60 protein-coding genes and 5 pseudogenes (2 of these 65 cut by a window edge) are annotated in these 57,671 nt (G+C 39.2%); 38 read left to right on the top strand and 27 right to left on the bottom strand.

Annotated features, from left to right (window positions below; translation table 11 throughout):
* The 8 genes from cobA to DXC23_RS04345 form a co-directional block, all read right to left on the bottom strand.
* On the bottom strand, positions 1-548 hold the beginning of the coding sequence (gene cobA / locus DXC23_RS04310; protein ID WP_117704924.1) for a uroporphyrinogen-III C-methyltransferase. 937 nt of this gene lie to the left of the window's left edge; only the first 548 of its 1,485 coding nucleotides appear in the window; it begins with the start codon at positions 546-548; its stop codon lies off the left edge, out of view.
* Positions 545-1,408 (bottom strand): hydroxymethylbilane synthase, encoded by an 864-nt coding sequence (gene hemC / locus DXC23_RS04315; protein ID WP_117704925.1) that lies wholly within the window; start codon positions 1,406-1,408, stop codon positions 545-547. The genes cobA and hemC overlap by 4 nt, the downstream gene beginning before the upstream one ends.
* A gap of 1 nt (position 1,409) precedes the next feature.
* Positions 1,410-2,015 (bottom strand): bifunctional precorrin-2 dehydrogenase/sirohydrochlorin ferrochelatase, encoded by a 606-nt coding sequence (locus DXC23_RS04320; RefSeq protein ID WP_117704926.1) that lies wholly within the window; start codon positions 2,013-2,015, stop codon positions 1,410-1,412.
* Complete coding sequence (gene hemA, locus DXC23_RS04325; RefSeq protein WP_117704927.1) at positions 2,015-3,151, bottom strand: glutamyl-tRNA reductase; 1,137 nt, start codon at positions 3,149-3,151, stop codon at positions 2,015-2,017. The genes DXC23_RS04320 and hemA overlap by 1 nt, the downstream gene beginning before the upstream one ends.
* Before the next feature lie 196 nt (positions 3,152-3,347).
* Positions 3,348-4,406 carry an ABC transporter ATP-binding protein gene (locus DXC23_RS04330; protein ID WP_117704928.1) on the bottom strand — a complete coding sequence of 353 codons (1,059 nt, stop codon included), beginning with the start codon at positions 4,404-4,406 and terminating at the stop codon, positions 3,348-3,350.
* Positions 4,406-5,227, bottom strand: coding sequence for a sulfate ABC transporter permease subunit CysW (gene cysW / locus DXC23_RS04335; protein WP_117704929.1), 822 nt, complete (start codon positions 5,225-5,227; stop codon positions 4,406-4,408). The genes DXC23_RS04330 and cysW overlap by 1 nt, the downstream gene beginning before the upstream one ends.
* A gap of 1 nt (position 5,228) precedes the next feature.
* The gene (gene cysT, locus DXC23_RS04340) at positions 5,229-6,068 is read right to left on the bottom strand and encodes a sulfate ABC transporter permease subunit CysT (RefSeq protein WP_117705068.1); all 840 of its coding nucleotides are present in this window, start codon (positions 6,066-6,068) and stop codon (positions 5,229-5,231) included.
* Between the two features lie 86 nt (positions 6,069-6,154).
* Positions 6,155-7,201, bottom strand: a complete 1,047-nt coding sequence (locus tag DXC23_RS04345; RefSeq protein WP_117704930.1) for a sulfate ABC transporter substrate-binding protein — start codon at positions 7,199-7,201, stop codon at positions 6,155-6,157.
* Between the two features lie 391 nt (positions 7,202-7,592).
* Here DXC23_RS04345 and DXC23_RS04350 point away from each other — a divergent pair.
* Positions 7,593-7,883 (top strand): annotated as a pseudogene (locus tag DXC23_RS04350) (flavodoxin family protein).
* Positions 7,884-7,893: 10 nt separating this feature from the next.
* Entirely contained in the window at positions 7,894-8,115 is a 222-nt protein-coding gene (locus DXC23_RS04355; RefSeq protein ID WP_242997414.1) for an iron-containing alcohol dehydrogenase, read from the top strand.
* Positions 8,116-8,166: 51 nt separating this feature from the next.
* Here DXC23_RS04355 and DXC23_RS04360 read toward each other — a convergent pair whose 3' ends face one another.
* From DXC23_RS04360 to DXC23_RS04415, 11 genes are all read right to left on the bottom strand, one after another.
* Positions 8,167-8,517, bottom strand: coding sequence for a hypothetical protein (locus tag DXC23_RS04360; protein WP_117704932.1), 351 nt, complete (start codon positions 8,515-8,517; stop codon positions 8,167-8,169).
* 8 nt (positions 8,518-8,525) lie between these two features.
* Entirely contained in the window at positions 8,526-8,924 is a 399-nt protein-coding gene (locus DXC23_RS04365; protein ID WP_158552433.1) for a DUF5071 domain-containing protein, read from the bottom strand.
* A gap of 1 nt (position 8,925) precedes the next feature.
* Positions 8,926-9,609, bottom strand: a complete 684-nt coding sequence (locus DXC23_RS04370) for an RHS repeat-associated core domain-containing protein (RefSeq protein WP_117704934.1) — start codon at positions 9,607-9,609, stop codon at positions 8,926-8,928.
* On the bottom strand, positions 9,606-9,965 hold the full coding sequence (locus DXC23_RS04375; RefSeq protein WP_117704935.1) for a DUF5412 family protein: 360 nt from the start codon (positions 9,963-9,965) through the stop codon (positions 9,606-9,608). The genes DXC23_RS04370 and DXC23_RS04375 overlap by 4 nt, the downstream gene beginning before the upstream one ends.
* A gap of 332 nt (positions 9,966-10,297) precedes the next feature.
* Complete coding sequence (locus DXC23_RS04385) at positions 10,298-10,915, bottom strand: hypothetical protein (RefSeq protein ID WP_147329124.1); 618 nt, start codon at positions 10,913-10,915, stop codon at positions 10,298-10,300.
* A 101-nt stretch (positions 10,916-11,016) separates the two neighbouring features.
* On the bottom strand, positions 11,017-11,400 hold the full coding sequence (locus DXC23_RS04390) for a hypothetical protein (RefSeq protein WP_117704938.1): 384 nt from the start codon (positions 11,398-11,400) through the stop codon (positions 11,017-11,019).
* Positions 11,401-11,474: 74 nt separating this feature from the next.
* Positions 11,475-12,152, bottom strand: a complete 678-nt coding sequence (locus tag DXC23_RS04395; RefSeq protein ID WP_117704939.1) for a hypothetical protein — start codon at positions 12,150-12,152, stop codon at positions 11,475-11,477.
* A 529-nt stretch (positions 12,153-12,681) separates the two neighbouring features.
* On the bottom strand, positions 12,682-13,158 hold the full coding sequence (locus tag DXC23_RS04400; RefSeq protein WP_117704940.1) for a hypothetical protein: 477 nt from the start codon (positions 13,156-13,158) through the stop codon (positions 12,682-12,684).
* Between the two features lie 13 nt (positions 13,159-13,171).
* Positions 13,172-13,477 carry a hypothetical protein gene (locus DXC23_RS04405; RefSeq protein ID WP_117704941.1) on the bottom strand — a complete coding sequence of 102 codons (306 nt, stop codon included), beginning with the start codon at positions 13,475-13,477 and terminating at the stop codon, positions 13,172-13,174.
* 224 nt (positions 13,478-13,701) lie between these two features.
* Positions 13,702-14,244, bottom strand: coding sequence for a DUF308 domain-containing protein (locus tag DXC23_RS04410; protein ID WP_117704942.1), 543 nt, complete (start codon positions 14,242-14,244; stop codon positions 13,702-13,704).
* A 23-nt stretch (positions 14,245-14,267) separates the two neighbouring features.
* Entirely contained in the window at positions 14,268-16,304 is a 2,037-nt protein-coding gene (locus DXC23_RS04415) for an alkyl sulfatase dimerization domain-containing protein (RefSeq protein ID WP_117704943.1), read from the bottom strand.
* A 199-nt stretch (positions 16,305-16,503) separates the two neighbouring features.
* Here DXC23_RS04415 and DXC23_RS04420 point away from each other — a divergent pair, with 199 nt between their 5' ends.
* From DXC23_RS04420 to DXC23_RS04470, 12 genes are all read left to right on the top strand, one after another.
* Complete coding sequence (locus DXC23_RS04420) at positions 16,504-17,226, top strand: LytTR family DNA-binding domain-containing protein (protein WP_117704944.1); 723 nt, start codon at positions 16,504-16,506, stop codon at positions 17,224-17,226.
* Positions 17,223-18,530 (top strand): sensor histidine kinase, encoded by a 1,308-nt coding sequence (locus tag DXC23_RS04425; RefSeq protein ID WP_117704945.1) that lies wholly within the window; start codon positions 17,223-17,225, stop codon positions 18,528-18,530. Before DXC23_RS04420 ends, DXC23_RS04425 begins: the two co-directional genes overlap by 4 nt.
* A gap of 229 nt (positions 18,531-18,759) precedes the next feature.
* Positions 18,760-19,236: a hypothetical protein gene (locus tag DXC23_RS04430; protein ID WP_117704946.1), complete on the top strand. Its 477-nt coding sequence runs from the start codon at positions 18,760-18,762 to the stop codon at positions 19,234-19,236.
* Positions 19,237-20,212: 976 nt separating this feature from the next.
* Positions 20,213-21,064, top strand: coding sequence for a GIY-YIG nuclease family protein (locus DXC23_RS04435; RefSeq protein WP_117704947.1), 852 nt, complete (start codon positions 20,213-20,215; stop codon positions 21,062-21,064).
* Positions 21,065-21,626: 562 nt separating this feature from the next.
* Positions 21,627-22,145, top strand: a complete 519-nt coding sequence (locus DXC23_RS04440; RefSeq protein WP_117704948.1) for a hypothetical protein — start codon at positions 21,627-21,629, stop codon at positions 22,143-22,145.
* A 2-nt stretch (positions 22,146-22,147) separates the two neighbouring features.
* Positions 22,148-23,839 (top strand): DUF262 domain-containing protein, encoded by a 1,692-nt coding sequence (locus DXC23_RS04445; RefSeq protein WP_117704949.1) that lies wholly within the window; start codon positions 22,148-22,150, stop codon positions 23,837-23,839.
* Positions 23,840-23,872: 33 nt separating this feature from the next.
* The gene (locus tag DXC23_RS12615) at positions 23,873-24,838 is read left to right on the top strand and encodes a hypothetical protein (RefSeq protein WP_242997399.1); all 966 of its coding nucleotides are present in this window, start codon (positions 23,873-23,875) and stop codon (positions 24,836-24,838) included.
* Between the two features lie 113 nt (positions 24,839-24,951).
* The gene (locus tag DXC23_RS12620; protein WP_242997400.1) at positions 24,952-25,413 is read left to right on the top strand and encodes a hypothetical protein; all 462 of its coding nucleotides are present in this window, start codon (positions 24,952-24,954) and stop codon (positions 25,411-25,413) included.
* Positions 25,414-25,450: 37 nt separating this feature from the next.
* Positions 25,451-26,269 (top strand): restriction endonuclease, encoded by an 819-nt coding sequence (locus tag DXC23_RS04455; RefSeq protein ID WP_117704950.1) that lies wholly within the window; start codon positions 25,451-25,453, stop codon positions 26,267-26,269.
* Positions 26,270-26,662: 393 nt separating this feature from the next.
* Positions 26,663-27,157, top strand: coding sequence for a recombinase family protein (locus tag DXC23_RS04460; protein WP_158552434.1), 495 nt, complete (start codon positions 26,663-26,665; stop codon positions 27,155-27,157).
* Between the two features lie 209 nt (positions 27,158-27,366).
* Complete coding sequence (locus tag DXC23_RS04465; RefSeq protein WP_117704952.1) at positions 27,367-27,831, top strand: hypothetical protein; 465 nt, start codon at positions 27,367-27,369, stop codon at positions 27,829-27,831.
* Positions 27,832-27,907: 76 nt separating this feature from the next.
* A complete protein-coding gene (locus tag DXC23_RS04470; RefSeq protein ID WP_117704953.1) occupies positions 27,908-29,284 on the top strand; it encodes a DNA cytosine methyltransferase in 1,377 nt (458 codons plus the stop codon).
* Positions 29,285-29,334: 50 nt separating this feature from the next.
* On the opposite strand, the gene DXC23_RS04475 is transcribed toward DXC23_RS04470, so the two are convergent.
* Genes DXC23_RS04475 through DXC23_RS04495 form a run of 5 tightly spaced genes read right to left on the bottom strand, consistent with a single transcriptional unit; the run spans position 29,335 to position 34,568 of the window.
* On the bottom strand, positions 29,335-30,099 hold the full coding sequence (locus DXC23_RS04475) for a SinI family restriction endonuclease (RefSeq protein ID WP_117704954.1): 765 nt from the start codon (positions 30,097-30,099) through the stop codon (positions 29,335-29,337).
* A 15-nt stretch (positions 30,100-30,114) separates the two neighbouring features.
* Positions 30,115-30,573 carry an NUDIX domain-containing protein gene (locus tag DXC23_RS04480; protein WP_199523041.1) on the bottom strand — a complete coding sequence of 153 codons (459 nt, stop codon included), beginning with the start codon at positions 30,571-30,573 and terminating at the stop codon, positions 30,115-30,117.
* A gap of 10 nt (positions 30,574-30,583) precedes the next feature.
* Positions 30,584-30,787: a helix-turn-helix transcriptional regulator gene (locus tag DXC23_RS04485; protein WP_117704956.1), complete on the bottom strand. Its 204-nt coding sequence runs from the start codon at positions 30,785-30,787 to the stop codon at positions 30,584-30,586.
* Between the two features lie 16 nt (positions 30,788-30,803).
* Positions 30,804-33,602 carry an AAA family ATPase gene (locus tag DXC23_RS04490; protein ID WP_117704957.1) on the bottom strand — a complete coding sequence of 933 codons (2,799 nt, stop codon included), beginning with the start codon at positions 33,600-33,602 and terminating at the stop codon, positions 30,804-30,806.
* An 18-nt stretch (positions 33,603-33,620) separates the two neighbouring features.
* Positions 33,621-34,568 (bottom strand): hypothetical protein, encoded by a 948-nt coding sequence (locus DXC23_RS04495; protein ID WP_117704958.1) that lies wholly within the window; start codon positions 34,566-34,568, stop codon positions 33,621-33,623.
* 513 nt (positions 34,569-35,081) lie between these two features.
* On the opposite strand from DXC23_RS04495, the gene DXC23_RS04500 reads away from it, so the two are divergent.
* The 12 genes and pseudogenes from DXC23_RS04500 to DXC23_RS04565 all read left to right on the top strand — a co-directional run.
* Positions 35,082-35,597, top strand: coding sequence for a hypothetical protein (locus DXC23_RS04500; protein WP_117704959.1), 516 nt, complete (start codon positions 35,082-35,084; stop codon positions 35,595-35,597).
* Positions 35,598-35,669: 72 nt separating this feature from the next.
* Positions 35,670-36,437: a phage antirepressor KilAC domain-containing protein gene (locus DXC23_RS04505; RefSeq protein ID WP_117704960.1), complete on the top strand. Its 768-nt coding sequence runs from the start codon at positions 35,670-35,672 to the stop codon at positions 36,435-36,437.
* Between the two features lie 5 nt (positions 36,438-36,442).
* Positions 36,443-36,883 (top strand): DUF4406 domain-containing protein, encoded by a 441-nt coding sequence (locus DXC23_RS04510; RefSeq protein ID WP_117704961.1) that lies wholly within the window; start codon positions 36,443-36,445, stop codon positions 36,881-36,883.
* Positions 36,876-39,131 carry a phage/plasmid primase, P4 family gene (locus tag DXC23_RS04515; RefSeq protein ID WP_117705069.1) on the top strand — a complete coding sequence of 752 codons (2,256 nt, stop codon included), beginning with the start codon at positions 36,876-36,878 and terminating at the stop codon, positions 39,129-39,131. Before DXC23_RS04510 ends, DXC23_RS04515 begins: the two co-directional genes overlap by 8 nt.
* 129 nt (positions 39,132-39,260) lie before the next feature.
* Entirely contained in the window at positions 39,261-39,542 is a 282-nt protein-coding gene (locus tag DXC23_RS04520; RefSeq protein ID WP_117704962.1) for a VRR-NUC domain-containing protein, read from the top strand.
* Entirely contained in the window at positions 39,523-40,869 is a 1,347-nt protein-coding gene (locus DXC23_RS04525) for a DEAD/DEAH box helicase (RefSeq protein WP_117704963.1), read from the top strand. Before DXC23_RS04520 ends, DXC23_RS04525 begins: the two co-directional genes overlap by 20 nt.
* 1 nt (position 40,870) lies before the next feature.
* Positions 40,871-41,281, top strand: a complete 411-nt coding sequence (locus DXC23_RS04530; protein WP_022234826.1) for a DUF1492 domain-containing protein — start codon at positions 40,871-40,873, stop codon at positions 41,279-41,281.
* 118 nt (positions 41,282-41,399) lie between these two features.
* Positions 41,400-41,747, top strand: coding sequence for an HNH endonuclease signature motif containing protein (locus DXC23_RS04535; protein WP_022234825.1), 348 nt, complete (start codon positions 41,400-41,402; stop codon positions 41,745-41,747).
* A gap of 455 nt (positions 41,748-42,202) precedes the next feature.
* Positions 42,203-42,781, top strand: a complete 579-nt coding sequence (locus tag DXC23_RS04545; protein WP_117704965.1) for a P27 family phage terminase small subunit — start codon at positions 42,203-42,205, stop codon at positions 42,779-42,781.
* Positions 42,782-44,032, top strand: a complete 1,251-nt coding sequence (locus DXC23_RS04550; protein WP_117704966.1) for a site-specific DNA-methyltransferase — start codon at positions 42,782-42,784, stop codon at positions 44,030-44,032. It begins immediately after the preceding gene.
* Positions 44,025-45,925 (top strand): annotated as a pseudogene (dcm, locus tag DXC23_RS12505) (DNA (cytosine-5-)-methyltransferase). The gene DXC23_RS04550 and the pseudogene dcm overlap by 8 nt, the downstream one beginning before the upstream one ends.
* 78 nt (positions 45,926-46,003) lie before the next feature.
* A pseudogene (locus DXC23_RS04565) lies at positions 46,004-46,138 on the top strand (DUF4314 domain-containing protein); the annotation flags it as partial.
* Positions 46,139-46,305: 167 nt separating this feature from the next.
* Here DXC23_RS04565 and DXC23_RS04570 read toward each other — a convergent pair.
* From DXC23_RS04570 to DXC23_RS04580, 3 genes and pseudogenes are all read right to left on the bottom strand, one after another.
* Positions 46,306-46,761 (bottom strand): XRE family transcriptional regulator, encoded by a 456-nt coding sequence (locus tag DXC23_RS04570; RefSeq protein ID WP_001071126.1) that lies wholly within the window; start codon positions 46,759-46,761, stop codon positions 46,306-46,308.
* An 81-nt stretch (positions 46,762-46,842) separates the two neighbouring features.
* Positions 46,843-48,762 (bottom strand): tetracycline resistance ribosomal protection protein Tet(W), encoded by a 1,920-nt coding sequence (tet(W), locus tag DXC23_RS04575; protein WP_117704968.1) that lies wholly within the window; start codon positions 48,760-48,762, stop codon positions 46,843-46,845.
* Between the two features lie 362 nt (positions 48,763-49,124).
* Positions 49,125-49,346: pseudogene (locus DXC23_RS04580) on the bottom strand (phosphotransferase); the annotation flags it as partial.
* A 289-nt stretch (positions 49,347-49,635) separates the two neighbouring features.
* Between DXC23_RS04580 and DXC23_RS04585 the strand changes: the two are divergent.
* From DXC23_RS04585 to DXC23_RS04640, 12 genes and pseudogenes are all read left to right on the top strand, one after another.
* A complete protein-coding gene (locus DXC23_RS04585) occupies positions 49,636-49,887 on the top strand; it encodes a hypothetical protein (protein WP_117704969.1) in 252 nt (83 codons plus the stop codon).
* A gap of 153 nt (positions 49,888-50,040) precedes the next feature.
* Entirely contained in the window at positions 50,041-51,642 is a 1,602-nt protein-coding gene (locus tag DXC23_RS04590; protein WP_242997401.1) for a terminase TerL endonuclease subunit, read from the top strand.
* Between the two features lie 113 nt (positions 51,643-51,755).
* Entirely contained in the window at positions 51,756-53,045 is a 1,290-nt protein-coding gene (locus DXC23_RS04595; RefSeq protein ID WP_117704971.1) for a phage portal protein, read from the top strand.
* Positions 53,005-53,736: a head maturation protease, ClpP-related gene (locus DXC23_RS04600; protein ID WP_117704972.1), complete on the top strand. Its 732-nt coding sequence runs from the start codon at positions 53,005-53,007 to the stop codon at positions 53,734-53,736. Before DXC23_RS04595 ends, DXC23_RS04600 begins: the two co-directional genes overlap by 41 nt.
* 14 nt (positions 53,737-53,750) lie before the next feature.
* A pseudogene (locus DXC23_RS04605) lies at positions 53,751-54,966 on the top strand (phage major capsid protein).
* Positions 54,967-54,977: 11 nt separating this feature from the next.
* Positions 54,978-55,292, top strand: coding sequence for a head-tail connector protein (locus tag DXC23_RS04610; RefSeq protein WP_022234054.1), 315 nt, complete (start codon positions 54,978-54,980; stop codon positions 55,290-55,292).
* A gap of 2 nt (positions 55,293-55,294) precedes the next feature.
* Positions 55,295-55,627, top strand: a complete 333-nt coding sequence (locus tag DXC23_RS04615; RefSeq protein ID WP_117704973.1) for a head-tail adaptor protein — start codon at positions 55,295-55,297, stop codon at positions 55,625-55,627.
* A complete protein-coding gene (locus DXC23_RS04620) occupies positions 55,620-56,051 on the top strand; it encodes an HK97-gp10 family putative phage morphogenesis protein (protein ID WP_117704974.1) in 432 nt (143 codons plus the stop codon). Before DXC23_RS04615 ends, DXC23_RS04620 begins: the two co-directional genes overlap by 8 nt.
* Positions 56,048-56,413, top strand: a complete 366-nt coding sequence (locus DXC23_RS04625) for a hypothetical protein (RefSeq protein WP_117704975.1) — start codon at positions 56,048-56,050, stop codon at positions 56,411-56,413. The genes DXC23_RS04620 and DXC23_RS04625 overlap by 4 nt, the downstream gene beginning before the upstream one ends.
* Positions 56,394-56,978 (top strand): major tail protein, encoded by a 585-nt coding sequence (locus DXC23_RS04630; protein ID WP_117704976.1) that lies wholly within the window; start codon positions 56,394-56,396, stop codon positions 56,976-56,978. Before DXC23_RS04625 ends, DXC23_RS04630 begins: the two co-directional genes overlap by 20 nt.
* Before the next feature lie 15 nt (positions 56,979-56,993).
* Complete coding sequence (locus DXC23_RS04635; RefSeq protein WP_117704977.1) at positions 56,994-57,374, top strand: hypothetical protein; 381 nt, start codon at positions 56,994-56,996, stop codon at positions 57,372-57,374.
* Positions 57,375-57,645: 271 nt separating this feature from the next.
* Positions 57,646-57,671: the 5' end (the start) of a hypothetical protein gene (locus tag DXC23_RS04640; protein ID WP_022234060.1), read on the top strand. It continues 898 nt past the right edge of the window; 26 of the gene's 924 nt are visible here — the first part of the coding sequence; its start codon is at positions 57,646-57,648; the stop codon falls past the right edge of the window.

Consider the following 57,671-nt stretch of genomic DNA (forward strand, 5'->3'; position numbering starts at 1 on the left):
ATAAGTCCGCTCACGATTTCGGGCAATTTTCTAAGTCCCATTAAAAATACAAGTGTGCCGTCAAGCCTTGCGTATTCCTTAATGTTTTGCGGCAAGGTGTCTTGTGCGGTGTGACCTGTAATTATATGCACACTGCGGCTTAAATTCCTATGTGTAACGGGAATGCCTGCCAATTCGGGGACAGCTATTGCCGAGGAAATACCGGGTACAACCTCGTACGGAATACCGCTGTTTTGAAGTGCCTGCACCTCTTCTCCGCCTCTGCCAAAAACAAACGGATCTCCGCCTTTGAGGCGCACAACAGTCTTGCCTTCGTTTGCTTTTGCAATGAGAATTTCGTTTATATTCTCCTGCTTTTCACTATGCTTTCCTGCTCGTTTTCCGACACAAATTTTTTCTGCATTATCCGCATACTCAAGCAACAGCTTGTCGGTAAGGCTGTCATATACAACGACATCGCATTTTTTCAGACAATTCTGTCCACGCAGAGTTATTAAGTCATAATCGCCGCACCCAGCGCCCACAAGGTAAACCTTTCCTATGTTCATAGCTTGCTCACCAACCTTTTAGCAAGATTAAACCTGTCTTTAATATCCGCACTGTCAAACACAATATTTTGGCAGTCGGCGGAAATCATAAGCTCTATTCTGCCGTCTTGCACCTTTGAATAAGCGCCGACGGGCATACCGCAGTCGGCATTTAACAGCTTTGGAATTTGCCGTTCGGTTTCAAACTCAAGCATAGTTTCCCTATGGCTGATTTCTCTAAGCATTTGCGATACGGCACTGCCCTTTCTGCTCTCTGCCACGATAATTGCCTGACAGGGCGCAGGGAGAAAATCTTTGTACTCAAAGGGCATTATATCATAATCGGCGCTGTTGTAAAGCGACAGCCTTTCAAGACCTGCCGCCGCAAGAATAATTCCGTCATAGTCGCCGTTCATCAGCTTGCCGAGTCGTGTGTCTACATTTCCTCTTATATCCTTAATGCAAACGAGCGGATAGATTTTTTTGATAAAACTCTGCCGCCTTAAACTTCCCGTACCCACAATAAAATCTTCTCTGTTTTGTATCGGATTGTTTTTTCTTGCAACGAGCACATCACGATAGTTTCCTCGCTGTAAAGCCGATGAAATTTCAAGTCCGTCTGCAAGCTCAAGCGGAAGATCCTTTGCGCTGTGCACCGCCATATCTGCCTCGCCTGAAAGCAAGGCATTTTCAAGCTCTGAAATAAACACACCTTTGCCGCCTATCATTGCAAGCGGTTTGTCGAGAATTTTATCGCCCTTTGTTGAAATATGCACGATTTCAATTTCTGTATTTTTAAATCTGTTTTGCAAAGCTTTTGCAAACATTTCTGTTTGTGCAAGCGCAAGTTTGCTTTTTCGTGTACCTATTTTTATTTTCATATCAGCTGTTTTCCTTTATTATTTTATCCACAACATCAACATCAATATTTTTGCCGCAAAGGCACATATTCATAAGACTTGAAAATACTTTTTTCCGCACCTCTTCGTCTGCGGTGATTTGTTTGATATGCTCTCTGTATTTCCACATTACTTCTACCATATCGGCATTTGTGCTTTCAAGTAAATTTATAAACTGCTCTTTAAAATATTTTGCGTATATCGGACTTTTGCCCGAAGTGGTAATTCCTGCCGTAACCGAATTTTTTTGCACAATGGCAGGAAAAATAAATCCGCACTTTTCTTTATCGTCTACCGTATTTACAAGAATATTTTTTGCACTGCACAAGTCAAAAATATGTGCGTTCACCTGCTCGTCATCGGTGGCACTGATAACGCAAAAGACATTTTCCAAATCGCCGTCTGCAAACTCACGATTGATTGTATTTACATTAAGCCTTAAAATCTCAGCGCTTATCTTTGGCGACACAACGGTTATGCTCGGCTTAAAGGGCAGCAGCTTTTCGATTTTGCGCAAAGCCACCGTACCGCCGCCGACCACGAGAATATTTTTATTTTCTATATCAATATAAAACGGAAAGTATGCCATTATAATTTTTCTCCACAACTTTTAAATGCGTCAAGTATTTTTATAAATTCCTCTGACGGCAAATCTGCCTTGAATTTATAGAGTATTTCTTCTAAAGAATTTTCACTCAACTTATTTTTTACACTGTCCATATACGGCAAAAAATAATGAAATGCAATATCCTTTTTGAGAACATCGCACTCCTCGCTGATTATCTCCTTTGCGCTCTCCACGCTGTCGAGCTTTAGCCCGTTGTTTTCTTTTGCGAGCTTTTCAAAATAATCTATTCCGATTAGTTTTAGTCCGCCAATCTCAGTCACCGAGCTATCAATGTCGGGCGGCACTGCAAGGTCTATAAAAAGCCTCGGCTTTTCGGTTTTAACACTCTGCTTTAAATCGTAATATGTAACCGTATAGTGCGGACTTGCGGTTGCGCTCACTACGCAGTCGGCATCATCAATATACTTGTACCTGTCGGCATAGTCGGCAACAGTAATGCTCGCCCTGCTCTGCACCGATTCGGCGCTGTGCTTTCGTGAGGTTGCAATAATATTCACATTTTTGTGCGACAAAAGATTTTTTACAAGCGTTGTGCCTATCTTGCCCGTTGCGCCTATTACAAGAACATTCACCCTGTCTTTAAAATGCGCAATTTCATTTCCTGCAAGCGTTGCCGTTGACACCGAGGTTTTGGAAAGCGCCGTCTGAGTTTTTATCTTTTTGGCGCAGGCCATGGCGGACTGAAAAATCATGTTGAGCTCGCAGCCTGTCATACCCAAATCCTTTGCCTTGGTGTATGCGAGTTTGATTTGCCCCAATATTTCGTCCTCACCTATTACCATAGATTCAATTCCGCTCACCACTCTGAAAAGGTGCATTACCGCTTTATCGGAATAAAACAAATACAAATGCTTTTTCAGCAAATCACACTCAATGCCCGAATAGCCTGAAAGCAGATTTTGCGCAATGCCCACACTCTCGGCACCTCCGCAAAAGTAAAGCTCCGTTCTGTTGCAGGTGCATAGTATAACGCACTCGCTCACTTTCTTGCTCCTGACAAGCTCGCCAAGAAATTCACTTTGTACGGAGTCTGAAAAAGCAAGCTTTTTTCTTATATTAACATCTGAATTTTTGTAATTAATGCTTATACAATACATCCTTATCCACCCAAATAATTCACATAATATCTTTAACCCACAAGCTATAATTCCATATTAAACCTACTGAATTAATATGTTTTATTATACTATTATCACTGTATAAAGTCAACAACTTTATACCCTGCAAAGTAATTTCTAAAGCAAACACACCGATTGAAAATAATCGGTGTGCTTAGAATAAGTGTGTTTATAATTAAATAATTACAGATTCCTCGGCAAGCGACTTGTTCTCAAGGATAAATACCTCGTCACCCTTAGTAACAAACAGTCTGTATAAGAATACATTTACCTTTTCGCCCACCTCAACGGCAGGCTCTTCAAGTCCTCTTATGCCTCTGATAATACCGCCGTCACATTTTACCGTAACCTCAATATTATTTCCTCTGAAAGCAGTGCTGAGTACCTCGCCCACCGATACAGAGGCTTTTTGTCTGAACGATTCGTTGAGCTTGGTAATTTTAATAAACTCAGGGCGCACAATAGATTTTTCAGCACCCTCAACCTCGTCAAAGGTTTTAAATTTGGTGTAATCGTCAAGTACGGTAGTCTGTCCGAAAAACGATGCCGAAAACGCCGTCTGCGGCTTTTGGTAAATCTCAATCGGAGTGCCTATCTGCTCAATTCTGCCCTTGTTTGTAATGATAATTTTGTCGGCAACCTCAATAGCCTCGTCCTGATCGTGAGTTACAAATATACTTGTAACGCCGAGCTTTTCAATCATCTCTTTGAGCCAAGACCTCAGCTCCTGCCTTACCTTTGCGTCAATGGCGGCAAACGGCTCATCAAGGAGCAAAAGTGTAGGATTAGGCGCAAGCGCTCTTGCAAAAGCTACTCTCTGCTTTTGACCGCCCGAAAGCTGGCTCGGGTAGCGCTTTTCAAGTCCCTTTAAGCCGATAAGCTCTACAAGCTCGTTTACTCTCTCTTTAATATATTTTTTATCTTTTTTCTGAATTTTAAGACCGAAAGCAATGTTGTCGAAAACTGTCATATATCTGAACAGCGCATAGTTTTGAAATACAAATCCTATGCCTCTTTTGCTTGCGGGAATATCGTTGACTACCTTGCCGTCAATAATAATTTCACCGCTGTCGGGGGTTTCAAGACCTGCTATCATTCTGAGAATTGTGGTTTTGCCACTGCCCGACGGGCCTAAAAGACCGATGAGCTTACCCTGTTCAATTGAGAAATTCACATTATCAGATGCCTTGTAATTGCCAAAGTTCTTGTTAATATTTTTTAATTCCACATACATTAAGATTCCTTCTTTCCTTTGTACTCAATTACACTTCTGATAATCAGAATAATAACCGCCATTATTACAAGAATTGACGACACCGCAAAGGCAGGTACGGTTTTAAACTCGTTAAACAAAATTTCAATATGTAGCGGCAGGGTGTTCGTCTTTCCACGCAAATGTCCCGAAAGTACCGATACTGCGCCAAACTCGCCCATTGCTCTTGCGGCGCACAAAACTATGCCGTATAAAAATGCCCACTTAATATGCGGAAAGGTAACCTTTCGGAAAATGGTAAGTCCCTTTGCTCCCATAAGTGCTGCCGCCTCTTCCTCATCTGTTCCCTCAGACTCAAGTACAGGAATAAGCTCTCTTGAAATGAACGGGAATGTAACAAATATGGTGGCAAGTATAACACCGGGGACGGCAAAAATCACCTTAATGTCAAGCTCCTGCAACAGAGGATACAAAATGCTCTGTCTGCCAAAGGTAAGTACAAATATTAAACCTGCAATAACAGGAGATACGGTAACAGGCAGGTCAATAAGTGCGGTGAGAACTTTTTTGCCCTTAAAGCGGAACTTTGTTACAGACCAAGCCGCAAAAAGTCCGAATACAGTGTTGAAAACAACCGCACACGCAGTTGCCTCAAGTGTAAGCAAAACAGCCTTTAAGGTATATTCATCGCTTACAGACTCCCAAAAGGTTTGCAGACCGCTTTTGAGTGCCTCTGTAAGAACGGTAATAAGAGGAAGTACAAGCATAATAAACAGAAACAATACGCTTATGCCTATAAGTATCCACTTTACGGCTTTTGAGCCTTTGGTTTCTTCGTGCATATTACTTTCCTCCCTTTAATATCTTTGTGTTTCTTGACTGAATGAGATTAACTATAAACAAAATCAAGAAAGATGCGGCAAGCATTACAAGTGCAATAGCCGTTGCGCTTTTATAGTCAAATTCCTGTAACTTAGACATAATTATAAGCGGTGTAATTTCGGTTTCAAAAGGCTTGTTGCCTGCAATGAAAATTACCGAGCCGTACTCGCCGAGGCACCTGCCAAAGGCAAGTCCAAAGCCTGTAAGCACAGAAGGCAGTATTTCCGGAAAAATGATTTTCCAAAAGATTTTTATTCTGCTTGCGCCCATTACTCCTGCCGCCTCTTCATAAACAGGGTCGAGCTTTTCAAGAACAGGCTGAACCGCTCTTACAACAAAAGGAATACCTATGAACACAAGTGCAAAGGTAATGCCTATTCTTGTGTAGGCAATGCTTATGCCGAATTTTGCAAAAAAGCTGCCTATAAAGCCTGTATCAGCCGTAAGCGAAGTAAGCGCAATACCTGCAACCGCTGTCGGCAGTGCAAAAGGCAGCTCAATCATACCGTCAATTATTCTTTTGCCGGGGAACTTATAACGCACAAGCACCCACGCAAGCACAACACCCATAACCGCATTGATTGCCGACGCAATAAACGCCGTAATCAAACTGACCTGATAGCTTGCCATTACTCGTTCGCTTGTAACTGTATCTATAAAATCAGACCAGCTCATCTGCGCCGTATAAATCACAAGAGAAGCGAGCGGAATCAACACTATAATGCTGAGTATTGATATAGTAACTCCCATAGATAAGCCAAAGCCGGGAATAACTCGTTTCGCCTTTTTAGTTTTGTTCATCCTTACACCCACTTTTCTTGTATATGCAAGCATTGTGTTCAGCCGATACCAACTGAACACAATTACCTGAAAAATTATGTTTCAAATTATTTTTCGTAAATCTTATCAAACACTCCGCCGTCTGCAAAATGAGTTTTCTGAGCCTTGTCCCAACCGCCAAAGTCATTTATTGTAACAAGGTTAATGTTAAGGTCAAACACATCTGAGTATTCTTTCAAAATTTCCTGATTATAAGGACGATAGTAGTTATCTCCTGCAATTCTCTGCGCCTCATCGCTGTATAAGTAGCTGAGATACTCGGTTGCTACCTCTCTTGTGCCTCTGCTGTCTGCCACTTCGTCAACAACCGCAACTGACGGCTGAGCAAGAATACTTACACTCGGTGTAACAATTTCGTATTCATCGGGGTGGTCTTTAATTGAAAGATAAGCCTCGTTTTCCCAAGCCAAAAGCACATCGCCCTGTCCGTTTTCTACAAAAGTAGTTGTAGCTCCTCTTGCGCCCGAATCAAGAACGAGTACATTCTGATAAAGTTTCTTTACAAAGTCCTCAATTTTGCTTTCGTCACCGTTATAAAGCTTGTCGGCATATGCCCAGGCGGCAAGGTAGTTCCATCTTGCGCCGCCCGAAGTTTTTGGGTTTGGTGTAATAACTCCAACGCCGTCCTTTACAATATCGTTCCAATCCTTAATATTCTTTGGATTGCCTTTTCTTACAAGGAATACAATGGTTGAGGTGTAAGGTGAAGAGTCGTTTTCAAAGTTATTTACCCAGCCGTCATTAATAAGACCTGCATCTCTGACGGCATTAACATCATATTCAAGGGCGAGTGTTACCACATCTGCCTCAAGTCCGTTTGCAACCTCAAGTGCCTGCTTGCCCGAACCGCCATGTGACTGAGTAACCTCTACCTCCTGACCTGTTTTTTCTTTCCAATGCTCGGCAAAAATTTTGTTGTAGCTTTCATAAAGCTCTCTTGTAGGGTCATAAGAAACATTGGTAATATGTACCTTTGCATCCTGAGAAGTATCCTTATTTGCTTTTCCGCAGCCGAAAAGAGCAAAGGCAGAAGTACCGATAAGGGCTGTTGTAAGAATTGCAGATATAAGTCTTTTAGTAAACACTTTTTTCATTTTAATCAAACCTTTCTTTTAGCTGTAATAATTAACAATCAATTAAATAGTAAACCGCAATGCTTTAACACATCGGCTTACCGCCAAAAGAACTGCACATTCGTTTGCTTATTCGGTTAAAATGATTTTTCATACAAACCGCCCTTGCCTTTCATAATGCATAACACACTCCATATTACCTATAATACCTATCATATTAGTATGTTTGCTCGATACAAGTATTTTATATCCTTATCACCTAAAAGTCAAGTATTTTTTATGATTTGAATATTCTTTGTCAGATAACTACAATTAAATTCCAAATGACAACCCAAAAATGGTAATATAATCGTTAATTTTACTAAAAGTCTTAAAAAATAACAGCCTTTTTAATATGATCGGAGATGTATATATGAAAGCATTGTTGATAAACGGCAGTCCAAGGACAAACGGCTGTACTTTCACTGTCCTTACCGAATTAAAGAACGCACTCGAAAAAGATGGCATTGATGCGGAAATTATCCATGTGTGACACAAAGACATACATGGCTGTACCGCTTACAGAAAATGTGCGCAAACAGGTAAATGTGTATTTGACGATATTGTAAACGAGGTTGCGCCAAAGTTTGCCGAGGCAGACGCATTTGTAATCGGCGCACCTGTTTATTACGCTTCCCAGGCAGGCGGCGCAATTTGCCGTTAATGTATGGGGAATTTCAAGCGAGGGCAAAACCGATGAAGAGCTTGCAAAAGCAGGCGTTGAGGCTCTCGCCGACTTTATTAAAGAAATCGGAATGCCAACAACTTTGAGAGAACTTGGCATTGACGAAAATATTAATCTTAAAGAAATTGCCGACTCCTGCGGCATTGTAGGCGGCAGTTACAAAAAGATGACGCACGAGGAAATATTTGAAATTTTTAAAGAAGTAATGTGAAAACATTATTTCTTTAAATTTTTTCAAAAAAGCATTGACTTAAAGTGAGCTTTAAGTATTACAATTAAGAAAAACTTTTTCTCCTCTTGTTTCGTGCATAAGCTGACCGCTGGGGTATTCGTATGTGTATTCAACTCCGTTTACGGTTTTGCTTGTTCTTACGCCGTTGCTGTCATACTTATAGCTGATACTGTCATTGCCGCTTTGTAGGGTTGTAAGGTTTCTGCCGTTGAGCCAGATCATTTCCATACCGTCACGATATGAAAGCGGATTGCCTATTTCGTAATAGGTATAGTTAATCTGTGCACCTGCGTTGTCATCTGTTACGCTGTCAAGATAGCCTGTGGTTGAATTGTAATTATATGTATCACAGTTGCCGTCCTGATCATACAGCTTGAACAAAAATTCGTTTATTTAAGTAAATCAACACCACTTATTTCATTAAGGTTTTTTAACCATATGTTTTCATTCAAGGCTTTGGCTCGTTTTATACACTCTTCATAAGCATATTTAAGTGACGAATAATCGTGATATGTATTAATTCTATCTAAAACGCATAATGCTCCCGGCCAAGTCAAATCTTGCAACCACTCTAATAGCGGAATTAAGTATGGTTTCAATTCTTCGTCTGATCTTTTTGATAAAATAATTGCACAATTATCCCAAACATTTTTGTTATGCTTTTTATCACGAGGTTGTAAAAAAACATTTATTGATTCTATATTCTCTGCTAATTTAATTCCTCTATTTTGTTCGTCTGAACTATTATTCCAGTCGAGCATATTCATAATTGTATCTATATCACTCAAATTATTCACTTCCATCCCATTTCACGACTAAAGATTTCATAGTCTTAGTCCAAACTGAACTTGTACCTTGATTTCTCCATTCCGCTATAATACCACCAATTGGTTTCACAGTAATATGTGTAAGACTATCTTGATATGCATACACAACACCTGTTGCGTTCAATTCTTCTATGGTAGTCATTGCTGCACCAGGTCTTGGAACAGTTGAAAATGATAAACCAGTGTTTGTTTCTACATCACGAGAAGAAGAAACAAAATTTCCAGAATTATTTCCACCATAACGGTAAATTGTAGTTGTTTCATTTCGAGTATTGCGAGTATCCGATGTTATTGTAGTAGAACTATAAGTAATTTTTGAATTTGATATAGCTTTACTTGTTGCATAAACGCCTATGCCAGTTGCTATTGTTCCAACAGCAACTGAAGCTACTATAACACTTGACACAGAAGCAGCTATTCCCCACCAAGAGTTTCCTTTACTATCAATTCTGCATCCTGGATTATTTCCACAATAGGCAAACATATTTACATCTAAAATATCTTCACCTGCTTGAAGATATCCGTCTGCATTTAAAAATCTGTGAGTAACAGGGTCGTAGTAACGGCTCATAAGGTAATAAAAGCCTGATTCAGAGTCGCAGTAATAACTGCGATAGCGGAATAGATTATATAGTATAGAGGTTATTTATTTCTCCAATCGTATGTCTCGTTTTTAGATAAGTCAATGGTTACATCATTGATAGAAACAGTGTAGTTGCTTATCCATTTTATTTCAGCATTATAATCGTGATATTTATTATAGATTAAAGATTTGGAGCTATCATTATCTATTCTATACACCTTAATTGAATAATCTGTTGTAGCACCTCCATTAACCCTGTATGCCTCTAGAGTGTATGTATTGTCCGGCGATGTAGATGTCAGAATTTTTTCTTCTGAGGTGAATGCACTGCAAGCTGAAAGCTGAAAAGCAAAACCTATGAGTATGAATACAGATAAAAGAATAAATATAGATTTTTTGTATTTTTTTAGTTCTAACATCTTATTCCTCCTATTCTTTTACTAATACTTTTTTGGGGATTATTTTTATTCCATAAACTACTGCCTATACTTATCATTTTTTGATTCCTTGGGTCATCAAGATTTGAATTCCAGTAAGATATAGTTTAAGTTTGCTATATGGTTTTTATCGGTAATAGATTTATTATTGGCATCTGTTACTGTAAGTACATTGCCCCAGGCATTGTATTCATACTTTGCTACCATATTACCGTCGCCGTCATAGATTGAAGTAATATCGCCTCTCCAGTTGTGAGCGTAGTAATATGTTACTGCATTAAAAAAGTCGAGTTTTTAAAAATCATTTATTAATATTAATTAAAAACTATAGTCTGATTATTTATTTCTAAAGAATAATTCTTTGTGTAACTATTTATAGTACCATAAATTAAATATGATTTATATACCTTAGAAGACTGCTTAGAATTAATAACTCCAATAGGAATAAATTTAATATCTGAGTCCGAAGTATCTTTTATAGTTTGAATATCTTCACCGAAATAATATGTGCCACATAAATAATAGTCAGAGGAGTTATTAATATGAGTTATGCTTAAGTTAACATATCTATCATCATATTGGCTTTCTGTTGAATAATCAAATACAGTAGTAATTTTATATGAATTATTGTCTGTCCCAAAATATGTGTTGGTATAATTGTTCTTGCTTTTTTCTAAAATAACCATACAAGATTTTTCATCATAAACAACATCAGCTATTCTTTTGCTTGATGGATATAAATAGTTAATAACCTGTTGAGGAGATTGAAAATTTATAAATAGGTTTTCAATCGGCAAGAATTCCAATACTGTGCAAAAGCATAATGCTGAAACAATGATTAGGAAATACATTCTTTTCTTTTTGGGCTTGCAAATCCTTGCTATGAAAATGAAAACTATTATAGTGATTATTATTCTAATTATACTATACATATAATATACCTTTCTGATATTTTTATGTTGCAGGAACAGTTTGAGTTGAGTATGATGAATCGTAACCGTATAAAATCGATGTAATTAATAAAGCATTAACACTAAAAATAGTAATATGTTACTGCGTCGGTTGAAGAATTTGCCTTGTAGCTTACTGCATACAGCTGACCGTTTGCATCGTAACAATAGTCAAATACTTTTTCTCCCCTTGTTTCGTGCATAAGGTGACCGTTGAGGTATTCATATGTGTATTCAACTCCATTTACGGTTTTACTTGTTATTACGCCGTTGCTGTCATACTTATAGCTGATACTGTCATTGCCGCTTTGTAGGGTTGTAAGCTTTCTGCCGTTGAGCCAAGTCATTTCCATACCGTCACGATATGAAAGCGGATTGCCTATTTCATCATAGGTTATTGTTTCTCCGTTGTAGCGTGTAAGCTTGTCGCCCCAGTTAAAAATATTATGTATCCTTTCAAAAAACACTTCACATTAATTTAAAGGAAATATTCTTAAATCTTTAAGACAATTTTTTGTTTTAGCGAAAACAATTAATTTTTCTATGCTCTAATTTCACATTTATTGCAATAAGCTTTTTGTAATATATTTTCTGTTGTATTAAAATTAGATCTAATAAAAATTAACATCACCAAATTACCAAAACAAAACATTAATATAGGAAGTAATATGGTTGAAGGATTATACAATAAAAAAATAATAAAAAACAATATACACAAGCAACTATATATTATCTGAAAAAACAATGTTACTGGTGATGGTTTTAGTTTTGCATAAACGATAGTTCCTTCATTATTACTTTTAAAACAGCCCACAACTTTTGTTCTTATCGGTTCTCTTGGACCAGATAGATTAAGTGTAATATCAAAACTATCATCTGATATTCTGCCAATAAAGTCGCATTTGTACTTACTTGCTTTGCTATAAGGAAAAGTCAGTTGTTTCAATTTTTCTTTGGAATTATCTAAAGAAAGATTTGTATTAATTGTTATACTCTTATCATAAATCATAGCATTATACTCCTTAATAATATGAAATTCTTTACTTAGAAAATCATCTTTTAAAAAATTAATTATTAAATACATATATGTTAAAAGTAATGCAATCGGGTAATAAGCATTGATTTTTTCGTTAGAAAAAATTACTAAACACAGATTAGAAAAAAATGAAATAATAAAACTAATAATCAAACCAATATGTATTTTCCATAATTTTCGCATTTTTACTCTCCACCTTTATTATATGATTAATAGTAAATAGGACTAGGACATATATAATCCGGTCGACCACATAATAGCATATTAATTCAGTGATATACTAAAGATACCTATTTTGATAAAACAAAAACTAAAAATATAAAAGTAACTCCAAAAAGCAATACTACAAAAGTAAGATGTTGCCTATTTATCTTTTTACAAATTATTTAAACATTATAAATCACCAGTATCCACATAATGGGAGCTAATATTATACATACAGCTTGAATAAAGTATATTATTTTTCTATAAATATTAACTCTTCTGAAATTATACTCACTTAAATCCTTTATAGTCTTGCTTTTGAAATCATCGGTCAAAAAATTATCCTTTAAAAAATTTATTATCAAATATTCATATGTCAAAAACAAAGCAAACGGAACAAATATATTTACTTTTATATTAAAATTGATTATTAATATAAGCAAAAAATAAATTCAATATTACTATTACATATTCTTTATAAAACTAATATTAAAAAGTATTAATAAGACTATATTATTCTTTTGAATTTTCCTTTAAAATCTTTATTTAAAATTTTTTCAATCTCAAATTTCATATCAGAATATTTCATATTTACAATAATACAAATAAACGCTAAAAAAACAATGCAAATAATTAATGGATATATTATTGATATATAATTTAGATTTTTAAGAAAAGCATTGATAATATTAAATATTATAACGCCAAAAAGAATAAAAGCTATTATAAAGATAAAAAGCCAACATTCTAAATTCAATTTTAATTTTATATTCAAGGTTACGCTATCTCCATTTTTATTTACATTACCGCAAAATATAGGATTAATGCCGTTTTGTATGAAAATACTATTTTGAGATAATAACTGCATTTTAAACGAATTATTTAAAAACTCACCATAAAAGCAGGAGCTTTCCATAATGCTGTTAATTATATCGTTATCTGAGCAATGTATCTCATAGCAAATAGGTTTAAAACACTTTAACATAAAAACACCTCTACTATTTTTTTATATGCAGTAATTTTAATACTACAAGTGAAAGAATTTTTTTGCCAAATATTTTTTGTTCATCGGTAAGAGAAATCGCCTTTAGCTTTTCACAAAATTCTGCCATAGCCTTATCAACATTATCATTTGTCGCAATTACTATCTGCATATTATTTGGTAAATAATTGTTAGTATCGGGAAATAATTTAACATCATAATCTTTGGCAATATCTTTAATTATTGTATCCCATTTTTCGGCAATTCCCATTTGCATAGCAATCCCGTTACCCACAAACAAGACACGATTATTCTCTTTCATACATTTGCTCCGATGTTTAATATATCTTTATAATATTTTAACATAGTCAACACCATATTTCAATATAATTCTTAGCTTCAGCGTAATATTATTATGAAATTTTACTAATGCGATAAGCTTTTATACATAAATTATAAAGCAACTGAAAAATGTTTTATCAAAGAGCTTATAATATAAAAAACCCTCAAAGCAATTTCTGCCTTGAGGGTTTGTGATGATAATTGTTATACAGACGGTTTTTCAAACACTGAAATGATGAGTTTGACACCGTAAACTGCGAGAAGTACACCAATCATAAAACCGATTGTCTGAGCGGTAAATACAAGGTGGAACAACCCATAGATACCGCCTATTATTACAAGAATACCGCAAATCAATGATATAATCCACGCACTTGAGCCTGAATTTTTAACCTTGAACGACATTGCAACGGATGAGATTCCGTCAATAATAAGCCAGCCGGAGAAAATACAGAGAATGGTTATATCAAATACAAGCCTGATTGACGGTATAAACATTGCAAGTACAGAAACTACTGCCGCTGCAATTCCGACAATAAGACCGAGTGTACCCATAACAGCTTCACTCTGCTCGCTTTTTGACTTTTTGCGTTTTAAGAAGTAATCAATAACAGAACATATACCCCACATTCCGAGTAAAATTGTTACTATCCAACCACTGTTGAGAAAAGTAAGTCCCGGATAAAAAATACAGTAAAATGCTCCGATTACAGACAACAAACCAAAAATAAAATTTAATACTTTCATAATCAACCCTCAGATTCAGCTAATTAAGGTTCAATAATATTGAAATAAGTTGGGAACTTTGCAACGCTGTCAGTAAGAGTTTTTATTACATCACTATTGCCCTCAACCTTTTCAATACAAGCGTCCATAAGCTGCTGATTATTCTGTGCAATACCAAGGATTCCTGCACTCTTAGTTCTGATTGTTGCGTCGGCATTATCAACCCAATTTTCCTGAGAATAGATAAGCACACCATGGTTAATGCGGAGAAGATACTTTGCATTTTTGTCGGTTACTTCAAGATTAATTACAAGATTCTGATCTTCGAGTTTCTTTTCGTCAAGACAAATTCCAAGGTAATCAATCATTGTTTCGGTACTCATACCGAGAGCAGTTGCACCTGTTCCGCCTGCTGTCGTATCCGGATAATTCTTTGTTCCGTTACGCAGCTCGTAAGCACCTGTAAGATAAGCATTTCTCCATGCACCGCTTTCTGCCTGATAGCCAAGCTGTTCAAGTGCGTCTGCACACAGATAACGGGCGTCTTGGTTTTCAGGGTCTGCATATACAAGTGTGTTTGTAATCTGTGCAACCCACTGATATTCACCCTTGTCAAAATCCTTTTTTGCCATTTCAAGCACCTTGTCGGTATCGCCAAGATACTCAACAAGTTTCTTTGAATACTCTGTCGGCTCAAGTTCATCGAGATGTATCGGATTTTCGTCATACCAGCCCATATACTTCTGATAAACAGCCTTTACATTATGCTTAAGAGTTCCGTAATACTGACGAGTATACCAAACCTTGTTAAGCTCATCCGGCAGCTCAATCATATTGGCAATTTCCGTTGAGGTGTATCCCTGATTGATATACATAAGTGTCTGTGAGAAAATGTACTTGTATACAGACGCTGTATTTGCCATATATTCATTGATTACTTCATTACCCCAATGCGGCCAGTTGTGAGCCTGAAATACCACCTCGGTTTTGTCGCCGAAAAGTTCCTTTGCCTCCATAATATACTGTGCCCACGCATTGCCGTCACGAACCTCCGCACCTCTGAGTGTGTAGAGATTGTGCATTGTTCCGGTACAGTTTTCTGCCATCCATAAAGCCTTATATTTTGGAAGATATGTGTTCATCTCGGCAGGTGACTCTGTGTCGGGAGTGAGCTGGAATACCATTTCCACGCCGTCAACCGTAATGTTCTCAGTAGCCTCCTTAACCTCGTATGACGGTGATATGTAGGTAGTTGTACCATTTGAAGGAGTAAGACCGATACCGACCGATAAGCTGCCTTTCTCGCCTTTTTCAAGCAACGAGCCATACTGGAAGTTAGTCCTGCGTTTCATAGCATTTCCTGCAAAAACATTTTCTTCCATAACAGCCTTTTCATATCCTTCGGGAACGATAATAAGAGTTTTACCCGATTTAATCTGTTCATCAAGCGGAAGCGATGGGTCGGCAACATCTTTTTCGTCAATAAGTCCTCCGATACCACCGTAATGGTCAATATGTGCATGGCTTACAACAACAGCTGCAATATGAGCCTTTCCAAACTTTGATTCAAGAAGCTCAAGTGCTGCCTTTGCTGTTTCAGAACTTGTGGTACAGTCAAAAACAATCCATCCGTTATCACTTTTTACAAAGGTAACATTGGCAACATCATATCCTCTAACCTGATATACGCCGTCTACTACCTCAAACAGTCCGTAAAGTGAATTAAGCTCGGTATTTCTCCAAAGACTTGGGTTTGCACTGTCAGGAGTTGACGAGTTTCTGATAAAATCATATGCCGACTGACTCCAGGCAACAGTTCCGTTTTCCGTTTTTATTTCAAGAGTTTCCGGCGCTGTTATAAAACCTTTCTGTGCAAATTCCTTTTCCCGTTCATCTGAAAAGTCCAGCACTTTGTATACCGACGCATTTTGTTCGGCTGTATAGCTTGATGCGTCTTTCACATCACTGTCAAATTTTGCCGCAGTGTCTTCATTGCTCTGCTGACATCCGCAAAGTACGGATGTTGCCGCCAGCATTGCCGCCAACGCAATGCAGACGCCTGTTTTCTTTTTATTAGGCATAATTTTCCTCCTTAATACTTAGATATTGTTTTATCCTACACACTTTGTTAGATAATATCAAGATAATTATAATAAAAAATTGTTTTTAGTCTATACATTTGTCACAAAATGCAAAAACGAGGCACAAACAGTAAATTTATCTCAACATTTATACAATTTTGTGTTACAATAGAAACAGTAACCATACAGGAGGAGCAGTATGAGAATTGCAATAGTAGATGACTGCGAAAGCGAGCGGAACGAACTTTATGAAAGACTTTTAAAAAACAAATTCTTGATTTCTTACGATGTTGAAATACACCTCTACGATAGCGGCAGTGACTTTTTAAATGAGGCATTGCAAAACAGATTTGACCTTGTCTTTTTAGATATATATATGAATGACGAAAACGGAATAGAAACAGCACAAAAGCTAAGGGCATTTGACCGTAAATGTCTTTTGGTTTTCACCACAACATCAACAGACCATGCACTTGATGGTTTCAGCGTTCGTGCATTACACTATCTTGTAAAGCCGTACAGTAACGAGGAGCTTGAAATGCTGCTTGATGAAATATCGGAAAAAATGCCTCAAAAAGAAAAATATATTCAACTTTCATCTCACAGCGACAATTTGCGTATAAGGCTGTGCGACATTTTATATGCAGAACACTTTAAGCACTGCATACATATTTTTTGTACAGATAATTCAGAAAAAATCGTACGAAGTACATTTTCAGACTTCACAAAGCTGTTTGAAAACAATGAAAATTTCTTTGTGTGCAGCCGAGGCATTTTAGTAAATCTGGAGCATATCAAAGATATAAACGGAAGCGAGTTTATTCTTGACAACAATACGAGAATTACTATCAGCCGCAGTCTTATAAAATCTGCTAAAAATGTATTCGGTGAATATCTTTTTAACAGGAGGGACTCACTTTGAATGATATTTTGCGACCCATAATTGTACTTTCAGCAATTATTCCAGCCACAATTCTTGCGTATCTTCCAATAAAAAATCATCTTAAAACCTCAAAATTAAAATTGTTTGGTATACTGATTCCATCACTTGTAGGCTTATGTATATCGTGCGGATTAATTTGCTGTTATTTCAAACTTAATTTAATTTTCCCTGTAATACCGATTACAATTATACTTACTGCAATATACTGCTGTACTGCAAATATATCGGTATGGAAATCTGCAAGCATTTCGCTTGCGGTATTCGGAGTTTTTTGCAGTCTTGCCTGCATAACAAGAATTATAGACCTAACGACATACCCACAAAATACTTCGCCTTGGTTTGAAATGAATACGGCAATTCTGTATATTATATTATCCTGGCTTTTTGTTTTGATTGTATGGTATCCTGCTACGCATGGCGTAAGCCGACTGCTTGATGATGAAAACCTTGCTCAGACCTGGTATGTGTTCTGGATTTTGCCGATAACATTTACTCTGATTAACCTGTTTATAGTACCTTGGAATACAGCCAATACGCTTGAAGATAAAAGCATACAGATTTATATTGTTGTAAGCACCGCACTTTTCATTCTTCTTCTGATATTTTATGCACTGCTGTATTTTATAGCAAAAAGTCTTAACCACAACAACAGGCTTATACAGGAAAATCAATTTTTAAATATGCAGCAGGCTCAGTATGACACAATAAAAGTAGCTATTGAAGAAACAAGACAAGCCCGGCATGATATGCGACATCATTTTGCCGTTCTTAATGCTCTTGCAGAGCAAAAGGACTGGAAAAAACTTGAAGATTATCTTTCTTCGGCATCACAAAGTATTCCGGACACTGAACTGCAGCTATGTAAAAACGGTGCGGTCAATGGAATTGTAGGTCACTACTACGCAAGATGCAAAAATAATGATATTACTCTAAATCATAGGTTAGATCTTCCCGAAAATCTTCCTGTTATTGAAACAGACATATGCCTCGTAATCGCCAATCTTCTTGAGAATGCTCTTGAGGCAAGCCTGAAATCGAGTAAAACAAAAAAGCAGATAAGCATAACAGCTTACCTGCACTCTGACAACATAATAATTCTGTCGGTCGAAAACGATTATAACGGTGAAATCAACGAAAAAGGCGGTATTTTCAGTTCGTCAAAAAGAAACGGCTATGGAATAGGTACGCAATCTGTTCGACGCATTGCCGAAAAAAACGGAGGTTATTGCAAATTCACTTATAATAGCGGAACATTCAGAGCAGATGTTATGCTGCGGGGATAACGCATACACTGCTCCTTAGTTAAAAATCTATTCTCGCCATCTGCGTTTTTGCAAGTAAAGCCGATACAACCTAAAATATTAATACGATTTACAAAAACAAGCGACAGTTTAATTTACTGTCGCTATTCATTTTGCTTTACATCTTATTATATTTGCCATTTGATATTACTATGATATACTCAGCTTATTAAATCGAAATTTTTATGATTTTCGGAAGGAAGTGTTAAGTATGAAGAAATACAGCTATATTGACTTAGCACGAACTATATCTATGTTCGGAGTTATTCTTTTTCATATTTTGCTGTGTTTTTCAAACAATCCGTTTTGGTTTGTGTATGCAGATTATGAAAACGGGCACGGCATAGATTTTGCGTTTCGTTATTGCAATAAGCAAATGGAAGTCGTTGAGGGACTGCCTATTTCTGAAATGCTTAATCATTCTTTTTACGAAGTATTAAAAAACGGCGACAAAAAATGGCTGGTAAGCTACGCCGATGTTGCGCTGAACGGAACAAGCAGGACTGTTTGTGATTTCAGTCCCGAAATCGGCAAGTCTTTAACAATTCATTGCTATCAGCCCGAACCGGGATTTTGCTCCTGCGTTTTGATTCCTGCCGAAAGCACAAACTGCGAAAAAAGATTAAGACGGTGTAAATCAGCACTCACATCATTACGGTGTGGGTGTTTTTTTATTGTGACAAAATGATTTTTATGCTATAATAAAATCATCTTTCAACCCCATTAACGATAGCTTGAATTGGTGAATTATAATTCTCTCATTGAATTATAACAAGTGAAAATTGCTTTTGCACCCCCTTACTCAAAAGCTATCGTTATACGGTTGATTTTGAAAGTAGTCTGCACACCCCCTTAGCTGACTACTGTTTGACTACTTTTAAAAAATTTAATATGTCGTATTTTGTCTTGATTTGCGTAATTTGAGGAAGCTTTAAAAATGATACTCATTCCTGTTATATCAAAAATACCCTTGCAAATCACGGCATTTTACGACAAATCGGGAGGAAATTTGTTATGATAAAGATAATGTTTGTATGCCATGGGATGACTCACGAACGCTTTACAAACCGCAATATTCCTTTGTAAATCTCGGCAAATCACGGTCAGTTGAAAAGTACAAGACTACCAAAAGACTACTTTTCAACAGTTTTAAAATCAGCTTTTATGCCTTATCGTTAATAGGGTTAGTACAGACATTATTGTTTCAGAGTTATCGTTAAAAGGGTTGTAACAGAAAGCAATTCCCTATACCTATATATAACAGCAGTTTTTGCTGGGTGTGATTTGCTTTGAATGAGTCTTATCTGAGTAAGTAAATATCATTTCTACACCGCAGTTCATAAGCTTAAATAATGCAGACTACTAAAAGACTACTTCTCCCCTATTCTAAATTTTAAAAACATAAAACATCACTTATTTGATAGTTAATATATTTCTTATCATCCTGTACAATTTACAGGGTGTTTTTTATACATAAAAAGCAGTAACATTTTTTAATGAGATTGAATTCACCGAACAAATGGTTTATACTTAAATTATGTGATACAGTTTCTCTTGAAGAGTTAAAACAGATTGCTGATGTGATTGAAGTTACATTTTAACAGTCAATCATTCTACCTAATGGTGAGCAGATAAAAACGAGTAATAAACAGGAGGTAATTACCATGGACTTATTATTAAACGACTTTCTTCATTTGTCACAAGAAGAGATTAACAATAGTAAAATAGAATTTAATATGCAAGCCGGAAGAGGAGGACAACCATTTCTTGATAGATGGTTAAAACATTCTGAAGAAGATAAAACAAACGGTACTTGCAAGGACTGTTCATATTGGGGTTGGTATGGAAAGCAGAGAAACTTTTATCCTGGGCAATGGGTTTTTAGTTTCGCAAAAATGCCGGAAGATGAATGGTTGCTTATTTCGGCTGCACAAATAATAAATACTCCATCCGATGATTGGGCTGATGTTCAAGTGCTTGATAGATTTGTTCCATTATTCGGAAGGCTCATCATCAAATGCAAGAAAGGTAATACCTTCTCAAGATATGTATTTAATTTGAGCAAATATCTTGATCAAGCAATTGTTCGAGAGGTTCTTCCATGTGTTTATAGTGGTGAAAAGTTTGAAGGATATGACCGTGTGCATCTGCCATATCATAGATTATCTGACATTTTCAATGGTCGGATTCTCCCAACTTATTATGAAGCCTTAAAAAAGATAACAGGAGTTTATTGTTTAACTGATACTCACACAGGAAAGTTATACATTGGTTCTGCAACAGGCGAAGAAGGAGTTGCCCAAAGATGGGGTAATTATCTAGATTCCAAGCATGGCGGAAATAAAAAACTTATCGCACTCTATGAACAGAATGGAGCAGAGTATTTTGAGAAGTATTTTACATATACATTGTTAGAATATTTTGGTTTGTCATATGACCCTGTGAAAATTATTGAAAGAGAGCAATATTGGAAACATTGCTTTGATACGATTAAGAATGGTTATAATGACAACTGATAAAAATGTTTTGAGATATTGCCCTGTTTGATGAATGGAGTAACTCAACACTTGTATCGGTTCGACATACCCATTTTAAGGCGAAAATAGGTGTTCCACTATTCTCTTGTACATTGGGTACGAAATGCGTTACTCGTTGGAGAATCGAGCCATGTTGAGTGCGTGGTTCTGTTGACTAAAGTACAGAAGTAAAAGTGTGAAATAGCTTGAAATATAAGGCTTTTCCGAGGATTTGGACGCAAATACAAGTCCTCGGATTTTCTACGTTTTTGAGGTAACAAAGAGGCTAATTTTTATAGTTGGATAGATGGAAGTGTTGATTTAGAGTTGAGTAGACAAAAAGAATGCCACAATTGACAATTCAACTGTGGCTTTTTAATTTAAAAATGTAGTATTGAACTCAAGAGATAATTGAACAAGAACTACGATACGGACACCTTGCAGTAATGCAGGGTGTTTTCTGCCTAAGGGAGTTGTGTAAATTTGTCCGTGAGTATTGACAAATTTACTAATTGGTATTATAATATATAATATTAAAGTGTAAATGGACGGAGGTTATTCGATGAGAAAAAGTATATCTTTTAATGTAGACGCAGATGTGTTTGATAAATTTAACATGGCGCTTAATCTTTCCGGTGAAACATCTGACGAGGCTGCAGATTCGTGCCTTCGTTGGTATATTGCCCAAGCTTTCGGAAATGTATCGAAGGAATATATGCCGAGGGCAACAAGAACAATCGATTCTAATGAAAAAGATTTTTACGGTAAGGCACTTCAACGTATACCAATGTGGGCGTTAAAGCCAAGCCAATATAATCATAAGATAATCAAAGCCTACTTTATGGCAGAACATATCGCAGGAGAAGCAACCCTGCTGATGATGGAGCGTTTGTGCAGTGATAAAGAACGCCCAGATTTGTATGTTCCTACTTTCAAAAATAACTATTCACAGATGAAACTGGACGGTCCTAAATCTCATGGTAAGGTTTTTGAGGATGACGGTGACCGGGTTTGGATCTGGGATGAAGTAGAAGAAACCCTTATGAAATATAAGAACAGTTTTTATGTAGAGGAGACATAACGATGAGCGTTTTAATTGATAACAGCATTACGATTTATGAGGCTCTTGAGCATATCAAAGACGGAAAATATGTTATGCCAGCATTTCAAAGACAGTATGTATGGAGTATGGAACAGATTGAAAAACTGTGGGACTCCATTCTTTTGGATTATCCGATTGCTACATTCCTATTCTGGCATGTCGATGATGACAATGTAACATGGGATACTTATTTCTGTAATTTCCTATCCTCTGTTACATTTGATAGCCGCAAGCAGGCTGACAGCGTAAATTATGAATTATCGAGCATTGATGTAAAACTGACCGATACAGCAGTACTTGACGGGCAGCAGAGACTCACTTCTCTCTATTTGTCCCTGTTTGGTGATGCGTTCATCCGTCAGAAACACGCACGGAAGAAATCTGGCGGTGGCATCGTTACAAAACTTCTGATTGAACTTAATAAAAACAAGCTGACCGTAGATGAAGAAGAATACAACAACAAGAAATATGACATCAAGTTCAGCGAGAAAGTAGGTAAATTGAGTCCGACTCAGTTCGAAATCAGAAAGATTCTTGAACCGAAGTTCCAGGATGTAACCACTAGGGAAAAAGCCATCGAAGATGCAATTGCAAATGTTCCAGCAGACAGCAAGGATTATGCGAGAGGCATCTTAAATAAACTCTATGAGAAGATTTTTGTCGAAAAGCTTATTCGTTATACTGAAATCCGGGATATGAAACAGGATGATGCGCTTGAGATGTTCGTTCGTTTCAATAGCGGTGGTAAGGCACTTCGTAAGTCGGAAATTACCATGTCTATCTTGGAAGCTTATTGGCCAAGTGCGAAGACAGAGTTCGGGAAACTGCTTGTAGACTCTTATGCCGGATTCGGTTCCGATTTTATCATCAGAGCCGCACTGATGCTTTATGGTGATGTCATCAAGTCAAACATAAACAAGCAGATAGCGGAAGAATTGAAGAATAACTGGAGCGAGTTCAAGAAGGCACTTAAGAACCTGGAAGCACTCCTCAAGGAAATGATGATTGAAGTCAGCCGTTTCTCAAGCAGTTGGAATGTCCTACTCCCTATTGTATATTTCATTTATTATAATCCTGATTATAAAGACAATACAGAAGGCGTTCGTGCTTACCTGGTAAGAGCCATTCTGTTTACCTATTTCCAGTCAGGCACTACAAGTAAGTTGCAGCAGATGAAGAGCAATATCAATGAAAACGATTATGAGATTACTGTTGATATGCTGAACCAGATGAATGAACTTCGTGTAACCGATGGCAAGATTGAGGATATTCTCAATTCTGAAAAAGGCAGTCGTGTTGCCGGAGAGGCTCTTTACTATCTAAGCTTGGATTGGCTCAACAAGAACTTCAAGTATGAGCAGAACCATTTGCATCCATATGACAGATTTGACGGTAGCAAACCTGTTTCTGTAACTATGGATGTGTGGCGCAGATGGCGCGGAAACCGTAACCGTCTCCCCAATCTCCAACTTCTTGAAGGCCGCAGCAACGGAAGTAAAAATAATATGCCATTGATTGAGTACTATAACGATATGAACGATGATCAGAAGGCAAAGTTCCGTAAGGAGGCGTTCATCCCGGATGATGTTGGGTTAGAACTTGAGCATTTTGAAGAGTTTTATGAAAAACGTAAGGAATTGTTGGCAGAAAAAATCCGTCAGATACTTGGATAAAAATAGTATTATATGAATTGGAGGTGTACCACAGTGCCAGACATGAAACAGATACATGATTTTGCTGTCAAATGGTGCGATAAATTTCGTGCTCAGAACATTAATTACATAGATTTGGTTGACCACTTTATGGCTGATGATTGTGCTGCTCTTGGTTTTGAGATGGACTGTGGCCACGCTTTTTCTGAGAGATATGGACAGGCAGCAAACAACCATGAGGCTCTGAATAGAATCATTGATGATGTCACAGACATCCCCCTGCTTGGGTCTGCAATTTATTCTCAATGGAGATATTTCAACCATTGGGCATATGACGCAGCAGAAATATTGGCACCCAAAAACCGAGCGTGGTTTATTCTGGCACTTAGTCGTTTGGCATTGCTTTCCGGGGATAATCCGTTTATATTCCAAGGAACATTAAAGAAAATGCGTATTGTGTCTAACAATATCTGCTACGGACCTATGCCTGAACCGGACGAAGAAGTAGAACAGCATCTTACCATCAATGATGAAGGTCGGGTTTGGTTTTCCGGATATAACTTTGGTCACAATGGAGAAAGATACGAAAAGGCACGAAGTAAGAATTTTAAGATTGAAAAAGTTGCTACTAACAGATTACTCTGTGCAATTGCAACTTATTTTGGCAATAAATACGATGAAATTTTTGCTACAGATATTGGCAATTGGGAGATGGAACTAACAAATACCGAGGGAACAGTGTATAAATTCCGTGGTTCGCTTTGTGCTGATTTTGACTATGAGGGCATCGATTTATCTGACCTTGTACGTAATACTGTTGGTATGGATGATTTGTATGTCTTTGATGGAAATTGCAAACCGGATGTGATAAACAGAATCGCATTGGACTATCACAGAGTCACAAAAATAAAACCTAAGGAAGTGCCGGAAGGAGCAACTTGGGAATTTGTTACATGGGATTACACAGAGCATCTAATTATTGACAGAGAAACAGAAACCCTTGAAACATCCAAAATATAGGGTCTGGCTGTAAGGTTTCTCGTAAGTATGAAATTGAAGGAGGAATTGAAAGTCTGCTTGAAAATTTCAATGCAGAGGATTTGTTTTCACACATTGAAGGGAATCCCGACGATGTGATAGATACTCCAAACGAAACCAAGGATTATAAAATTACGATTGACTATAAAAAGACCCCACAAAAGGTCATCGCAGGGTCATTTGATAAAAATGGACTGCCGGATAATTTTGAGGAGTTTGCAGATGCGGTATTTGATTTCATACGTTTTTATGGTTGGGGAGAGATACTTGACCCATCTGTGTATGGTAAAGTAAAACGCAGGACAACGGATTATATCTATTGCAGCGTGGTCTTTGAAGAAGGGCAAAAATCCTATTATTATCTGACGGGCGATGACAGCATCGAGATTGGTGATTTTGTGCTTGTGCCTGCGGGCAAAGACAACCATGAGGCGGTTGTGCAAGTGGTAGATATAGAATATTTTTCCGCAGAAGATGTACCTCTGCCTGCAGAAAAGACAAAGCATATTATACGGAAATGTACGGATGAAGATTTCGATTTACCAGAGCCAGAATAACACATATCAAGAGTTTGTGAAAAGGTAGGTGGAATAGGTGATTGTTGATTATAGTGAATATATAACGGAAAAAGCAAGTAAAGGAATTGTAAACTCTGTATATGTAGAAAACGGATTACCATTATTTAAGCATGACTCTGTATGTCCTTTCTGCAAACAAAAAATTGAAAATGTGATACACCATAAATCGAAAACAGATTATCCTGAATGGTTATGGGGGCGGTTTGACCAGAGCGAATTAGTTGTTCAATGCCCCAATTGTGGTTGGTGGGAGTATAAATACTCAAATCAGAGCGATGCCATAGTAGATGGGATAAGAGCAATGGATTTGGAGTATTCCTCTGGAATTTTGAAAACATATGAAGATTCTGACATAGATATACCACTCGAGGTCCTCCGTAAATATATAAATAAAGACCCAAGCGTAATTTACAATATTGATGCACATAAAATGGAGGAACTTGTTCGGTCGGTTTTTTCTGATTTTTACCCATCTTGCAAGGTTAAAGCTTTCGGAAAAACAAGGGATGGTGGAAAAGATGGATTGCTTATTGATAATAGTGGTAAACAATCACTAATTCAAATTAAGAGAAGAACAAAAGCAAATGCTACAGAAGGTGTTGAAGCTCTCAGAGCGCTGATTGGAACAACTGTAATTGAGGATAACGTGCGAGGCTGTATTTTTGTATCAACAGCAGACCACTTCTCTAAACCCGCAAAGGACTATGCAAGTAATGTAATTAATAAAAACATCGTAGACACATTTGATTTAATAGATTGCAAGGAATTTTTAAGAATGGCAGATTTAGTTAGAGATAAGCTACCGGATGTTTGGACTAAATTATTAAAACTATAGGTGGATATGTTCCCGTTGACAAGTAAATGTAAAAAACATCGTGGATTTGTTTCCGTAAACAAGAAAACGGCAAAGCCATTCTGCATATCCAGACAAGCCACGTGGAGTGCGTAGTTCTGTTGACTAAGGTACACAAGTAAAAGTGTGAAAAAGGCTTGAAATAAGGGGATTTCGAGAGTTTTGGTTGCTAGAAATAATACCGCAAAAATGTCATAAAAGCCTTTTAAAATCAAGGGAATTTTATGGTTGGATAGACAGGAATATTGAGATTGGGTCGATTATACAGAAGTGTTTACTTGTGATTTATGAAAAAAGAGAGAGTAAAAATAGGCTAATAATCATTTTGAAATATATCAAATGATAATTAGCCTATCGCAGGAAGGAGAGAATGTTATGCCTGGCAAAGTGAGAGTGATTCCGGCTAATACAAATGAGCCGATGAAACATGTTGTCATCTATGCTCGTATGAGTTCTAACACTATGGATCAGCTTGAGAGTCTTAAGGCACAAGTTTCTGGGCTGACAAAATTTATATCCGGGCATAACAACTGGAAACTGGTCGATATTCATATAGATATTGCATCTGCTAAAAAAGATTCTTTTCGTCCTGCCTTTCATCAAATGATAGAAGAATGTAAAGCGGGACTTACGGATATAGTTGTGGTAAAAAGCATTAGTAGACTTGGAAGAGATACTGTCGAGGTGCTTGATGCAATAAATACTTTAAGAGAGTCACAAGTGCGAATTATTTTCAAACAAGATGAACTGGATACATTAACAGTGGGAAGTTCATTATTGATATCAACCGTTGAAGCTTGCACACAGGCTGAAAATGAAACACGAAGTGCTAATATAAAATGGGGTATAAAACAAAAAGTACAGAAGTAAGAACTGCAAATAGCCTTGAAATAAAGGATTTCGAGAGTTTGGGGTAAATTTGACAGGTTTGCTCCAAGCTCTCTTTTTGTGCCTGAGAGAATTGGTCGAGACTGATTTTTAGATAAGGCTGAATTGACAAGATGAACATTGGCGTAGGTTGAGTGGATAAGATGTATATTTGGTAGTTTGATTTGACAGAATGGATGTGATTAAGAAGTATGAGAACTATGTTATTAAGTTTCAAAGCTGATGTATTTGAACGAGTGAAATCTGGAGAAAAGATATATGAACACAGGCGTGTTTTTCCAGATGAGTCGGTTAAGGCATATCTGTATATTAGTACACCAGTCAAAGCTATCGTTGGAATAATGCGTTTGGATAATAGAGTTCAAATTGAGTCATGGAAGAAAAAATATTCATATGACGAGGCAACGTTATCAAGAATTGATAATTATTTAAGTAAGCATACCGTGGCAATGGAAATCACAGAGTTTCAAATGACCAATGCGATTCCTCTGGAAAAACTGAGAAATGACTTACCCGGATTTGTAGTACCACAAATGTATTATTATATAGAGAATACGGAATTACTGAAATATTTAGAAAAGAATTTAGATCCAGTGGGTGAACCAATAAAACATTCATTTGATAATATTCCTCCTGAATTGATATGTACGCACTAGGCACGGTTGATTTATGATAGTTTATATGTTATAATGGGTCTATAAATATTTGCGATATAGAAAAGATGGGATACCATTGATAGATACAACAGATTTATTAACAGTAACAGAGGTTGCGAAAAGATTGAAAGTTACCGCACAGTCTGTAAGAACACTGATAAAAAATGAATATTTAAAGGCAGAAAGAGTTGGAAGCCAGTGGCTGACATCAGAAGAGGATTTGAAACAGTATATAGAAAAGTATAATGTTGTTATAGAACCAGATGATCATGAAAGACTTGATGATAATGTTCCACCAATAGTAGCATTAAGTTTTTTTTCGGGTGCTATGGGCCTGGATGTAGGAATGAGAAATGGTGGGATAGACGCTCTTTTAGCATGCGAATTTAATAAGGCGTGCAGGATGACAATCGAAAAAAACAATCCTAACATTGGGTTGATTGGAGATATTACTAAATTTTCAGCAGCTGAAATACTTAAGATGGCGAAGGTTCCAGAAGGAAGAAAGGTTGATATTATTTTTGGTGGGCCGCCGTGCCAAGCTTTTAGTACTGCAGGAAATAGAAAGGCTTTTGATGATGAGAGAGGAAATGTGTTCTTAAAATATTTGAGCATAGTATCTGAAATCAAGCCAACATATATAGTAATAGAAAATGTTCGTGGACTTTTATCTACGCCGTTTAAATATGGAGATTTAGAGGAGCCTATCAAGGGTGGTGCGATGATGATTATCCTTGATAGATTAAAGGAAATGGGATATACAGTTTCTTTTAATCTTTATAATGCCGCATATTTTGGAGCTCCTCAAATTAGAGAGCGTGTTGTAATAATAGGAAAACTAGGAGATGAGAAGGTAAGTTATTTACAACCTACTCATAATGAAAACGGAACAGATGGATTAAAGAAGTGGAGAACATTAAAAGACGCATTTGATAATTTGCCTGAAAATGTAGAAAAGCATTATATTGAATTTCCAGAGAAGAGATTGAAATATTATAGAATGCTCAAAGAAGGACAATATTGGAAAGACCTTCCTTTAGATATGCAAAAGGAGGCAATGGGAAAATCCTTCTACTTGGGAGGCGGTAAAACAGGATTTTTAAGACGATTATCTTACTCAAAGCCATCGCCAACATTGGTTACAAATCCAACTATGCCAGCAACGGATTTAGCGCATCCGACAGAAGATAGACCATTAAGTGTAGAAGAATATGCTTGTATCCAGGAGTTTCCACAGGATTGGCAGATATGTGGTGCTATACTTGATCAGTATAAACAGATTGGAAATGCTGTACCTATTAAATTGGGGGAGGCAATTGCCAAAACTATTCTCGATGATATGAAAGGTATACATTATAAAAATACTGGATTTTCGTATTCAAGATATAAAAATACTGACGAGATTTCCTGGATGAATTTTATGAAAAAACAACTTGAGAAAGCGGCGGAGTAGATGAAACAGGGCAACTGCATAGTGATTTTGCAGTTGCCCTAAATTTTTAATTATTTGTCAGAAATAATGTCCGTGTTTTGTGACGTGATATTACGAAGAAATTCCTGGTAGGAGTCTTCATTCATATTGCAATCAGTAGCAATACCTGTAGTTACATGAGCGTTGATAATATTATTGAGTGAATCCCACTTATATGCAGGAAGCTTCTGACCTGCGACAGTTCTGGTGCCAAGTCTATACCATTTTTCGATGGTAGTGCCTGTTCTGATTGCACTCGATGAGCTGTTCTCTGTGTTAGATTTATTCTTGATCTGAAGTAAAACAGCACCATCAGAGGAACAAAAGTCAATTGCTCTAAGCACGTTTCCGTTACACCAAATCCAACCGTATGGTCGGGTAGAAACACTGATGTATTCCTCTAGAAGATTACCTTGAATATTTTCTGCACTCATAAAAAGATTATGATATGCGGCCATACGTGCAGCAAAAGTTTCATCTGCGTTCATTGCAATTTGCACAATTGTTTGTATTGCGGGATCAGAACAGCTTCCTTTTGGAGAGGCTTTTCTTCGGCTGGGTGGATTTGCAGTGGCATCGGCATATCCCTTTATCCATTTTTCAAGATAGTCCATATATGTAGCAGAATCGCTTAGTTTAATATTAGGGAACAAAGACAGATCAGTTAAGCCAACCTCAAATATAATTCCTAAATCATTCAACTCTGGTTTGTTTCCTGCGAGTGAAGCAAATCCTTGTCTGAGTATGTCGGTGGAGACATTAAAATTTCCTAATGTTTTTGTTAATTGTTTTGGCATAAATTTATCCTCCTGTTATTTTAACGTTGGTTTAATGGCAGAATCGTTCCTGTTGAAATAAAGTTCTGAGTAGGTATTGCCACAGAAAAGTTCCAACATCTGATCCAAGTGCCATAGGTTGTTCTCGGCTTTTCTTAGTTCTTCAAGTGGCATCCAGAATACTTTGCCTTCATCAGATGACTTCAGCTTGCCATTAAATTCATTTGTCTTATATAAAAATACGATGTATCTGGAACCAATGTATTCAACCCAGTCTTTTACTCCACAAAGTTCTACATTTTTAATGCTAAGACCTGTTTCTTCCCGTACCTCACGAATAACAGAATCTACAAATGCTTCTCCTGGTTCAACATGACCGCCTGGGAAGATTAATCCTTTTATGTTATGTACAAGCTTTTCTTCAACGAGTACATTTCCACGGCCATCATAGATCATACACATATTCGTAAGTTCGACCGAGGTTTTACGATTCATTCGTTCCACCTCAATCCTTTATTGTTTCCATGATGTCTTCCAATTTACAATCCATAGCCTCACAGATTTTGAGAAGAACATCAGTGGTGATGTTTGCGCCTTTGCCTAATTTGGCAATGGACGTTGCACTGATTCCGGCAGCATCCTTAAGATCATTTTTATTCATTTCTTTGTCGATTAACATTTTCCACAATTTGTTATAAATGATTCGCATAATCAACCTCCTTGTTTTACAGTAAAAAATCGAGAGAATTATCTTGCTGTTTATCTGTGAGATAGTTTTTTAAAATTTCTACATCTTTACTGATATCTCGTGGCTTAATTCGGGTAATAACCTTTTCTTCAACCTCTGGCGTCCAGTAGATTTTCAATTTTTTCCTGGCTCTTGTAATAGCAGTGTAGAAGATATTGTGTGTTACAAGTTCCTCAACTTCATCTGTAATAACTATCTTTACAGAGTCATATTCGAGACCTTGTGCTTTGTGTATTGATACAGCATAAGCAATTTGGAATGGTACAACAGTGAATGAGGTACTTTCATCTCCATCTTCGTCAGCACTCTTTAATTTGTGTACACAAAATCTAACTAAGGATTTTCCTTCGCTTTCCCAACATTCAAGTAGTTCGAGGTTAATACGCCGGAGATCACTTTCATCTACTACCTTAGGTATCTCAACATCAAATTGAATGCGTTCTTCATGAGTGTCTGGGTCTAAGATTTCAATTCCCTTTATGATTCCCTTCATATTATTGTGTATGACAGGGAAAAACCTATCCGAATCAAGGAAGAGAATCGGGTCTCCAACTTTATACTGTTGAACGTCCCATTGAACTGCAGGGTTAGGATTGCTTTCCTGTAAGAATCGGTTGATGTTGTTGATTCCGTATAAGCCGTCATAATTCAGACAAAGGATAGCCTCACCTTGCTCAAGTGAAGAAAGCAGGGTTTCATCAACTTTTAAGGAGTAGCTTTCTCTCTCGATGACTTCTTTTGCTTTATCATCCATTTGTCGAACCTTATCCCAAAGTTCAAGCAATCGCTCATCCTTAGTTCGATGAGGCTGGGTAAGTTCAAAAACAGCACTTTCAGGCAAAAAAGATTTTAGTACCGAGAACCAATTTCCAAACTGAATTGCATCGATTTGATAAGTGTCCCCAACCAATAAAAGCATTTCAAAGTTTGCTTTTTGTAATACCTCAACCATATCTTTATTACTAACGGTACTACATTCATCGATAACTAATAATTTATATTTTGCAAAAGCAGACCCTTGGCGTTTGAAACTTTCAATTGTTGAGAAAGCTGTATTTTCTGCATCAATCTTTCGCATCAGGTTCTCTTTTGCTGGATTTGTTTGGGTTAGATATAATTTGGCATCATCATTTAAGTAGTGAGAAACATGATTTATAAGCGTAGATTTTCCTACACCTGCAGAACCGTATATTACACCTACTTTTGACTCTGAAAATATACGAGTGATGATGTCCTTTTTTTCATCACAATCAATTTCGTAATCACCGAATAGTAGCCATAATTCAACATCGTCACTGTAATTTTCTATGCCGGATTCTGATAACTCTTGTAGTTTTTCAATTACAGTGCAAGTATCGAGTTTGTAATCGTTTATAAATACTTGATTATGCTCAAGCATTAAATCACTTTCAGGTCTGTGTCCTGAATAAAGGCTATCGTTATACTTTTCGATAAGAATTGGATAATCCGGGAAATTACCCAACTCATCAATATCAGTGAAAAGTTGACCTTTACCTTCTGTGTTATTCCTTATAAATCTTGCGAATAATTCAGGGCGTTTGTCTTTACAAGGAATACAGTCGAATACAGCTCCTAATTTTGGATTATGTCCAACAGGAGATCTGTTAAATGGTAAAGAATCAAACTGCCTGCAACCGTTTGATAAATACAGACTAGAAAGATAACTGTTTCCGGCGTGTATCCATTCTTCATAGTATTTGCTATAGTATCCGTCTGAATATTGGCCTTTAATAATAACGTTGTTCATGTTGTAAAGCAGATATCGTAGCACGTTTTTACCACTTCGGCCTTTTCGTATAAGCTTTCTGCATTCATCTAAAATTGGAATAAACACAGTAGATTTAAGGTTGTTTTTCCATTCGAGAGTAATTCTATAATAGGCGTTATCCGGGAAGTCCATCAGAGCAGTCAAGGTGTACCTTGTTCTAGTAAGGAACTCACAGATTAAGCGTTGCTCTGGATACGGTACTCTTTTTTTCTCGCCTTTTATCAGTTTGATAAAATTTTGAAATTCACAGTCACGAATGGATACCTCCCAGCCGTTAATAATAATGATAGGCATTGTTTTTCCTAATATTTCGATAGTCTCATGTACGAGATGAAACTTTGATGCGTAATTGCTTTTGATTGATAGTTTAGTAAAAGCAATTACCCTATTAGATTTGGACTTGTTTTTTCTATCATCTATTGGTGTAAATGTGATTTCATAATATATGTGTCTGTTAACAAACAGTGGCTTAATTTTCTGAATATAGTATTTGTCATTTTTTTCAGCTTTGAATTCCACTGGATATTGTTCTATTTTTTCAGAAATCTTTTTATAGTATTCCTGTAAGGTATCATCTAAATGAAGAGGAAACTTATCTAAATTATGCAGTACCTCAATACCAAAGTAGTGCCAGACAAGATTTTTCGCTTCTAGCAGGTACTGGTAATACTTAAGCATTAATCGTTCAGAGCCGTCTTCATCCAATGTATATTGTGTGGTGACTACTTCCAGGTAATTATGGAATTTATATAAAGTGTACAGTTCACTGTTTATCTGTGCAAACTCTATGGCCTTTGCTATGTTTTCGGCAGTGATAGGTATTTCTCTGCCGTTGGCATAAAACTTGAGCATGACATGATTTACGAACTTTGTCAGCTGCTCTAAAATATCTTGAGAAATAGCACCACGAGAATTGTTTTCTATTTCATCTAAATGCCTACATATGACGTTGTCTATTTTACGGATGGATTCATCAATTGATGGCATCAACATCCTCCTTTCCGATTAATAATTTTCTCCATCGTCCCAGTCATCGATAAACGCATCATACGGAAATGTTCCGGCAAACTGGTCGGGATGAAGCTTTACATACAAATTGCGTATTTTGGTTCTGGAACTTCCTAAAAAAGGAGTTGTAGAGCCACTGACTAAAAAGCTGTTGCTTATATTGTTTAATTCGCCAAGCAAACCAAAAACATATGATTTTAAAGATGGATCAGCAAATGTATCTGCTTTTGACATCCATTTGGTTTCATACAAGTCTTTTATTTTACATGGCAGAGTCATGTCGATTAATGATGCAGCATAGTTTTCTCCGATGAGAATAACCATGATTTCATCATAATCTGCTGTGAATTCTTCAAGCAGTAAATTGTCTTCAGAAGAATAGAGGGATTCATTTGGCTGTTCTTCTGGAAGTCGAACACTTGTTGTTCCGGCATTACTGTTTCTATCTAATCCATTTACCAGGTTGCTTACTGCGTTACCCCACGCATCGGCTATCGCCTGCCCAGATGCCAGTATCTTTTCTTCGAGAATATCGTGTGGGGTTTTATCAGCACTCTTCTGAGTGCTTTTTTCTTTGCCTGCAGCTTCTCTCAAGATTTCAAAAAACAAGTCTGTAATCTTGAATGAAGCATTTACAGAGTTAATATCAGGAATATCATTCTTAAATTCGTCAGCAAGCAGTTGTGCAGTTGTTTCTCCGAAACCTTCAAGATATGAAGGAAATTCATCGCTCTCATTTAAGTTTGCCAATATAAGAGCAGCAACCTTTGAAATACTTGTATTGCCGTTGAAGTATGATTTGAAAGTTTCAAGGCTAGTGTCTGCTAATAATTCGGGTCCACTTTCATTCATCATGGTTTCAAAAATGGTCTTCGTAAATAATTTGGTATTGCTTTTTCCGCCAATTACATTCTTTAGTTTCTTTGCAAAAACCTTAAATTCCATAGTTCCACCACCGTTATCGTCTATTAATACCCAAGTCTACCCACGGCTACCGAGTTCTACCTACCTACTTATATATACTGGGTAGTGTAGAAAGCAAACAGCAAGTGCTTACTACTTGTGAGTAAGTACTGGGAAATTGGTCTAAAAATTATTATATCAGAAAAATAGACTAAAATCTACACTTTCACAAATTGTTAATATGCGTTCACAGAGAAAATTCATATTTTCAATTAGAATTGCTTTCTCTATGACTTTTAGTTGAGTTCATTTAGTGGATTCAACTAAGTGCCAGAGGCACTTAAAAATAATATCACAAGGCCTGATTAGCTATAAGGGCATTGGGATACAGATATCGGCATCAATCACAGGACAACCTGTGAAAGGTGCGATAGAAGTACCCTTATTTCCTTATGCTCTTTTTCAGGCATTTCATGGGTCGGTACTTCTATAAGCACCGACCCTATTCGTTTCCTATGCCCTTCTGCAAGAACCAGGCAGAAAGGCAGGAACTTTATGAAAATCAAGATTCGTTACGAGAACGAGTATCAGACACTTGAGGTTGAAACAAAGGAGATTGAAAAGTGGTTAAATATCTCCATTTCAGAAGAAGAAAGTCAGGAGGATTACGAAAAGAGAGTCCAGGATGTAATCGAAGAGAGATTCAACAGACCAGATTACAACAGTTGGCACAAGCATGACCGTCATACTGGCAACGCTTATATGAAAAGCAAGGACGGAACAGTTGAGGTCAACACAGAAGAAGCAATCATGTTCAGAGTAGCTGATAAGTCAGACTTCAACAGTTCTATTGATGGAGTACATAACCAGCTTGAATACGAAGCATGCTGTGAAACATTGAGAAGTCTTCTTAACCCTGCAGTAGCAGATATGGTTATTGCCATTGCACTTGACGGATACACCGTTGGCGAGTATGCAGCCTCAATCGATGAGGATGCCAACAATGTCAGTCATCGTTATAGACGTGCAATCAACAAATTAAAAAAAGTTTTTTCAAAAACGTCCTTTTAACCCTTCTTCCAAGGCTACCAGGTAGGAGGGTGACACCTTCAAGGAAATTCTATTTTGAAGGAGGTAATTCGCATGGAATTACAAGTATTTAACAGCACAGAGTTTGGCTCTGTAAGAACAGCAACTGTAAACGGTGAGGTTATGTTTGTCGGCAAGGATGTAGCAGACATTCTCGGGTACCAGAACGGTAGTCGAGATATTAACCGTCATGTAGATGAAGAGGACAGACACAAGGTCATGATCTTTGATGGTAACCAGGATAAGGAAACCATCATTATCAATGAGTCAGGTCTTTACAGTCTTATCCTTTCTAGCAAGATGCCTAATGCGAAGGAGTTCAAACATTGGGTAACGGCAGAGGTTCTTCCGACTATCCGTAAGCATGGAATGTATGCCATCGATGAGATTTTGGAAAATCCTGATCTTGCGATTGCAGCACTTACACAGCTTAAGGAAGAGCGTGAGAGAAGAAAACAGCTTGAATGCCAGACACTAATTCAGCGTCAGCAGATTGCAGAGATGCAACCAAAGGCAAGCTACTATGACCTTATTTTACAGAACAAGAACACAGTTCCTATTACACAGATTGCAAAGGACTACGGTATGAGCGGTCGCAAGTTCAATGAACTTCTTCATGAACTGGGGGTTCAGTACAAGTTCAGAAAGACATGGCTTTTATATCAGCAGTATGCAGAATGCGGATACACACAATCACGTACCTATGCAATCGATGAGAATAGAAGTGTGATGCATACCTATTGGACACAGAAGGGCAGACTTTTCCTTTATGATCTTTTAAAGAAAGATGGAATATTGCCAATTATGGAACAGGAGGATTAAATGATATGGGCATTGATAAGTTTAATCATGAGGGTTATTCCGACCCGACTACATATGAGGCTCTTACCAATATCCATCGTGAAGAAGTGGCAGCTGATAAAAAGGCTGCCTATCTTCCGTTGGTATATGTTTGCAGTCCGTATGCAGGTGATATCGAGAACAATATAAAAAATGCAAAAGCATACAGCAGATATGCCGTTAAGGAGAATGCTATCCCAGTAACACCTCATCTTCTCTATCCACAGTTCATGGATGACGGCAATGATGCAGAACGAGAAATGGCTATGCACTTCAATTATGTACTTCTTGGAAAATGTACCGAACTCTGGGTATTCGGCGGAGTGGTTAGCCGTGGTATGGCTCGTGAGATTGGTGTTGCCAAGAAAAGAAGAATGAAAATCAGATGGTTTGACCATGCGATGAAGGAGGTAAATGAATATGCTTAATTTCACTATATACACAGCAGATTGTGTCGGTAATAACGGGAACTGTTTGTATCCCAACAAGATGATTGTTACCGACAAGGAATCCTTTATCACATCAACCAAAATGGATCATGTAACTGCAAAGTATAAAGGAAATTATCGCAGTAAGGATAATTTCGAGTTTTCCGACTGTATTCCGCTTGACTGTGATAATGACCATTCAGACAACCCGAATGAATGGGTAACTCCTCTTGATATAGCACTTGAAATACCGGGTGTTGCTTTTGCTGTATCGTATAGCAGACACCACAACCTTCCAAAGGGAAATAAGTCTGCTAGACCAAGATTTCATATCTTCTTCCCTATTGAGATTGTATCGGATGAGCAGAAGTATGCAGATATGAAACGCAGGATTGCCGATACTTTTCCTTATTACGATACCAACGCACTTGATTCGGCTCGTTTCCTTTATGGAAATGACTCTGATGAAGTGGAGTTCTATGAAGGGAATAAAACCATTCTTGATTATCTGGAAGAGGATGACTTTGCTGACTTCGATGCAAGTCTTGAGCAAGTACCAGAAGGTCAGCGTAACAGTACCATGAGCCACATTGCCGGAAAGATTATCAAGAGATATGGAAATACAGAAGAAACTTATCAGATTTTCCTTAAGAAGGCAGAACTCTGTAATCCACCACTCCCTGAAAGCGAACTTAAGGTGATATGGCGAAGTGCATCAAGGTTCGGTAACAAGGTGTCAAACCAAGAAGGATACATTCCACCCGAGGAATACAACTCTGACTGCAAACTAAAACCTGAAGATTTCTCAGATGTAGGACAAGCTACTGTTCTTGCACGGGAGTATAAAAATATTCTCTCCTATTCCCCATCTACCGACTATATGGTCTACAACGGAAGTTTTTGGGAGGAATCAAAACCAAAGGCTCAAGGCGTTTCTCAAGATTTGACCGAAAGACAGCTTGCTGAGTCTGAAACCGAAATAAAAAAAGCCATGGATAAGCTCGTCAAAAATGGTGGTATGGAGATAATTGTATCTGTTGGTGCAAAGAAAGCTTTGCAGATGTTTAACAAGGAGCAGACACACACATATGAGATGTATGAAAATGCCCTGAATTACAAGAAATATGCTGTCAAACGCAGAGATACAAAGTGTATTTCCGCAACGCTCAAGGAGGCTCGACCTATGCTTGAAGTTGAACAAAGATATCTGGATGCAGACGAATTTTTGCTGAATACACCAAGTTGTACATATGACCTCAGACACGGACTTGACCTTTCAATCGCACACAAGCCCGAACATCTCATTACAAAACAGACAGCCGTTGATCCATCAGATGAAGGTATGGATATATGGAAATCTGCACTCAATACTTTCTTCTTGGGTGACGATGCCCTTATTGACTATGTTCAGAGAATGGTTGGTCTTTCTGCAATCGGCAAGGTATATGTTGAGGCTCTCATCATCGCATATGGTGAAGGGAAAAACGGTAAAAGTACATTTTGGAATGTCATAGCAAGGGGTCTGGGTACATATTCAGGCAACATCTCTGCGGATATGCTTACAGTCGGGTGCAGAAGAAATGTTAAACCTGAGCTTGCAGAGGCAAAAGGCAAACGAATGTTAATTGCATCTGAACTTGAGGAAGGTATGAGGCTTAACACGGCAAATGTTAAACAGCTCTGCTCCACCGATGAAATCTATGCAGAAAAGAAATACAAAGACCCTTTCTCATATACTCCTACTCATACTCTTGTGCTGTATACCAACCACCTGCCGAAAGTCGGTGCTATCGACAAAGGTACATGGAGAAGACTTATTGTAATTCCGTTTGATGCAACAATTGAGGGTAATGCTGATATTAAGAACTATGCGGACTATCTTTTTGAGCATGCCGGCGGTGCAATTCTCAGTTGGGTTATTGAGGGATCAAAAAAGGTGATTAAAGATAATTACAAAATCACTCCTCCGCAAAAGGTCTGTGATGCAATTGAGCATTACAGGGACAGCAACGATTGGCTCTCATATTTTTTGAGCGAACGCTGTGAAATTGACTCATCATACATTGCAAAGTCGGGAGAGGTATATAACGAATACAGAATTTTCTGCACTCAAATGGGCGAATTTATCCGCAGTACAACGGATTTCTATACTGCTCTTGAAACCGTGGGTTTTGAAAAATTTCGTGATAGGAATGGCAGATACATCAAAGGCTTAAAACTCAAGACAGACTTTATGGAAGAGGACTAATGACAGTAGGTGTGACAGTTTATGACGGCTATTTACTATCCTTTTCTTATAGAATAAAAAAATAAGCTATATATAAAAGTATAGGGAATGACAGTCGTACTCTGTCACACCTTGAATTGAGGTGTAAAAATGCGTGAAAGTGAAATTGAAAGAATATTAGTAAAAAAAGTGAAGACAGATGGAGGTATCTGTCTGAAATGGGTATGTCCCTCATTTAACGGTATGCCTGACAGATTGATATTTTTGCCAAACGGTCATTTTGGCATGGTCGAGCTAAAATCCAACGGCAAAAAGCCGAGAGCACTCCAGCTTGCACGGCACAAGATGCTGAAACGATTGGGATTCAAGGTTTATGTGATTGACGATGTAGAGCAGATTGGAGGAATGATTGATGAAATACAAGCCACATAGCTATCAGGAATATGCAATCAGATATATTGAAACTCATCCGTTTTCAGCACTGCTGATTGATATGGGACTTGGCAAGACCTCAATTACATTGACTGCAATTCGCAATCTCCTTTTTGACAGCTTTGAGGTGTGCAAGGTGCTTGTAATCGCACCGCTCAGGGTTGCAAAAAACACATGGACTGATGAGATAAAAAAGTGGGAGCATTTAAGCACTCTCACTTATTCCCTTATAGTAGGCAATGAAAATGAACGACTTTCAGCACTCAATGAAAAAGCTGACATCTACATAATCAACCGAGAAAATGTTGACTGGCTTGTGAATAAAAGCGGATATAAATTTGACTTTGATATGGTTGTTATTGACGAGCTCAGTTCGTTTAAAAATCATCAGTCAAAGCGTTTCAAAAGTCTTATGAAGGTGCGACCGCTTGTAAAGAGAATTGTCGGCCTGACAGGTACACCCTCATCAAACGGACTTATGGATTTGTTCGCTGAATTTAAAATTCTTGATATGGGCAAACGGCTCGGTTATTTTATCGGGCAGTACAGGAACACATATTTCAAACCCGACAAAATGAATGGCCCGATTGTATATTCATATAAGCCTCTGCCAAATGCCGAGAATGCCATCTACGAAAAAATATCAGACATCACGGTTTCTATGAAAGCAAATGAATATCTGAAAATGCCTGAGCTTTTAACAAGCAACTATGTTGTTGAACTCTCCAACAGCGAAAAGAATCAGTACGATGAAATGAAAAAAAGCTTGGTTCTTGAAATCACTGACGGAGAAATTACCGCATCTAATGCCGCCTCCCTTTCAAACAAGCTATGCCAGCTTTCAAACGGTGCAATTTACGATGACGAGCAGAATATAGTTGAAATTCACGACCGAAAGCTTGAAGCACTTGAGGATATAATTGAGAGTATGAACGGCAAACCTCTGCTTATTGCATATTGGTACAGACACGATTTAGAACGGATAAAGAGCAGGTTTTCTGTTCGTGAAATCAAAACAAATGAGGATATTTCCGATTGGAACGATGGCAAAATTCCCGTTGCACTCATTCACCCTGCAAGTGCCGGACACGGACTTAATCTTCAAAACGGGGGTTCAACTCTTGTGTGGTTTGGCCTTACATGGTCACTTGAGCTGTATCAGCAAACCAACGCAAGACTGTATCGACAGGGACAGAAAAACACTGTTGTTATTCAGCACATAATCACGAAAGGCACGATTGATGAACAAATTTTGAAAGCCTTGCAGAAAAAGAACAAAACGCAGGCAGATTTGATAGATGCCGTAAGGGCAAATTTGGAGGTATAAAATGACGGCAAAGGAATATTTAAGTCAGGCATACAGACTTGACAAAAGGATAGATTCAAAAATTGAACAGATTAAATCACTTAATCTTCTTGCAACAAAATGCACGACTACATTATCGGATATGCCAAAAAGTCAAAGTGCCGGTAACTCTCGACTTGAGGATACCGTTGTAAAAATTGTTGATTTGCAGGAAGAAATAAACAGAGACATCGACAGCCTTGTTGATTTAAAGCGAGATATTGTGAGAACAATAAAATCCGTACAGAATCCTGAATATCAGATAATTCTTGAATTGAGATATTTGTGCTTTAAAACCTGGGAAGAAATAGCGGTACAGATGAATTGCAGTATTGACAATGTGTTCAAGATAAGAAAGAACGCATTAAAAAGTGTTGTAATTCCCGAAAGTTGACAGTAAATTCCATAGAATTACAGTATGCTCATCTGCTATAATATAAACAGTGAAATAGACTTTCAAAGCCTTGCAGAGAAATTTGCAGGGCTTTTCTTATGCCTGAAAGGAGGAGCTTATGCCACATAAACCAAAGCAGGGTTGTGCATATCCAAACTGTCCAAAACTTACAAACGGGCGGTATTGTGAGGAGCATCAAAGGCTGATTGCAAATCAGTACAACCGATTCACACGAGCGGTTGATGTCAACAAGAAGTACGGCAGAGCGTGGAAAAAAATTCGTGACCGCTATGTGCAGGCACACCCGTTGTGTGAGCAGTGCCTTAAACAGGGCAGAACAACACCTGCCGAGGAGGTTCACCACATTATCCCGCTTTCAAGAGGCGGTACACATAGTACAGATAATCTAATGAGCCTTTGTCAGTCCTGCCACAATAAAATTCACCACGACCTTGGAGACAGATAAAAAAAGGACTACCCGCGTGAAGGTAGTCCTAAAATATGGCGGAGCGGACAGGATTCGAACCTATCGCAGCACGCTTGTAACACTTTTGTTTATCCCAGCGAATTTCGCAGACATACTTGATCACTCCGCGTGTACCGCACCAAACCGTGTTGTTTCTGTTTTCCATAATCTTTTCACCACTTCCAAAATAAGCAAGAACAGATATAGCTGTTTGAACAAATGTTAAAAGGAGTGTTATTTCATCAATTGGAAATCCGAACATAAGAAATAAAGCAAAAGTGTATACCAACTTTTTTATTTATTCTACCATTTGAGTTTTTATTTGTCAATTTTCAGCAAATGGTGGGGGTATCAAAATCTCTGCGATGCATATAGCGGACAGCGGCGTGGGGTGTCACGCACAAAAACGGCAGTTCAAACGGGGTATTAAAAATTGTGAAAGAAGGTGATTTTATATGGCAAAGGACGGTACAAACAGAGGTGGCAGACGAGTTCGGGCCGGTGACAAGCCAATGTCCGTGGCAGAAAAATTGCAAAAAGGTCAGGCTGTTCGGCTAATGGAAAACGATATACCCGTGCTTACGAGTGCGGAACTGGAGGCGGTTGACCTGCCCGAAGGTGCGGTTGTTGAAGGTGCGGATATGCCAAAACCGGCAGACTATCTTTCGGCAAAACAGAAGAACGGAGTGCCTCTCGGAGCAGATGAGATATACAAGGAAACTTGGCTATGGCTCAAAGAGCGTGGTTGCGAACGGCTTGTCAATCCGAGATTGATTGAAGCGTATGCTCAGGCATTTGCAAGATACATTCAGTGTGAGGAGGCAACGAGCACCTACGGCTTGCTTGGAAAGCACCCGACCACGGGCGGAGTAATCTCGTCGCCGTTCGTACAGATGAGTCAGCAGTATCAGAAAAGTGCAAACCTTATCTGGTATGAGATTTACGATATTGTAAAGCAAAACTGCACGGTTCCGTTTGAGGATAACCCGAACGATACTATGGAGCTTTTGCTCAGAAGGAAAAGAGGTAATTAGATGAAAACGACAAAAGAATTACAGCTTGTTCCGATTGACAGGCTGATACCATATGTCAACAACGCAAGAACACATAGTGCGGAGCAGATAAACAAACTTCGTTCATCACTTCGTGAGTTTGGTTTTATCAATCCTGTAATCATAGACAGCGACTACAATGTCATTGCCGGTCACGGCAGAATTATGGCTGCCAAGGCTGAGAATATTACTGAAGTACCGTGTGTTTTTGTTGACTACTTAAATGATGCACAAAAGAAAGCCTACATACTTGCCGACAACAGAATGGCCCTTGATGCCGACTGGGACGAGGAACTTTTGAAGGTAGAAATTGAATCACTGCAAGGTGCTGATTTTGACTTGAGTCTGACCGGATTTGACGAAACCGAGCTTGCGGGATTTTTTGATACTGCCGATGACGCAAAAGAAGATGATTTTGATGTTGAAGAAGAACTCAAAAATCCTACAATCACAAAAAACGGTGACCTCTGGTTACTTGGAAATCACAGACTACTTTGCGGTGACAGTACTAAAGAAGAGTCCTACACGATTCTAATGAATGACAAGAAAGCAAATCTCGTTGTTACAGACCCGCCGTACAATGTAAACTACGAAGGCAGTGCGGGGAAAATTAAGAATGATAATCTTGAAAGTGATAAGTTCTATCAGTTTCTTTTCGATGCATTCTCTTGTATGAAAAATGCTATGGCTGATGATGCAAGTATCTATGTTTTCCACGCAGATACAGAAGGTTTAAATTTCAGAAAGGCATTTGCTGACGCAGACTTTTATCTTTCAGGTACTTGTATTTGGAAAAAGCAGAGTCTTGTTCTCGGAAGAAGTCCGTATCAGTGGCAGCATGAACCCTGTCTGTTTGGTTGGAAGAAAAACGGAAAGCACCGGTGGTATTCAGACAGAAAACAGACCACAATATGGGAGTTTGATAAGCCGAAGAAAAACGGTGACCATCCGACAATGAAACCTGTCCCCCTCATCGCATATCCAATTAAAAATTCAAGTATGAGCAATTGTATCGTACTTGACCCATTCGGTGGAAGTGGCAGTACCCTTATCGCCTGTGAACAGACAAATCGTATTTGCCATACCATTGAACTTGATGAGAAATATTGTGATGTAATTGTAAAGCGTTACATTGAACAGGTTGGTACTTCTGAAAATGTATTTGTTGTCCGTAACGGCAAAAAGGTTTCATACTCTGAACTCGTTAAGAAAGCAGAGGTTGAAAATGAATAGAAAGCTGACCCTCGGCAGTCTGTTTGACGGCAGTGGCGGGTTTCCGCTCGGAGGCTTGATTTGCGGTGTTACTCCTTTGTGGGCATCGGAAATTGAGACTTTTCCTGTTCGTGTAACAACCAAGCGCATACCTGAAATGAAACATTTTGGTGATGTATCAAAATTAAGCGGAGCAAATCTCCCACATGTTGACATCGTCACTTTCGGAAGTCCGTGTCAGGATATGAGCATTGCGGGTAAACGGGCAGGATTATGTGGTACAAGAAGTAACCTCTTTTACGAGGCCATACGAATAATCAAGGAAATGAGGTGTAAAACAAATGGAAAATATCCCAGATTCATTGTGTGGGAAAATGTCCCCGGAGCATTCTCGTCAAACAAAGGTGAGGACTTTAGGACAGTCCTCGAAGAAATCTGCAAAATCAAAGATAAAAGACTATCTGTTTCTAAACCTAAAAGTGGAAAATGGACTAACTCAGGGGAAATCATGGAGATGCGTTCTCCGTTTGTTGGAGAGTCCTTGATGCTCAATACTGGGGAGTGCCCCAACGAAGAAAGAGAATCTACCTTGTCGCAGATTTTGCAGGCGAATGTGCCGACAAAATACTATTTGAGTCAGAAAGCTTGTCTGGGAATCTTACGCAGAGCGTCAGCCAGAGGAAAACAGCTACCACAGATGTTAAGAATTGCATTGGAGCAACAGGCTTTGACGGATACAATGCAAAACTGACGGGCAATATATCTTCTACAATCGGTGCAAACTGCGGAATGTCTACAGGCAGAAACGGAATAGTTTTGAATGACCAAGGCGGTAACAGAATGGATATTACCGAAGATGTGACTTGCACACTTCGTGCTGAGGCACATCACCCGCCTTGCGTTATTGATTCAGCCGGTTTCTGCACAGAACATTCAGCTAAAAGTCGAAGTATAGGCTATGAAAAGGAAATTTCCCCCACACTTCGTGCCGGCACAGTACCCGGAGCAGTGATGTTTGAAAATCATAGTCAAGACACACGATATACAGGGCCAATTGAAAAAGCACCCACCGTTCTTTCTACATATGGCACAGGCGGAAACAACCAACCTTTCGTAATTGAAAGTTCAAAATGTTTTGATGTCAGATTCACTTCTGAAGGGACAAAAAATGCAAGACATAATTGCTATCCTACAACAACAGCTAGAACGATTGATACAGGCGGAAACTCGCCCGATTCAAATCAAGGCGGAGTCGCAGTAGTAAGTATTCAAGGTTCAATGATTGGCAGAAAAGACGAAAATGGGCCACAGGGAAACGGTGTAAACGAAGATGTCAGTTTTACGCTCAATGCCACGGACAGACATGCTGTATCTTACGGTATCGACAGGTCAGCTTTCAATCAAGGTGTAAACGCAAAATATAATTTTGTGGTTGAATCCGAACTACAACCCACAATGGTTGCAAGAGGTCCGGGTGCTGTTGCACACTTGGCGTATTCAACCAGTAAAAACTCATATCACACAATTGCAGAGAAAAACATAGCAAATACTCTTGTTGCATCAGATTTCAAAGATCCGCCAACTGTAAGTGAAGAACCCTTTTACATAGTACGAAGATTAACTCCGACAGAATGTGCAAGACTTCAAGGCTTTCCGGATTGGTGGTGCAGTGGTCTTGAAACTGAAAACCCGACCGATGAAGAAATTGATTTCTGGAGAAAAGTTTTTAACGCATATGCTGAAATCAACGGCAAAAAGCCTAAAACTGACAAGCAGATAATCAAGTGGCTTAAAAATCCTCATACTGATTCTGCTGAATACAAAATGTGGGGCAACGGTGTAGCTCTCCCCTGTGTTGTTTTTGTACTTTCACGCATTGTCAATTCTACACAAGAAGAAGAAAATATCTCCTAATTGTTCTCGATTTTCGTATCTTGATTTTTCACCCTTTCAGAGTGATATATATATTACTAAATCAAGGAGATAATATTTATGAAATTTCCAAACAAAGAAACGGTTGAAAAATTAAGAAAAGAATATCCTGTCGGCACAAGAGTTGAGCTTGTAAGCATGGATGACTTTCAAGCACCACCCCTAGGTACAAAAGGTACTGTAAAAAGTATTGATGATACAGGAAGTCTGCTTGTTAACTGGGATAACGGAAGCGGTCTTAAGGTATTCAAAGGATATTTCCCTTTGCCGCCGCTTGCATTAAGCCGCCGCTATTGGAAAGCCAAAAGCAGCGGCTTTTTTTACTCGGTATTACCGAAAAGTATAGAAAGCAGGATATGTCATCATTTGTCATTTCTTCTCAATGTAATAACTGCATGGCATATCAAGCCAAATACAAGAGAAAAACAGCCACCGCCAAATAGTGATGCTCCCCACCCTGCACCTGACATTGTCATAAAACCGCCAACAAAGAAAATACCAATGCCAAGAAATATACCAACACCATAAAAAAGTCCAATTGCCATATCGTACTTATTAAATTGTCGTTTCTCCTTTTTTTCATATGTTTCCATCTTTGTTATTACCTCCTTCGCAAAATCGTCCATGTTGACTCCAAAAAGAAAGCAAATTTTTTTCAACATATTTAAATCGGGTTCATTAACATCTCTCTCCCAATTCGATAGTGCCTGCCGGGTAACATTCAATTCCCCGGCTAGTTCTTCCTGTGTCATTCCCAATTGTGTTCGCAGATGACGTATTTGCTTTCCTGTTGTAATATTCGTCTGTTCCTGGTTCAAAATAGTTTCTCCTCTCTGATACTGATTTTATCAATGATATTTCGCAATAGCCAGCAATGAACGCTTGCATTGCGCAAGACGTTACATTATCTTCTGAAACATATAGCGCACCTTGTCCAGGCGGCTGTTTGGACGGCGGGGCTGGATGACTGGCTTGCCGACAGCGGCCTGATACCCTTTCAGTTCTGTAAGGCATACGCTCTGCCCGTTGGTGTAAAAGGCCAGATCAGTACGGTATGCCTGTATACAGCGGGCGGGAATCTCGCCAGTAAAGACAACTTCATCCTTTTTTACCTGGACCGTTTCGATGGTGGCACAGTATTTCGGTGCATCATGATAAGCCCTGGAAAGATATTCCCGGGGCGCATAGAGGGTGAAGGAGAGATAAGGTTCCAGCAGTTGCGTCCCTGATTTCTTCAATGCCTGTTCCAATACAATCGGGGCCAATGAGCGGAAGTCCGCCGGCGTGCTGACCGGACTGTAATAAAGCCCGTATTCAAAGCAAATCTTACAGTCCGTTACGTTCCAGCCGAACAAGCCCTGCTCCAGCCCGTAACGGATACCATCCCTGACAGCGTTTTGAAAACTCTGGTTCAAGTATCCCAGCGAAACCCGGCTCTCGTATTGTACACCGGAGCCAAGCGAGAGTGGTGTAACAGACAGTCCTATGGATGCCCAAAACGGGTTGGGCGGCACCTCGATATGGATGGTGTGGCTGGCTGCTTTGAGCGGCCGCTCCATATAAATGACGGAGGGTTCCTTTACCACTGTTTCAAGCTTGTATTTTTCCGACAGCAAAGCGGAAACAACCTCCAACTGCACCCGGCCCAAAAAAGAAAGAATGATCTCATGGGTGATGGAATCCACTTCGCAACGCAAAAGCGGGTCAGTATCCGCAAGTTGCGTAAGAGCGTCCAGCAGCCGTTCTCTTTGCGCTGCCGTTTTCGGCGCAATCGTCGTCCGCAGCATGGGGAGGGGGTCCTCGCGCCACCTTTTACGAGGGAGCCGGGTTTGGTCCCCTAATACATCGTTTAACCTCACGCTGTCGCTGGGAAGGATAACAATTTCACCCTGATAAGCGGTGTCTGTCCGAACAATTTCCCCTTTGGATGGAATACGCATCTCTGTGATTTTCAGCTTTTCTCTCCCGGCCAGGGCCACCGTATCCCGCAGGCGCAGCGTTCCGCTGTATAACCGTAGATAGACACGCCGCTGGCCGCAATCGGTGTACTCAACCTTGAAAACGCTGCCGCATAGGGCGGCGCCCCCCTGTTCCCCAATCGGTTGGAACAGCCCTGTCACCGCATCCATCAACGGTTGAATGCCAAGGCCATTTTTGGCGCTGCCATGATAGACCGGGAACAGGGAGGCGTCTTGAACCCGCTGCTGTTCCTCCCGCGCAAGTTTTTCCCGGCTGATTGGTTCTCCTGCGATATACTTTTCCAATAATTCATCGTTATTTTCGATGACCGCATCCCATGCTTCTATGTCGGTATTTTCCTCCAGGACTATTTCCGGGGACAGCGACACCGTCTGCTTGATGATAATATCGGCGGAGAGCTTATCCCGAACAGACTGAACCACGCTCTGCAAATCAACGCCAGCCTGGTCGATCTTGTTGATAAAGATAACGGTGGGAATGTTCATTTTCCGCAGGGCATGGAACAGAATACGGGTCTGGGCCTGCACGCCATCTTTAGCGGAGATCACCAAGATGGCCCCATCTAAAACAGCCAAAGAGCGGTACACCTCCGCCAAAAAATCCATGTGGCCGGGCGTATCCACAATGTTAACTTTACATCTGTGCCACTGGAAGGAAGTGACTGCCGCTTGAATGGTAATCCCACGCTGCCGCTCCAAAAACATGGTGTCCGTCCTCGTTGTCCCTTTTTCGACGCTCCCCGGTTCTGAAATGGCTCCGCTGGCATATAGCAGGCTCTCCGTCAAGGTCGTCTTTCCAGCGTCTACATGGGCAAGAATTCCAATATTGATTATTTTCATGTGATTGTCCTCCTTTTACAGCCCCAAAAGGGCATAAAAATCCCCAGCAGTAAAATACTTTTACCACTGGGGATTATAATTTGCGGACATACACATATACAGCATACACCTGTTTGTGATTGCTGTTTTTCGGATATGTCAAAATTGATAAGGCAAAAGTATTCTTAAATTGGGTACAAAAAACCAAGCCCCCACAAAAGGGACTATCATAATCCTTTGTTCCCACTATTTGATTATAGTTTTATTTAAGAATACCTTGCCGCATATTTTTTACTCCTTTTTTGGAATGATGCTATTATATCACATTAGTTTTAGGAAAGCAAGTACCTAAAAGAAATTTTTCTTCCCCTTATATGTAACAATCATACCGACTTTCTGGCGTTCAGAATGGTTTCTGCTGTCTGCTGTGGTGTTTGGTTGGAATTGTCCAGCCAAAAGCCGATCCGTGGTGTTGTCTGCATAAATGTATCGTATAAGGTTTCAACCGTAAAGCCGGAATAGCCTGTTTTCTCCCTGTATCGTTCCCTTCCTTTTATTGTTTCCACATCTGGACAAAGAACGACAACCTCAACAGGGTATTTATGCGGCACAAAAAATATGTACATGTAACTAATTCAACACATTTATAATTTGAATAGGGACATTATAGCATTTACTAAATACAAATTCAATGTATACGGAAATAAAGATATAAGGAGTGGGAAGGATTCCGCCGTAGTCGGCATTGTAGGAAAATCCAAAAGTTTAGATTTTCTCAAAATGCTTATCTTTTGGTCTTTGGTTCGGAATAGTGTAGTGCTGGCGGTCTATCTATTGTTTTCGGTTGCTTGCTTCTTTACCGTACATGAGCATTTACTTAAAGGAAGTATGAACATGAACACCTACACGAATGCAATAAAAATGGAGTTAAGCCAAATCAATAACTTCGAACAACTTGTAGAAATTAAAAATGAAAACTTAAATGCTACAGTTCTCCCACACTTAGAGCTAAGTGAAGAATTAGTATCTGATATAAAAGATGCTTGGGGGAAAAAAACCTTTTTGTGCAATCAAAAACTTGTAATGATAAAGTCTTATTTGAAAAAAGCTACTGTACTCGCAACTATGTTAGAGAAATCATATTAAGATATTGCCAAAATCGTGTTAAATTTAAGAAAAAATTCTCCATAAAAGACGGAATGATTATCAATAGTAAAGATAAAAAATAAAATCATGCAAATACAAGCATCTACCAAAATTTGGTGGGTGCTTTTCTTATGCCCTATCGGAGGTGAAATTTTGAGAAAACTTAAGAATTATAAGCCTACAAAATTCAAAGCGAAAGGTAGCTATTACGATAAAGAATACGCCGACTTCGCTGTTACTTTTATTGAAAGCCTATGTCACACCAAAGGTACATGGGCCGGCAAGAAATTTGAGCTTATCGACTGGCAGGAGCAGATTATCCGTGACCTGTTCGGTATTCTAAAGCCTAACGGATACAGGCAGTTCAACACTGCATACATTGAAATTCCCAAAAAGAACGGTAAATCCGAATTAGCGGCGGCTATTGCACTTCTGCTCACCTGCGGTGACGGTGAACAGAGAGCCGAGGTTTACGGTGCGGCTGCCGACAGGCAACAGGCGTCAATCGTATTTGATGTTGCCGCCGATATGGTGCGAATGTGTCCGGCTCTGAACAAAAGAGTAAAGATACTTGCATCACAGAAAAGGCTGATTTACGAACCTACAAACAGCTTTTATCAGGTGCTATCCGCCGAGGCATACAGCAAGCACGGCTTTAATGTTCACGGTGTTGTGTTTGATGAGTTGCACAGTCAGCCGAACAGAAAACTTTATGATGTCCTTACAAAGGGTAGCGGTGATGCGAGAATGCAGCCACTCTTTTTTCTGATCACAACTGCCGGCACAGATACACATTCAATCTGCTACGAGGTTCATCAAAAGGCACAGGATATTATTGACGGGCGAAAAATTGACCCTACATTCTATCCGGTAATTTACGGCGCTGATGATACAGAGGACTGGACAAGTCCGAAGGTCTGGAAAAAATGCAATCCATCTCTGGGTGAAACTATCGGAATGGATAAAGTTAAAACCGCTTGCGAATCAGCAAAGCAAAATCCGGGTGAAGAAAACTCATTCCGACAGCTAAGACTAAATCAGTGGGTAAAACAGGCAGTCCGTTGGATGCCTATGGATAAATGGGATAAGTGTGCCTTTGCAGTCAATGAAGATGACCTTCGTGGACGAGTGTGCTACGGTGGTCTTGACCTTTCAAGTACAACGGATATTACTGCATTTGTGCTTGTATTTCCTCCGCTTGATGAAGAGGATAAATATGTTATTATTCCGTATTTCTGGATACCCGAGGACACACTTGATTTGCGTGTTAAGCGTGACCGTGTGCCGTATGATGTGTGGGAACGGCAAGGATACTTGCAGACTACCGAGGGCAATGTTATTCACTACGGCTACATTGAGAAATTTATCGAGAGTCTTGGTGAAAGATTCAATATTCGTGAGATTGCTTTTGACCGTTGGGGTGCGGTTCAGATGGTGCAGAATCTTGAGGGTATGGGCTTTACTGTTGTTCCATTCGGACAGGGATTTAAGGATATGTCACCTCCGACAAAGGAACTTATGAAGCTGACACTTGAACAGAGAATTGCACACGGTGGTCACCCTGTACTTCGATGGAATATGGACAATATCTTTGTCAGAACAGACCCTGCCGGCAACATAAAGGCAGACAAAGAAAAATCCACGGAGAAAATTGACGGTGCGATTGCTACAATTATGGCACTTGACAGAGCAATTCGCTGTGGAAACAATAACTGTGCATCGGTTTATGATGACAGAGGATTGTTGTTTATATGACATCAGTCAATTTTTATGCAGATATATATGAGCATAAAAAGTAAATATATTTTTCAAAGCATCTCAAAAGAGGTGTTTTTCTTTTGCCCATTTTACGAAAGAGTGGTGGTTTTATGGGTATTTTAAGCGGTTTGTTTCGTTCACGAGATAAGCCGAAAAACAGTACATCGGGCAGCAGTTACCGATTTTTCTACGGTCAGAGCAGTGCCGGCAAATGCGTGACCGAGAGAAGTGCAATGCAAATGACGGCAGTATATGCCTGCGTCAGAATTTTATCCGAGGCGGTTGCAGGACTTCCTCTCCACCTTTACAGATACAATTCTGACGGGAGCAAAGAAAAGGCGCTTGAACATCCGTTGTATTTTCTTTTGCACGATGAGCCTAATCCCGAAATGACTTCATTTGCTTTTAGAGAAACCTTGATGACTCATCTGCTTTTGTGGGGCAATGCCTATGCACAAATCATAAGAAATGGCAAGGGCGATGTTGTTGCCCTCTATCCTCTTATGTCGAACAGAATGACAGTTAACAGAGATAAAAGCGGTAATCTTTACTATCAGTACAACACAAGCTCCGACGACGCAAGAACAATGAAAGGTGCAACGGTAAGGCTTTCACCGTATGAGGTTTTGCATATTGCCGGACTTGGATTTGACGGACTTGTCGGATACTCGCCTATTGCAATGGCAAAGAACGCAATCGGTCTTGCCATTGCCGCCGAGGAATACGGTAGTAAGTTCTATGCAAACGGTGCGTCACCCAGCGGTGTGCTTGAACATCCGGGTACGCTTAAAGACCCATCCAAGGTTCGTGATTCGTGGAATGCCGCCTTTGCGGGAAGCGGCAACAGTCATAGAGTTGCCGTGCTTGAGGAGGGACTGAAGTACACACCGATTTCAATTTCGCCGAACGAGGCGCAGTTCCTCGAAACCAGAAAATTTCAGATAGATGAGATAGCTCGAATTTTCAGAGTGCCTCCGCATATGGTGGGCGACCTTGAAAAATCGAGCTTTTCTAATATTGAACAGCAGTCACTTGAATTTGTGAAGTACACACTTGAGCCGTGGATAGTGCGTTGGGAGCAGTCAATTTTCCGCTCCTTACTTTCAAGAAATGAAAAAAGTTCGTACTTTGTGAAGTTTAATGTTGACGGACTTCTGCGTGGTGACTACGCAAGCAGAATGAGTGGCTATGCAACGGCAAGGCAGAACGGATGGATGTCGGCAAACGATATACGAGAGCTTGAAAATCTCGACCGTATTCCAACGGAAAAAGGTGGCGATTTATATCTTGTAAACGGAAATATGCTCCCTCTTAACAACGCAGGAGCATTTGCAAATATCAATAACAAGGAGGAAGAAAATGAAGAAATTCTGGAAATGGACGAACCTGACGGAAAGTAATCCGACAGAGAGAATTTTGACTCTTAACGGAACAATAGCGGAAGAAAGCTGGTTTGATGATGATATCACTCCTCAGCTTTTTAAAAGCGAGTTAAACAGTTGCTCGGGTAATATTACAGTTTGGATTAACTCTCCGGGCGGTGATTGTGTGGCTGCGGCTCAGATTTACAATATGCTGATGGATTACAAAGGCAATGTAACCGTTAAGATTGACGGTATTGCCGCAAGTGCTGCATCTGTAATTGCTATGGCTGGAAACAATGTGATGATGTCCCCTGTTTCAATGCTTATGATTCATAATCCGGCTACGGTTGCAATGGGTGACCACAACGAAATGCAGAAGGCTATTGAAATGCTTGAGGAGGTCAAGGAGAGCATTATAAATGCTTATGAAATCAAAACAGGAATGAGCAGAGCAAAGCTTGCCCGTCTTATGGAGGAAGAAACATGGATGAATGCAAAGAAAGCCGTTGAACTCGGATTTGCAGACAGCATTATAGAACCCGACAAGAAAATTAATGAAGATGAAAAGGAGAAAAACAAAGCATCGGATTCTATCCTGTTTTCACGCAGAGCAGTGAGTGTGGCTCTTCAAAATAAACTTAAATCACACTATTTAGCAAATGCTGGTGCTAACACAGGAACAGACATCACAGACCTTGAAAAAAGACTTAATTTATTAAAACCTTAAGGAGGAATTTTACTATGGCTAAAATTAACGAACTTCGTGAGAAACGAGCAAAAATCTGGGAACAGGCAAAAGCATTTCTTGATTCTCACAGAAACGAAACTGGTATTCTTTCGGCGGAAGATACCGTAGCTTATGAAAAGATGGAAAAGGATATTGTTGACCTCGGTCACGAGATTGAGCGTCAGCAAAGAGCAGATGACCTTGAAAGAGAGTTAAATCTCCCGACAAGCACACCGCTTGTTTCAAAACCCGATAACGTCAATCGTGAGAGTAAAACAGGCACAGCTTCTGAAAAGTACAACAAAGCATTCTGGAATCAGATGAGAAACCGCTCAACGCAGGAGGTCAGAAACATTCTCAGTGAGGGTGTTGACAGCGAGGGCGGTTTTCTTGTACCGGAAACCTTTGAAAACACACTTGTTCAGGCACTTGATGAAGAGCTTGTAATTCGTCAACTTGCACATACATTTACAACAGCGTCAAACGCACACAAAATCCCTGTTGTTGCCACAAGAGGTAAGGCGATGTGGACTGAGGAGAACGCTGCAATCACCGACAGCGATACAATCATTCGGTCAGAAAACAATCGGTGCTCATAAGCTTTGTGCTTTAATCAAAGTGTCAGAAGAGCTTTTGAACGATTCAGCCTTTGACCTTGAAAGCTATTTCAATCAGGAGTTCGCAAGAAGAATCGGTGAAGCTGAAGAAGAGGCCTTTGTTATCGGTGACGGCAGCTCAAAGCCTTATGGTATTTTCAATGATACTGAGGGTGGCGAAGTCGGTGTAACAGCCGGCTCAACTGTTAATGTTACGGCTGATGAGATTATCGACCTTTATTACAGCCTTAAAGCACCGTACCGTAAGAACGGTGTATGGCTCTTGAATGACAGCACTGTAAATATTATCAGAAAGCTCAAGGACAGCAACGGTCAGTATTTATGGCAACCATCTATTAAGGATGGTGAAACCGACACACTCCTCGGCAAGCCTGTTTACACATCTTCGTCAATCGCAAGTGCTGCATCGGGTACAAAGCCGATTGCATTCGGTGACCTTTCCTACTACTGGATTGGTGACAGACAGGGTGTTACCTTTAAACGACTCAATGAGTTATATGCAGCAAACGGACAGGTAGGTTTCCTTGCGACAAAAAGAGTTGATGCAAGACTTATTGTTCCGGAGGCAGTTAAGATTCTCAAAATGAAAGGTACAGTTTCTTCAGGCGGTTAAGGAGCGCTTTTATGACTGACAGGCTTTTAGAAAAAGTAAAGCAAAATCTCATACTTGAACATTCTGAGGACGATGCACTTCTTGAGCAGTACATCACTGCATCGGTTTCCTATGCCGAAAGCTATCAACACATTGATGAGGGTTACTACTCCACACACGCAATGCCTGCAACTACCGAGCAGGCAGTTATAATGCTTGCGAGCCATTTCTACGAAAGCAGAGATGGCTCAACGGGCGGATTCTTTGCTGACAGCACAAACGCATCGGCTCAGGTGTGGAACACGGTCAATTTACTTTTAAGGCTTGACAGAAACTGGAAGGTTTAGCTATGAGTTTTGGAAAGATGAACACACCTGTTGAAATTATGAAAAGGGTGATTGAAACCGATGATGAGGGCTTTAAGAAGGAAAGACTGAAAACGGTTGCAAGAGTGAGAGCATATCGTGAGGGCAGACACGGCAGTGAACGGTGGGCAAATATGGCGACATTTTCCGTTGCGACTGATCTGTTTCGTCTGAGGTGTATTCCACACATAGAGGTTACAACCGATATGCTCATCCTTTGTGACGGAAAGCGGTTTGAAATCACCTCTGTTGAAAATGTAAAAGGCAGAGGAATGTATCTTGAAATTCTCGCAAAGGAGGTTGAAGCAAGTGGCTAGATGCACAATGAAAATGCCGGAGGAGTTTTTACTCAAGATTTCAAGACTAGGTGACAAAACAGATGAAGTGTGTGAAAGGGTACTCAATGCCGGTGCTGAGGTTGTTCTTAAAAAGGTGAGGACAAATCTCAGAAATGTCATCAGCAAGGACACAAAAACGCAGTCACGCTCAACGGGTGAGCTTGAACGCTCACTTGGTGTGTCACCTGTTTTGTCGGACAAGAACGGCAATCTGAATATCAAAATAGGCTTTTCAGAGCCGAGAACAAATGGCGAGAGCAATGCAAAAATTGCGAGTGTAATTGAATACGGCAAAAGCGGTCAGCCACCAAAGCCGTTTATGAAACCCGCAAAATCAGCGTCACGCAAGGAGTGTATGACGGTTATGATTAACACGCTTGATGAGGAGGTAAAGAGCATATGAGTTTGCTTGCTGAAATCAAGAGTATTGCAGAGGGATTGAACATCAAGGTTGAAACAGGTGTTTTTTCAGGCAAAGCACCTGACGAATACATTGTTCTCACTCCGCTTTCGGACGGCTTTGATATGCACTGCGACAATATGCCGACCTTTGACAGACAGGAAGTGAGAATTTCTATATTTTCAAAGGGTAATTATTCTGCACTTAAATACAAGCTTGTGACCGCTCTTTTTCAAAGTGATATTTCAATAACCGACAGGCTGTATATCGGTTACGAGAGCGACACGGGCTATCATCACTATGCTATTGACGCATTAAAAACTTATGAACTGGAGGAGATAGATTATGGCAACAATCGGACTTGATAAGCTGTATTACGCAAAAATCACAGAGGACTCTGACGGAAACGAAACCTATGACACCCCTATTCCGCTTGCAAAGGCGATGAGTGCGGAACTTTCGGTAGAGCTTGCCGAGGCAACACTTTATGCCGATGACGGTGCGTCAGAGGTTGTAAAGGAATTTCAGAGCGGTACGCTTACACTCGGTATTGACAACATCGGAACAGCCGTTGCAGAGGATTTGACCGGTGCGACAATCGACAAAAACAAGGTGTTGGTTTCCGCATCTGAGGACGGAGCACCGCCCGTTGCAATCGGTTTTCGTGCAAAGAAAGCGAACGGCAAGTATCGTTACTTCTGGCTTTACAGAGTGAAGTTTGGCATTCCTGCAACTAATCTTACCACAAAGGGCGAAAGCATCGAGTTTTCCACTCCGTCGATTGAGGGTACGGTTATCCGCAGAAACAAGGCTGACAAGCTCGGCAAGCACCCGTGGAAGGCTGAAATTTCAGAGGACGATACAGGTGTTGCAAGTGACACAATCAGCGGTTGGTACACTCAGGTGTACGAGCCGACCTATGCTGAATAAATACGGAGGTGCGTTATGACTGACAGAGGAAATATTATTAAAATCGGTGAAAACGAATATGAGCTTATTCTCACCACAAGAGCAACAAAGGAAATTGCCAAAAGATACGGCGGACTTGAAAACCTCGGTGACAGGCTGATGAAAAGTGAAAATTTTGAAATGGCACTTGATGAAATCATCTGGCTTATCACCTTGCTTGCAAATCAGGGCGTTATGATTTACAATCTAAAAAATCCAAACAGCAAAAAGCCTTTGCTTTGTGAGAACGAGGTTGAACTTTTGACCTCACCGTTTGACCTTGCAGAATACAAGAATGCAATTATGGACTCAATGCAGAAAGGCACAAAGCGAAACATTGAAAGTGAGCAAACCTCAAAAAACACGAAAGTCGGGTAACAGACGCTGAGCTGTTCACCCGACTTCTTTATTACGGACTTGCTCACCTAAATCTTTCGCAGGAAGAAGTGTGGCTCATGCCATTTGGACTTTTGCTTGATTTGTGGGAGTGCCATAAGCAGTATAACGGCATTGCAAAGCCAAAACGAGTTGCTTGCATTGATGATGTTATTCCTTATGGGGTTTGATTATTCTGAAAAGGATTGAGATTTATTAAGCAGTATGATATAATTAGCCCATTAAAAAACTGAAATTGTTAGGAGTCTTAATTATGGCAAAGAGAATAAGAATGAATGA

It is taken from the genome of Eubacterium sp. OM08-24 (genome assembly GCF_003438075.1).
Classification (GTDB): domain Bacteria; phylum Bacillota; class Clostridia; order Oscillospirales; family Acutalibacteraceae; genus Ruminococcoides.

What these genes read in the sequence shown, in the direction of transcription:
- DXC23_RS04415 (WP_117704943.1), bottom strand. Translation starts at nt 16,304, where the DNA reads ATGCCTAATAAAAAGAAAACAGGCGTCTGCATTGCGTTGGCGGCAATG.
- DXC23_RS04610 (WP_022234054.1), top strand. Translation starts at nt 54,978, where the DNA reads ATGACTGACAGGCTTTTAGAAAAAGTAAAGCAAAATCTCATACTTGAA.
- hemC (WP_117704925.1), bottom strand. Translation starts at nt 1,408, where the DNA reads ATGAAAATAAAAATAGGTACACGAAAAAGCAAACTTGCGCTTGCACAA.
- DXC23_RS04435 (WP_117704947.1), top strand. Translation starts at nt 20,213, where the DNA reads ATGGACTTATTATTAAACGACTTTCTTCATTTGTCACAAGAAGAGATT.
- DXC23_RS04395 (WP_117704939.1), bottom strand. Translation starts at nt 12,152, where the DNA reads ATGCGAAAATTATGGAAAATACATATTGGTTTGATTATTAGTTTTATT.
- DXC23_RS04625 (WP_117704975.1), top strand. Translation starts at nt 56,048, where the DNA reads ATGAGTTTGCTTGCTGAAATCAAGAGTATTGCAGAGGGATTGAACATC.
- cysT (WP_117705068.1), bottom strand. Translation starts at nt 6,068, where the DNA reads ATGAACAAAACTAAAAAGGCGAAACGAGTTATTCCCGGCTTTGGCTTA.
- DXC23_RS04330 (WP_117704928.1), bottom strand. Translation starts at nt 4,406, where the DNA reads ATGTATGTGGAATTAAAAAATATTAACAAGAACTTTGGCAATTACAAG.
- DXC23_RS04345 (WP_117704930.1), bottom strand. Translation starts at nt 7,201, where the DNA reads ATGAAAAAAGTGTTTACTAAAAGACTTATATCTGCAATTCTTACAACA.
- DXC23_RS04490 (WP_117704957.1), bottom strand. Translation starts at nt 33,602, where the DNA reads ATGCCATCAATTGATGAATCCATCCGTAAAATAGACAACGTCATATGT.
- DXC23_RS04410 (WP_117704942.1), bottom strand. Translation starts at nt 14,244, where the DNA reads ATGAAAGTATTAAATTTTATTTTTGGTTTGTTGTCTGTAATCGGAGCA.
- DXC23_RS04420 (WP_117704944.1), top strand. Translation starts at nt 16,504, where the DNA reads ATGAGAATTGCAATAGTAGATGACTGCGAAAGCGAGCGGAACGAACTT.
- DXC23_RS04465 (WP_117704952.1), top strand. Translation starts at nt 27,367, where the DNA reads ATGAGAACTATGTTATTAAGTTTCAAAGCTGATGTATTTGAACGAGTG.
- DXC23_RS04550 (WP_117704966.1), top strand. Translation starts at nt 42,782, where the DNA reads ATGAAAACGACAAAAGAATTACAGCTTGTTCCGATTGACAGGCTGATA.
- DXC23_RS04515 (WP_117705069.1), top strand. Translation starts at nt 36,876, where the DNA reads ATGCTTAATTTCACTATATACACAGCAGATTGTGTCGGTAATAACGGG.
- DXC23_RS04495 (WP_117704958.1), bottom strand. Translation starts at nt 34,568, where the DNA reads ATGGAATTTAAGGTTTTTGCAAAGAAACTAAAGAATGTAATTGGCGGA.
- DXC23_RS04615 (WP_117704973.1), top strand. Translation starts at nt 55,295, where the DNA reads ATGAGTTTTGGAAAGATGAACACACCTGTTGAAATTATGAAAAGGGTG.
- DXC23_RS04545 (WP_117704965.1), top strand. Translation starts at nt 42,203, where the DNA reads ATGGCAAAGGACGGTACAAACAGAGGTGGCAGACGAGTTCGGGCCGGT.
- DXC23_RS04530 (WP_022234826.1), top strand. Translation starts at nt 40,871, where the DNA reads ATGACGGCAAAGGAATATTTAAGTCAGGCATACAGACTTGACAAAAGG.
- DXC23_RS04430 (WP_117704946.1), top strand. Translation starts at nt 18,760, where the DNA reads ATGAAGAAATACAGCTATATTGACTTAGCACGAACTATATCTATGTTC.
- DXC23_RS04595 (WP_117704971.1), top strand. Translation starts at nt 51,756, where the DNA reads ATGGGTATTTTAAGCGGTTTGTTTCGTTCACGAGATAAGCCGAAAAAC.
- DXC23_RS04535 (WP_022234825.1), top strand. Translation starts at nt 41,400, where the DNA reads ATGCCACATAAACCAAAGCAGGGTTGTGCATATCCAAACTGTCCAAAA.
- DXC23_RS04635 (WP_117704977.1), top strand. Translation starts at nt 56,994, where the DNA reads ATGACTGACAGAGGAAATATTATTAAAATCGGTGAAAACGAATATGAG.
- DXC23_RS04475 (WP_117704954.1), bottom strand. Translation starts at nt 30,099, where the DNA reads ATGCCAAAACAATTAACAAAAACATTAGGAAATTTTAATGTCTCCACC.
- cysW (WP_117704929.1), bottom strand. Translation starts at nt 5,227, where the DNA reads ATGCACGAAGAAACCAAAGGCTCAAAAGCCGTAAAGTGGATACTTATA.
- DXC23_RS04445 (WP_117704949.1), top strand. Translation starts at nt 22,148, where the DNA reads ATGAGCGTTTTAATTGATAACAGCATTACGATTTATGAGGCTCTTGAG.
- DXC23_RS04375 (WP_117704935.1), bottom strand. Translation starts at nt 9,965, where the DNA reads ATGTTAGAACTAAAAAAATACAAAAAATCTATATTTATTCTTTTATCT.
- DXC23_RS04460 (WP_158552434.1), top strand. Translation starts at nt 26,663, where the DNA reads ATGCCTGGCAAAGTGAGAGTGATTCCGGCTAATACAAATGAGCCGATG.
- DXC23_RS04320 (WP_117704926.1), bottom strand. Translation starts at nt 2,015, where the DNA reads ATGGCATACTTTCCGTTTTATATTGATATAGAAAATAAAAATATTCTC.
- DXC23_RS04440 (WP_117704948.1), top strand. Translation starts at nt 21,627, where the DNA reads ATGAGAAAAAGTATATCTTTTAATGTAGACGCAGATGTGTTTGATAAA.
- DXC23_RS04480 (WP_199523041.1), bottom strand. Translation starts at nt 30,573, where the DNA reads ATGAATCGTAAAACCTCGGTCGAACTTACGAATATGTGTATGATCTAT.
- DXC23_RS04600 (WP_117704972.1), top strand. Translation starts at nt 53,005, where the DNA reads ATGAAGAAATTCTGGAAATGGACGAACCTGACGGAAAGTAATCCGACA.
- DXC23_RS04400 (WP_117704940.1), bottom strand. Translation starts at nt 13,158, where the DNA reads ATGTTAAAGTGTTTTAAACCTATTTGCTATGAGATACATTGCTCAGAT.
- hemA (WP_117704927.1), bottom strand. Translation starts at nt 3,151, where the DNA reads ATGTATTGTATAAGCATTAATTACAAAAATTCAGATGTTAATATAAGA.
- DXC23_RS04485 (WP_117704956.1), bottom strand. Translation starts at nt 30,787, where the DNA reads ATGCGAATCATTTATAACAAATTGTGGAAAATGTTAATCGACAAAGAA.
- DXC23_RS04500 (WP_117704959.1), top strand. Translation starts at nt 35,082, where the DNA reads ATGAAAATCAAGATTCGTTACGAGAACGAGTATCAGACACTTGAGGTT.
- DXC23_RS04405 (WP_117704941.1), bottom strand. Translation starts at nt 13,477, where the DNA reads ATGAAAGAGAATAATCGTGTCTTGTTTGTGGGTAACGGGATTGCTATG.
- DXC23_RS04520 (WP_117704962.1), top strand. Translation starts at nt 39,261, where the DNA reads ATGCGTGAAAGTGAAATTGAAAGAATATTAGTAAAAAAAGTGAAGACA.
- DXC23_RS04510 (WP_117704961.1), top strand. Translation starts at nt 36,443, where the DNA reads ATGGGCATTGATAAGTTTAATCATGAGGGTTATTCCGACCCGACTACA.
- DXC23_RS04585 (WP_117704969.1), top strand. Translation starts at nt 49,636, where the DNA reads ATGAACACCTACACGAATGCAATAAAAATGGAGTTAAGCCAAATCAAT.
- DXC23_RS04525 (WP_117704963.1), top strand. Translation starts at nt 39,523, where the DNA reads ATGAAATACAAGCCACATAGCTATCAGGAATATGCAATCAGATATATT.
- DXC23_RS04385 (WP_147329124.1), bottom strand. Translation starts at nt 10,915, where the DNA reads ATGTATAGTATAATTAGAATAATAATCACTATAATAGTTTTCATTTTC.
- DXC23_RS04505 (WP_117704960.1), top strand. Translation starts at nt 35,670, where the DNA reads ATGGAATTACAAGTATTTAACAGCACAGAGTTTGGCTCTGTAAGAACA.
- DXC23_RS04630 (WP_117704976.1), top strand. Translation starts at nt 56,394, where the DNA reads ATGGCAACAATCGGACTTGATAAGCTGTATTACGCAAAAATCACAGAG.